This is a genomic window from Rhodovulum sp. HP10 (genome assembly GCF_047553435.1).
Taxonomy (GTDB): domain Bacteria; phylum Pseudomonadota; class Alphaproteobacteria; order Rhodobacterales; family Rhodobacteraceae; genus Rhodovulum.
On sequence record NZ_CP180201.1, the window covers coordinates 624132 to 680396 of the forward strand.

Genomic DNA, 56265 nt, shown 5'->3' on the forward strand with positions numbered 1-56265 from the left:
CCGCCCGCTCCGCTAGGGACCGGCCCGCCATTTCCCGCCGCAAACGGCTTGGGAAACCCGGCCACCGGATCGAAGCTCTGCAATCGAGGCCCTTGCCCCGTCCGGAATGCCGCCGCCGGTTCACAGCCTGCGGCGGGCGATCCCGGCCGATGGCACGAGGCACCTAGGAATCGTCGGCCGCGAAGCGTGCCATCCAGCCCAGGCTGTCATCGGTAAGCCCGTCGGGGCGATATTCGGCCCCGATCGGCGCGGTGTGACCAAGCCGCTTTAGCAACTCGAAGACATGGCCGTAATCGAGCTCGCCCCGGTCGGGCGGGCCGCGGTCGGGCACGCCGGCCACCTGCACATGACCGATCAGCGGCATCAGCGCCTTGAGCCGGGACGACACATCGCCCTCGGCGCGCTGCACATGGTAGCAGTCGAACATCATCCTGAGATTTGGCGCGGCCACGCGTTCGATCATCGCCACCGCCTCGGCGGTGCTGGCCAGCGCATAGCCCGGCACGTCATGCGGGTTGATCGGCTCGATCAGGATGCCGATGCCATAGGGGCCGGCCTCGAGACAGGCATAGGCCAGTGTCGCGGCCAGCGCGGCCTCGGCCTCGGGCCCGCGCGCGCATCCGGCCATGGCATGGATCTGCCCCACGCCGAGCGCGGCAGCCCAGGCGATGGACTGATCGATCGCCTCGCGCGCCTCGGGCCCGCGCCCGGGCAGCGCGCAAAGCCCGAATTCGCCCGCCGCAAGATCGCCGGGGCGGGTGTTGAGCGAGAGCATCGGCAGATGGGTCTCGTCGAGCGCGGCGCGGATCGCGGCCCGCGGCGTGTCATAGGGCCAGTGGCATTCGACGGCAGAAAACCCGGCGGCGGCGGCCGCGCGGATCGCATCGGGCAGCTCGAGCTCGCGCCAGAGAAACCCAAGATTGGCAGAGAATTTCACATCCCCCTCCGGACCGGTCTCGGCCGCGCACCCCGTCCTCATCGCTAGCGGCGCCACAGCGAAGCTGTCAAGCGCGCCCTTCCCTGCCCGCCGCTTCCGGTGTATCGCGAATGCCCCACCCCCCGTTCCGGAGCCCGGATGACTGTCGCCGCCCCCTTCGAGATCTTTCTCGCCGCCCTGCCCGGGCTCGAGCCGCTTCTGGCCGAAGAGGCCCGCGCGGCGGGTTTTGCCGCGCCCGCATTGGTGCCCGGCGGCGTCACCGTGACGGGCGGCTGGCCCGAGGTCTGGCGCGCCAATCTGGTCCTGCGCGGCGCCTCGCGGGTGCTGGTCCGGATCGGCACCTTCCGCGCCTTCCATCTGGCCCAGCTCGACAAGCGCGCCCGGAAGATCGACTGGGCGGCGGTGCTGCGGCCCGACCGGCCGGTCCGGGTCGAGGTGCAGTGCCGGGCCTCGAAGATCTACCATGCCCGCGCCGCCGCCCAGCGGATCGAGCGCGCCATCGCGGAAACGCTGGGCGCGCCCATCGGCGGCGAGGAGGCGCTCGCGCTCAAGGTCCGGATCGACGACAATCTGGTGGCGCTCAGCCTCGACAGTTCGGGAGAGCCGCTGCACCGGCGCGGCCACAAGCAGGCGGTCGGCAAGGCACCGCTGCGCGAGACCATGGCCGCGCTCTTCCTGCGCGCCTGCGGCTTCGACGGCACCGAACCTGTGCTCGATCCGATGTGCGGCTCGGGCACCTTCCCGATCGAGGCGGCCGAAATCGCGGCGGGCCTTGCGCCCGGCCGCGACCGCAGCTTCGCCTTCGAGGACTTCGCAAGCTTCGATGCCGTTGCCTGGGCCGCGATGAAGGCGCCCCCGTCCGTGCTTCCGAGCGGGCTCCGTTTCTTCGGGTCCGACCGCGATGACGGTGCGATCCGGATGGCCAGCGCCAATGCCGCGCGCGCGGGTGTCGCGGACCTGACAGACTTCCGTCGCCACGCGGTCAGCGACCTGGCCCGGCCCGAAGGCCCGCCCGGCCTCGTGATGGTCAACCCGCCCTATGGCGCGCGGATCGGCGAGCGAAAGCTTCTTTTCGCGCTGTACGGCGCCCTCGGGGCGACGCTGCGCGAGCGGTTCGCAGGCTGGCGGGTCGGGCTCGTGACCAGCGACGAGGGGCTTGCGCGGGCAACGGCCCTGCCCTTCCTGCCGCCCGGTCCGCCGGTGGCCCATGGCGGGCTGAAGGTGCGGCTGTTCCGGACCGCGCCCCTGCCCTGACCTGCCCGCCCGCGACCGGCGTTCCGTCATGGGTATTTTCGCCAAGAAGAAAGCAGGTTCCGTCTTCTTCCTGGCAGAAACACCCGAAAGACACGGCCCCGGCGGAGGCCTCCGTTGCGTGACCCCGCGGACCGCGCCCTGCCCGAACGGCGACGGATCGGCGTCAGGGCAGTTCGATGAAACTCCCATAGGGGAACTTCATCTGCCAGGCCCCTTCGCGCCCGGCATGATGCAGCGCAGCCCGCATCAGCCCGGCATGCGAGACGGCAAGCACCCGCCCGGGCCCGCGCATCTCTTCGAGAAAGGGCACGACGCGGGCAAAGAACATGCCGACGCTTTCGCCGCCATGGGGGCGCGACTCGTAGAAATGCCCCGCCCAGTGATCGAGCCCGTCGCGCGGGACCTCGGACCAGGGGATACCTTCCCAGGCACCGAAATCGATCTCGATCAGGCGCGGATCGGGTTCGACCGGCAGCCCCCGCGCCGCGCCGATATGCTCGGCCAGGCAGGTGCAGCGCAGAAGCGGGCTGGTCAGGATCCGGTCGATGGCGGGCAGCGTCGCCAGCACCTCGGCCGCCTCCTCGGCAAAGCTTGTCGCCGGCGGGTAGTCGGTGCGGCCATAGCAGGTGCCCTCGGCGACATCCGGCCGGGTGTGGCGCAACAGGATCAGGCCCATGCCAGCAGCCCCAGCAGGATCGCGATCTCGGCCACCTGCTGCACCGCGCCGAGCCCGTCGCCGGTATGACCGCCGAGCCGCCGCATCAGCATCCGCGCCATGACGAGCGTGGCCGCGACGGTCAGCGCCAGCACCGTCAGCGCGGCGGCGAAACCCGCGCCGATCCAGAGGCCCAGCATCAGTACCCCGCCCGTCGTCCAGGCGATGGCCATGCCGTCGCGGCCGGGACCGGCTGCGGCGAAGGCCGCCTTACCCTCGTCGCGCGCATAGGGGAGGCGCACCATCACCACCACCGAGGCCAGCCGGCTGAGCCCATGCGCCGCAAGAAGCGCCCCGGCCGCCGCCCAGCCGCCCGCCGCGACACCGAGCCCGGCAAGTGCCGCGCCCTTCAGCGCCAGCGCCAGCATCAGGGTCACCGCGCCATAGCTGCCGATCCGGCTGTCGCGCATGATCTCGAGCGCGCGCGCACGGGTCAGCCCGCCGCCAAGCCCGTCGGCCATATCGGCCAGCCCGTCCTCATGCAGCGCCCCGGTCAGCCGCACGCCGGCCACAAGCGTCAGCACCGCCGCGACCGCCGGCGGAAAGACCGCCGCAGCCAGGGCGAAGACCAGCCCCAGAGCCGCACCGATCAGCGCGCCGCAAAGCGGGAAGTAGCGCGTCGCCCGGCGCATGCGGTCGGGCGTATAGCCGGCATCGGCGGGCAGCGGCAGACGGGTGACGAATTGCAGCGCCAGAACAACCAGCCGCGCCTCTTCGCCCAGTCGGGCGGCCGGGGTCATTGCGGCCCCGTGACGCCGGCATCGTCGAAGCTGGCCATGGTGTTCAGCATCTCGCCCGCCGCGACCAGCAGCGGCCAGGCCAGCAGTGCGCCGGTGCCCTCGCCGAGCCGCAGCCCGAGCCGCAGCAGGGGCTCGGCCCCCAGCGCCTGGAGCAGCACGCCATGGCCCTGTTCCTCGGACCGGTGCGAGAACACCATCGCGGCCCGGGTCGAGGGCGCGATCCGCGCCGCGATCAGCGCGGCCGCCGTCGCGATGAAGCCGTCGACGATCACCACCTTGCGCGCCTCGGCCGCGCCGATCATCGCCCCGGTCATCATCGCGATCTCGAAACCGCCATATTCGGCCAGCGTCTCCTTCGGCCCCAGCGCGCCGGTCCGCGCCGCGGCCCGTTCCAGCACCTGGCGCTTATGCGTCAGACCGTCATCGTCGAGCCCGGTACCGCGCCCCACCAGAGCCTCGAGCCCGACCCCGGTCAGCTTGTGGCCCAGCACCGCGGCCGAGGCGGTATTGGCAATGCCCATCTCGCCATAGGCCACCGCATCGGCCGGGCTTTCGGCGCCCAGCCTGCGGCCCTCCTCAAGCGCGCGGTCGCAGTCCTCGGCGCTCATCGCGGGCTCGTGCAGGAAGCTTTTCGTGCCTGCGCCGATCCGGCGCTCGATCAGCCCATCGCGGCCGAAGGGCGCGCCCGCGATCCCGGCATCGACGACCTTCATCCGGGCGCCGACGGCGCGGGCGAAGGCATTGGCCCCGGCGCCGTCCGCCAGGTAGTTCAGCACCATCTGCCGCGTCACTTCCTGCGGAAACCTCGACACGCCCTCGGCCGCGATGCCGTGATCGGCGGCAAAGATCGTCAGTTCGCAGGTCTTCATCCGCGGGCTCAGCGTGCCCTGGACCGTGGCCATGAGCGTCGCCAGGTCCTCGATCCGGCCGAGCGAACCCAGCGGCTTGGTCTTGAAATCGATCTTGTGCTGGAGCGCAGCGGCGAAATCGGTATCGGTGCTCATCCCGTGGGGCCTTTCGTTTCTGTCGCGGCGTGTCTTAGGACGGGGCGGCAGAGGCTGCAATCGGCGCGAGCGCATGGCGGGCAAGGCGCCGCACCTGCCCGCCCGGCGATCCGGGCCGCGCGGGCCCCACATATCCGGTCGGGCGCCAACGCCATCACAGCGCCATCACAGCGCCGCGACAGGGCGGGACGGCGCCGAAACCGTTGCATGCCAGGGCCGGGTCTGAGACAGTTGGGCAGTTGGAACCAGCTTCATGGATCCGGGATATTGCTCGATATGAGCCAGTTTGCGTCCCCGCGTGCCGACGCCGCCCCTGCCGGGCAACGCCCGGCGGCCCGGCCCGCACCGTGCCCCCTGTCCGGAATTGCGCAACCGAAGAGACGGGCAGGACAGCTGGCCGCAAGGCCCGGTCGCACCAGCCCGTCGGCCATGCCATCGCTCAAGGCCCGCACCCTGTGGCCGCCGCACCCGCCAGGCGCTGTCGGCCGCACCCCCGGCGTCCCGCCCGCGACCGGCATGCCGAAGCGGCCTTCCCGGGCAGAGGATGCGCCACGCGCGGTCGCTTCGGGCGTTTGGGAAACCATTGCACCGGACGCGCACGGGCAGGTCGGCATCGCCGAAGCCGCTCCGGCCCGGCCCGGCCCGTTCGCAAGCTGCACCGGAACGGAGGGATCTTGACCGCTGCGACCGGATATTTCGGAAAGATCCCGAGCGCCGGACATCTCGTCACCCAGGGGGTTCCCGGCCTGCTGCGGATCGCGCTCGAGCGCTGGATGATCGCGCATCTGGCGACCCGCGCGGCCTGGCCCGGATTCTGGCCCCGAACCGGATTGCGGGCAACGCTCGATCTGGAGAGGGGCACGCTCACCGCGCTGATCCTGCCCAGTCGGGACCGCTCGGGGCGGCCCTTTCCGCTGGCCTGTTGCCGGATGCCCGGGCTCAACTGGGAAGCGGCGGACCGCTGGTGCGACGGGGCGCTTGCGACCGCGCAGGCGGCGACGGCGGGCGCGCTCTCCTCCGCGAGCCTTGGCGCCGCGCTGGCCGCGCTGCCCCTCCTGCGCAGCGATGACCCGGAGCCCGGGCTCTGGGTCGCCGACCCGCCGGCGGAGGAAGAGCGGCCGGTTGCGGAGATCCTGACCGAGCTGATGGGACCGATCGGTGCGGTCTGACCGGGCAGGCACCGCTCCCCCCCCCCGCATGTCGCCGCCTGAGGGCCGTACCGCGACGGGCTGACGCAGCGCCCCGCAATCCGGAGCGAACTTGATCCAGGTCAAGGCCGGATACTTTAATTATTCCAAATTCAATAGTGCGCGACATCCAAGAAAACGGTTTCCCCCATGACACGCCTCATCGCAACAGCCCTCCTCTCGACCGCCCTGGCCGTCCCGGCCGCAGCCTCCGAATTGCGCGACATGGCGCTCGACTATTTCGAGCCATTGCCCTCGACCGTGCCGCAGATTGCAGATAACCGCATCACCCCCGAGAAGATCGAGCTCGGCAAGGCGCTGTTCTTCGATCCGCGGCTTTCGGCTTCGGGGGTCTTCTCCTGCTATTCCTGCCACAACCTGACCACCGGCGGCGACGACAACCTGGAAACCTCGATCGGCCATGGCTGGCAGAAGGGACCGCGGAACTCCCCGACCGTGCTGAACTCGGTGCTCAACATCGCCCAGTTCTGGGACGGCCGCGCCGAAGACCTGAAGGCCCAGGCCAAGGGGCCGGTGCAGGCCGGGGTCGAGATGGCCAACACCCCCGACAATGTGGTCGCGACGCTGAACTCGATGGGCCAGTATATCGACTGGTTCGAGGCCGCCTTCCCGGGCGAGGCCGATGCCGTCAGCTTCGACAACATGGCCCGCGCCATCGAGGCCTTCGAGGCGACGCTGATCACCCCCGCCCCCTTCGATGCCTTCCTCAACGGCGACGAGATGGCGCTCGACGAGACCCAGAAAGAGGGGCTTCAGCTCTTCGTCGACAAGGGCTGCGTGACCTGCCACAACGGCGTCAACCTGGGTGGCAACGGCTACTTCCCCTTCGGCCTGGTCGAGAAGCCCGGCGCCGACATCCTGCCCGAGGACGACAAGGGCCGCTTCGCGGTGACGGCGACGGCCAGCGACGAATATGTCTTCCGCGCAGCCCCTCTGCGCAACGTCGCGCTGACGGCGCCCTATTTCCACTCGGGCAAGGTCTGGGACCTGAAGACCGCCGTGCAGGTGATGGGCACGGCCCAGCTCGGCGAGGACGTCTCGGACGCCGAGGCCGAAAAGATCGTGGCCTTCCTCGACAGCCTGACCGGGACCATGCCCGCGATCACGACGCCCGTGCTGCCGCCCGAAACCGCCACCACGCCGCGGCCGACCGCCGAGGTGCTGCAACGCTAAGCCCGATCGCCTGTCTCCGGGCGTCCTTCAGGGGCCGGCACTCCCGTCGGCCCCCTTTTTGCCCGCCCCGTTTTGCCTGAACGGTTTGCCGCGCCCTTTATGCGCGCTCTTTACCGGTTCCCTTGCAAGCCGGCTTTCATGGGAACCCGTTCTGCCGCCCCCGAGCCCGTCCCCGCCCCGGGCCGGCCGGTCCGGATGCCGAGATTACGGCAAGCGCTCTCCGGCCGGGATCAAGCCCGGAAAGGCGCGCGTCATTCCAGGAATCGTCACAGCCTTGTCGGGATCCCTTCACATGAATGCCGAAATATCCGGCAGCGAGAGATCTTCTGTCTGCCTTTCGGGCAGCCCGGTTCGAAAAAACGGAATATGACCTGTCATTTTGTCCCGTTCCCGACAAGAGAATGGACAAGTGCCGGGAAGCATCGGACTCTGCAACCATAAGCATAGAGATGCGCGATGCCTTCCTCCAGTTTTACCCTGAGCGGCAGCCCAGCGCTGCCCAAATTCGACATTAACGAGCGTTTCCCGCTCGATACGGTCTGCGAGGCCGCAAAGATCCTGACCGGCGCAAGCGACCCGGTCGCGGCCATGCCCTCGGTGCTGAACGTTCTGTCCTCGTTCATGGGGCTCAGGATGGGTGCTCTGGCGCTGCTTGACGACAGCGGGGCCGGCTCCGGCCGAACCGGGGTCAATCCCTTCGTGATCGCCGCCACGACGCAGGGCGCCTCGAGCGCGCCTGCGACCAGCCGGGCGATGCCGGTCGCCGCCACAAGGGCGGTGTTCCGGACCGGGGTGGCGCTTGTCTCCTGCGACGTGGCGGGCGAGCTCGGACCCGACGCGCTGCCACAGCAGGCGCCGCATGACCGCTTCGCCTTCATCGCCGTGCCGATCCGCGAACAGGTGCATTCGCCCTATGTGATCGGCGTACTCGGCGCCTGGCGCGACCTGACCGAGGATCTCCATCCCAATATCGACGAGGATCAGCGGGTGATGACCATGGTCGCCGCCATCCTCGAACAGTCGGTCAAGTTCCGCCGCCTGGTCGCACGCGACCGCGAGCGGTTGATGGAAGAGGCCCGGCTGGCGCTGCGCCATGCCAATGAGAAGGCCGCCGCCGAGGTGACGCTGCCGGCCGAACCGATCAGGGGCATCATCGGCGACAGCCCCGCGATCAAATCGGTGATCGCCCAGATCCGCAAGGTGGCCCAGACCCGGACGCCGGTGCTTCTGCGCGGCGAAAGCGGCACCGGCAAGGAGCTGTTCGCCCGCGCGGTGCATGCGCTCTCGGATCGCAAGGACAAGCCCTTCGTCAAGGTCAACTGCGCGGCGCTGAGCCAGACGCTGTTGGAATCAGAGCTTTTCGGCCATGAGAAAGGCTCCTTCACCGGGGCGATGGCGCAGAAGAAGGGCCGGTTCGAGCTGGCCGACAAGGGCACGCTCTTTCTCGACGAGATCGGCGAGATCGGCCCCGAATTCCAGGTCAAGCTTCTGCGGATCCTGCAGGAGGGCGAATTCGAGCGCGTCGGCGGCACCCGGACGCTGCGTGTCGATGTGCGGCTGGTGACCGCGACCAACAAGGACCTCGAAGCGGCGGTGGCGCGCGGCACGTTCCGGGCCGACCTCTATTTCCGGATCTGCGTCATCCCGATCCTGCTGCCGCCGCTGCGCGATCGGCTGGAGGACGTGCCGAAACTGGCCCAGGCCTTCCTGAACCGGTTCAACGAGCAGAACGGGATGAACAAGCGGATGACCGCACAGGCCATGGTGGCGCTGGCGCGCTGTCAGTTCCCGGGCAATGTGCGCGAGCTGGAGAACTGCATCAGCCGGGTCGCGGCGCTGTCCTCGGGCACCGAGATCGGCGCGCAGGAGCTGGCCTGCCATCAGGGCACCTGCCTGTCGGCCGAGCTCTGGCGGATGCAGACCGGCGAGCAATCCCCCATCGGCGGGCTCGCGGCCGCCGTGCGCACGCCCTTGCCTGTCATCGACAGCGGCGCGGGCCAGCGCCCCCCGGCCGCCGCCTGCCCGGCCGGCTTCGGCGAGGCGCCGGTTGCCCCGCCCACCGGCCGGCCTCCGGCCGCCGCCTTCGCCGCCGAACCGCAGGACGAGCGCACCCGTCTGATCGATGCGATGGAGCGCGCGGGCTGGGTCCAGGCCAAGGCCGCACGGCTGCTGGGCCTGACACCGCGCCAGATCGGCTATGCGTTGAAAAAGCACGACATTCCGCTTCGGAAGTTCTGATCCGCGCCGCGCAGCGCGAAAGGCAGCCCCGAACGGCCCGGCCCTTTCCCCGATATGCGGCGCGGCAATTCCGACGGCGCCGCAGGGATCGCGCATCGGTTCGCATCGGGTCCGGGCGTGCTGGCGGCAAATCTGCGAAGACCTTGCCGTTTGGGGGCTGCCATGCCGAGGCGGCCGTTCGCTTCCTGTCGGCAGGCGTTTCCGCAAAGCTGCATGGGAATAAGGTCGTCATGGCGGGCTGCGCGGCAGCCCTGAAACCGGATGGCCTGTGCCGCAAAGGCTCTCTGCGAGCAGCGGTTCGATGAAGATCCTGCCCCCCTCGCGGATCTCCGGCAGTACCTCCGGAACAGACCGATTGCGGTCGGGCCCGAGGCCGCAGTCACGCCGAAACGGTTGGCGAACAATCCATCGGGCCTTGTTCGGCTGCGAAATCACCGATGGCAGACCGCACCGCCCCCGCAATGCCCTCAAAAGAAGCGGCATGGCAGAAGGCCGGGTCTGCGTTTCCCCGTCGTCGCGCGCGAGATCAGGATGCAACGGCCCCATCCGGAAACGGAAGGCTCGCATCCGGGACGAGGGGCCTTCTGTCCGGATAGCGCGGGTCCAACTCTTCGGCCATGTCCGGGAGCCCCTCGCCAAGGTCGGGGGACGCATGAGTGCGGTTCCGCGCAGGGCACATCCCGCCCTGCACGGCCGGCGCCCCGCCCTCGAAACAGCTCAAGGCCCCCGTCCGAAACCTGAAGCATTCGAGACGGTGACGGCTGACAGGCCGGGATCGACTGGACGAATGCCAGAGCTGTCCTTCGGAATGCCGGGGCCATGAGCCAGAAAATCCCGCCGGTCCGGGTAAGCAAAGTGCGAAGAACGAAGGCGCCGATATGCGGACGCTGACGGATCATGTCGCATTGCTGCACGCGCCTGCCGCGGAAAGCCATTCTGCCCGGTCGACGGTCCGGATCCGTCATGGTGTCGGCGCGCCCTGACCCGCGCCCCATCCGGCAAAGGGCGCCCGCCCTCCCCGACACCGAATGTCGGGTTTCATACGTTTGTCGCCCCCCGTGTCCCTTGCACCTGCCTGCCATGCCGCCGCTCTGCCCGCAAAACCGGGATTTGCCGCCCTGCCAGATCATGGCACGCTTTGTGCTTCTTTCCTCTCGGAACCCGATTTCTGCGAGGAGACCCGCCCATGTCCGTCACCCCGATCCCGATTTCCGGCCTGCAGGTGTCCTCCCGCAAGGAGATGGGGGCGGCGATGACCGGGGGCGGCGGCTGCAGCTCGGGCGCCTGCGGCTCGTCGCAGGGGCCGGCCGACATGGACCCCGAGACCTGGGCCAGGGTCAAGGACCATCCCTGCTATTCGGAAGAGGCACATCATTACTTCGCGCGGATGCATGTCGCGGTCGCGCCCGCCTGCAACATCCAGTGCAACTACTGCAACCGCAAATACGACTGCGCCAATGAAAGCCGCCCGGGCGTGGTCTCGGAACGGCTGACGCCGGAACAGGCGGCGCGCAAGGTGCTGGCCGTCGCCGCCTCGGTACCCCAGCTCTCGGTGCTGGGGATCGCGGGCCCCGGCGATGCGGCCTATGACTGGCGCCGTACGCAGGCCACCTTCGCGCTGGTCGCGAAGCAGCTGCCCGACATCAAGCTCTGCCTCAGCTCGAACGGGCTCGCCCTGCCCGATCACGTCGACGAGATCGTGGCGATGAACATCGACCATGTCACCATCACCATCAACGCCATCGACCCCGAAATCGGGCAGCATATCTACCCCTGGATCTTCCACGACGGCAAGCGCCGCACCGGGATCGAGGCCGCCACCATCCTGCGCGACCGCCAGCTGCAAAGCCTCGAGATGCTCACGGCGCGCGGGGTGCTGGTGAAGGTCAATTCGGTCCTGATCCCCGGCCTCAACGACGCGCACCTGATCGAGGTGAACAAGGCCGTCAAGGCGCGCGGCGCCTTCCTGCACAACATCATGCCGCTGATCTCGGACCCGGCGCATGGCACCCATTTCGGGCTGAGCGGGCAGCGTGGACCGACCGGCGCCGAGTTGAAGAAGGTGCAGGATGCCTGCGCGGGCGGCGCCAACCTGATGCGCCATTGTCGCCAGTGCCGTGCCGATGCGGTCGGGCTTCTGGGCGAGGACCGGGGCCAGGACTTCACGCTGGACAAGCTGCCCGAAGAGATCGCGGACGCAACCGAAGCCCGCACCGCCTATCGCGACTGGGTCGCCGAGGAACGCCGCGACCGCGCCTCGGCTGCGGCCGATGCCGAGGCCGCCATCGCCGGGGCCGAAAAGCCCGCGCTCTTTGCTGTCTGCACCCGCGGCTCGGGCCGGATCAACCTGCATTTCGGCAAGGCGACCGAGTTCCAGATCTACGAGGCCGATGCCCGGGGCATCCGCTTCGTCGGCCACCGCCGCGCCGATAATTACTGCCTCGGCGGGCATGGCGACGCGGCCCGCATGGACGAGATCCTGCGGGTGCTCGGGGATGTGCCCTTCCTGCTCTGCTCGAAGATCGGAGACGGCCCCAGGAAACGCCTGGCAGGGGCGGGCATCGAGGCGATCGACGGCCTCGCCCAGGACTATATCGAGACAGCCATCGCCGCTGTCCTGCACTCGAAAACCGCGCGCGCCGGCCTGTCCGCCGAACGCGCCTGAATCCGGCCAAGACCCAACCGAAGGAGACAGCCCATGGCCCTGAAGATCGTCAAATCGCAATGCACCGTCTGCGGCGCCTGCGAATTCGAATGCCCGAACGCCGCCATCAAGTTCAAGGGCGAGGCCTATATCATCGACGCCGAGAAATGCACCGAATGCGAGGGCCAGTTCGACACGCCGCAATGCGCCGCGGTCTGCCCGGTGCCCGGCACCTGCGTGCCGGCCTGAGCCCCTCCATGACCGGCGGTCCCGACCCGGTCGACTGGCAGGGAGAGGCGCTCGACTGCGCCGCCTGCCGGTTTGCCGGGTTGTTGGCCCGTCGGCGATGCGGCTTCGGCTGGTCCTGCGCCTTCGACCGCTACGCGCCGAGGATCGCGCGCTTCTTCATGATGAACCCCGGGGCCGCCGAAAGCTGCCTCGGGGATCCCTATGCCGAGACCCGCGCCCATGCCGCGCGGGTCGCCAGCATCTTCCGTCTGCGCCCGCTGCTGAACGATCCCGACCCGGGCGTGCGCGCGGTCGCGGCGATCCGCCTGCCCGCGGCGCAGTCGAAAGCCGCGCTGGACGATCCCGACCGCGAGGTGCGGATCGCGCTGGCCTGGCGGATGCCCTTTGCCGATCTGGTGCCGCTTCTGCGCGACCCCGATCCGTTCGTGCGCCAGGTCGCTGCGCGCCGCGCCGATCCCGGCGTGCTGCCGATCCTCACCCATGACCCCGCCCCCGAGATCCGCAAGCTGGTCGCCGAACGGGTGGCGCCGCGCTGGTTGGACCCGCTGATCGCCGATCCCGATCCCGAGGTGCGCCGCGCCGTGGCCCGGCGGATCGCCCCCGAGAGACTGGCACCGCTGGCTTGCGACAGCGACCTGCGCGTCCGCCATGCCGCGGCCGAACGTGCCGGAGCCGATCTTCTGCGCGCGCTTCTGGACGATCCCGAAGAGCCGGTGCGCCAGGCCGCAGCCGACCGGCTGGCCGAGTTGGCCGCAATGACGACCCCACGCCCCGCCGAAAGGAACAGCGATGTCGACCGATGACAGGGAAATCGAGATCTATGGCCCGCCCGCCTACCGGCCCGGAGAAAAGGTCCGCGCGCGCAAGCATATCCGCAATGACGGCACCGTGCCCGGCCGCGAGATCGGCGAATTCGTCGTGCGCAAGGGCGAGGTCGGCTATGTCCGCGACATCGGCACCTTCCTGCAGCAGTTCTACGTCTACGCGGTCGAATTCATCGACAGCCGCGCCATCGTCGGCATGCGCCGCGACGAACTCGACAGCCTCGACACCCCCGCCAAGGAGAAGACCGCATGAAGATCACCGTTCGCGACACCGCCAAGGGCATGGAAGTCTATGTCGCCAAGAAGGACCTCGAGGAACTCATCGTCGAAGCCGAACATCCCGGCATCTGGGGCGGCTGGGCGAAGCTGACCAATGGCTGGGTGTTCGAGATGCCCGCCTATGACACACCTCCTGCGCTGCCGGTGACGATCGACGCCCGGCGCCTGTCGACGGAGTAGAGAGGATGGCGGCCCCAGACCGACTATCGGATCTGCTCGACGAGGTCGCGGCCGGGCGCCGCGTCCCCTATCTGGGCGCGGGCGTCGCCGCCACCGCAGGCGGCGGGCAGCCCGCCTCGCCCGAGGCGCTCTGCGCCGCGATCGAGGCCAGGGTGCGGGCCCCGAAACGCGCCGCGGGCAATCTCTGGGCGGTGGCGCAATATGTCGAGGGTCGCCGGTTTCGCCGCACCCTCGACGCCATCGTCCAGGTGGCCTTCGCGGCACGGCCCGAGCCCGGGCCGCTGCATCGCTGGATCGCGCAGGTCCGTCCGCCGCTGGTGGTCGATGCCTGGTATGACGGCGCGCTTATCGAGGCCGCGGGCGCGGCTGGCAAAGGCAGCTGGGGCCTCGTTCAGGGCGTCAGCCGCCACGGCGAATGGAGCGAGATCTGGACCCGCGCCTATGACGCCGCGGGCAGCCTCGTCGGCGAAGAGCCCGACCCTGCCTGGGAGATGCTGATCTACAAGCCGCATGGCTTGATCCGCGAAGGCCATGCCTATCTGATGTCGGACAATGACTATGTCGAGGTTCTGACAGAGATCGACATCCAGTCGCCGATCCCCGCAGAGGTCCGGGCCCGCCGCACCGGCCGGCCCTTCCTGTTTCTCGGCTGTCGCTTCGACGACCAGATGCTCAGGACCTTCGCCCGCCAGATCGCGAAACGCTCGGGCTCCGGGCATGCCGCGGTGATCGACGGAAAGCTGACCCGGATGGAGGCGCGCTTTCTCGAAGAGCTCGGCATCGAACGGCTCGACCTGCCGCTCGCCCGGGTCGCCGAGGCACTGGCCGCGACCGCCTGACGACGGCCCCCGCGCGCAGTTTCAACCTGCGGCCCCTTCGGGGGCCGCTGTCGTTTCGGGCATGTCCGCCCGCCCCCCCCGGCCCCGTCCCCTGCTTCTTCTTGGTCCAAATACCCATGACAGAACGCCGGAAGCGGGCGCGCGGTCCGAAGCGGGGCGGAATTGTCGGGGCTTTGTCGCGTTCGACACATCCCCGAAGCGCCGAAGACTTCCACGTATCCCATTGCTTTCATTTGATTCTGAATGCGCCGACCGCTTGGCACGCTTCCTGCTTTCTATCTTCCGAGAGCGGCCGCGATGCCTTCTCGCGACACGACACGGAAACGAACCTAGCTGCAAAGGATATCCCCATGGGCTCTCTGAGACAGATCGCCTTCTACGGTAAGGGTGGGATCGGCAAGTCGACCACCTCGCAAAACACGCTGGCCGCCCTGGTCGAGATGGGTCAGAAGATCCTGATCGTCGGCTGCGACCCCAAGGCGGACTCGACCCGTCTGATCCTCAACACCAAGCTGCAGGACACCGTGCTGCACCTCGCCGCCGAAGCGGGCTCGGTCGAGGATCTCGAACTCGAAGACGTGATGAAGATCGGCTACAAGGGCATCAAATGCACCGAGGCCGGCGGCCCCGAGCCGGGCGTCGGCTGTGCCGGGCGCGGCGTCATCACCGCGATCAACTTCCTCGAGGAAAACGGCGCCTATGACGATGTCGACTACGTCTCCTATGACGTGCTCGGCGACGTGGTCTGCGGCGGCTTCGCCATGCCGATCCGCGAGAACAAGGCCCAGGAAATCTACATCGTCATGTCGGGCGAGATGATGGCGCTTTACGCCGCCAACAACATCTCGAAAGGCATCCTGAAATACGCCAATTCCGGCGGCGTGCGCCTGGGCGGGCTGATCTGCAACGAACGCCAGACCGACCGCGAACTGGAACTGGCCGAGGCGCTGGCCGGCAAGCTCGGCTGCAAGATGATCCATTTCGTGCCGCGCAACAACATCGTGCAGCACGCCGAGCTCCGCCGCGAGACCGTCATCCAGTACGCCCCCGACAGCAGCCAGGCGAACGAGTACCGCCAGCTCGCCCAGAAGATCCACAACAACTCGGGCCAGGGCGTCATCCCCACCCCGATCACCATGGAAGAGCTGGAAGAGATGCTGATGGATTTCGGCATCATGCAGTCCGAGGAAGACCGGCTCGCCGCCATCGCCGAAGCCGAGGCCTGAGCATCGCGGGGTCGGCGCCGAGGTCGACCCCCCCACCCCGCCCCAAGGAGCCAGCCAGATGGCAAAAGACATTCCCGATCCGATCGCGCCCGAGAAGCTGATCGAAGAGGTCCTTTCGGCCTACCCCGCCAAAGCCCAGAAGAAGCGCGCCAAGCACCTGAACGTGGCGGCGCCCGCGCCCGAGGGCGAGACCGAGATCGTGTCGAAATGCGACACGGTCAAATCGAACATCAAGTCCGTTCCCGGCGTCATGACCATCCGCGGCTGTGCCTATGCAGGCTCCAAGGGCGTGGTCTGGGGGCCAGTCAAGGACATGGTCCATATCAGCCACGGCCCCGTCGGCTGCGGCCATTATTCCTGGTCGCAACGGCGCAACTACTACACCGGCACCACCGGCATCGACAGCTTCGTGACCTTCCAGTTCACGACCGATTTCCAGGAAAAGGACATCGTCTTCGGCGGCGACAAGAAGCTCGAGAAGACGATCGACGAGATCAACGAGCTGTTCCCGCTGGCCAAGGGCATCTCGGTGCAGTCGGAATGCCCGATCGGGCTGATAGGCGACGATATCGAGGCCGTGGCCAAGAAGAAGAAGAAGGATGTCGGCAAGACTATCGTGCCGGTCCGCTGCGAGGGCTTCCGCGGCGTGTCGCAATCGCTGGGCCACCATATCGCCAATGACGCGATCCGCGACTGGGTGTTCAATGGCGGCGAGGAATCGAGCTACGAGCCCGGCCCCTATGACGTCAACATCATCGGCGATTACAATATCGGCGGCGATGCCTGGGCCTCGCGGATGCTGCTCGAAGAGATCGGGCTGAACGTGGTCGGCTCCTGGTCGGGCGACGCGACGCTGGCCGAGATCGAGAACGCGCCGAAAGCCAGGCTGAACCTCATCCACTGCTACCGGTCGATGAACTACATCTGCCGTTACATGGAAGAGAATTACGGCGTCGGCTGGATGGAATACAACTTCTTCGGCCCCTCCCAGATCGCCGCTTCGCTGCGCGCCATCGCCGCCAAGTTCGACAAGACCATCCAGGACAAGGCCGAGGAGGTCATCGCCAAATACCAGCCGCTGGTCGACGCGGTGCTGGCGAAATACAAGCCGCGCCTCGAAGGCAGGAAGGTCATGCTCTACGTCGGCGGGCTGCGGCCGCGCCACGTGGTCGACGCCTATCATGATCTCGGCATGGAGATCTGCGGCACCGGCTACGAATTCGCCCATGGCGACGACTACAAGCGGACCGGCGAATACATCAAGGAAGGCACGCTGATCTACGATGACGTGACGGGCTACGAGCTCGAGAAGTTCATCGAGGGCATGCGCCCCGACCTCGTGGGCTCGGGCATCAAGGAGAAATACCCGGTCCAGAAGATGGGCATCCCGTTCCGCCAGATGCACAGCTGGGACTATTCCGGCCCCTATCACGGCTATGACGGCTTCGCGATCTTCGCCCGCGACATGGATCTCGCGATCAACAATCCGGTCTGGGGCCTGTTCGACGCGCCCTGGAAGAAATCGGCCTGACGCCCTTCGGCGGGGGGCCGAGACCTCCCGCCCGCTCCCTCAACCCTTTCGGCCGCGTCTCGGAATGCGGACGGCCCGAAGAAGGATCCCAAGCCATGCCCCAATCGGCAGACAAGGTGCTCGACCACAACAAGCTGTTCCACGAGCCCGAATACAAGGAAATGTTCAAGAACAAGCGGGCGACGTTCGAGAATGCGCCGACCGCGCCCCAGGTGACCGAGATCCTCGACTGGACCAAGTCCTGGGACTACCGCGAGAAGAACCTCGCCCGCGAGGCTCTGGTCATCAACCCCGCCAAGGCCTGCCAGCCGCTGGGCGCGGTCTTCGCCGCCGCTGGCTATGAAGGCACGATGAGCTTCGTGCACGGCTCGCAGGGCTGCGTCGCCTATTACCGCTCGCACCTGTCGCGCCATTTCAAGGAGCCGGCCTCGGCGGTCTCCTCGTCGATGACCGAGGATGCGGCCGTGTTCGGCGGGCTGGTGAACATGGTCGACGGGCTTGCGAACACCTACGCGCTTTATCAGCCGAAGATGATCGCGGTCTCGACCACCTGCATGGCCGAGGTGATCGGGGACGACCTCAACTCCTTCATCATCCAGTCGAAGGAAAAGGGCTCGGTGCCCCAGGATTTCGACGTGCCCTTCGCCCACACGCCTGCTTTCGTCGGCAGCCACGTGGACGGCTATGACAACATGCAGAAGGGCATCCTGACCCATTTCTGGAAGGGCGCCGAGCGGGCCGAGACCGACAGCATCAACATCATCCCCGGCTTCGACGGCTTCGCGGTCGCCAATATCCGCGAGATGAACCGGATGCTGGGCGAGATGGGCGTCGAGTACACCATCCTGTCGGATGTGTCGGATGTCTATGACACCCCCTCGGACGGCAATTTCCAGATGTATGCCGGCGGCACGAAGCTCGAGGATGTCAGGGCCGCGGTCAACGCCAAAGCCACGCTGTCGCTGCAGGAATACTGCACCAAGCGGACGCTGGAATTCTGCGAGGAAACCGGCCAGAAGACCGCCGCGCTGCACTACCCGATGGGGGTTGCCGGCACCGACGAGTTCCTGATGACGGTCTCCGAGCTGACCGGCAAGGAGGTTCCCGAAAGCCTGACGCTCGAACGCGGTCGCCTCGTCGATGCCATGGCCGACAGCCAGTCCTATCTGCACGGCAAGACCTACGCGATCTACGGCGATCCCGACTTCGTCTATGCGATGGCCCGGTTCGTGATGGAAACCGGCGGCGAGCCCAGCCATTGCCTGGCCACCAACGGTTCCAAGGCCTGGGCGAGGAAGATGCAGGAGCTTCTGGACAGCTCGCCCTTCGGCAAGGGCTGCCAGATCTGGGCCGGCAAGGATCTCTGGCACCTGCGCTCGATCCTCGCCACCGAGCCCACCGATCTGCTGATCGGCAACAGCTACGGCAAGTATATCGAGCGCGACCTGAACATCCCGCTGATCCGGCTGACCTTCCCGATCTTCGACCGGCACCACCATCACCGCTTCCCGACCTTCGGCTATCAGGGCGGGCTGACCGTGCTGGTCAAGATCCTCGACACGATCTTCGACAAGCTCGACACCGAGACGGGGACCCTGGGCGAGACCGACATCTCCTTCGATCTCACCCGCTGACGCGCCCGGTACGGACCCGGCGATCCTGTCCCAAGCAAAGTCCCTCGCCGGGCTCCGTGCGTCCCCGGGGGCGTCTCCCCGGCATGCGGTCGGTCCTTCCCGGACCGGCCGCATGTCTTTGCGCCCCTGCTCCGCGCAAGGGGAGAGGCGCATGATCGCGTTCCGCTGAAGCTGTCTGACGCGGCGCCCCGCAAACGGATATACCGCAGAGGCAGCCCCGCCAGCCCCTGTCCGGAACCGAGCGCCTTTCCGGCCGGACAGCAGCCAGACCGAAAGACGACCGCGATGCCGATGTGCTCCGAGGATGCCCGCCGCCTGATCCTGACCGGGATGACCCTGGCCGGGATGCTGACCGCCGCGGCGCTTTATTGGGGGCCGTTCCCTGGAACCGGCTGGCCGCATATGGCCGCCACGGCCGCGCTGGCACTGGTCTATATCGCGGGCGGGATCCCGGCCACGGCCCGCGCGCTCCGCGCCCTCTGGTCCGAGCGCGAGCTCGATATCGACCTGTTGATGGTGATCGCGGCCGCAGCGGCCGCGGCGGTCGGAGCGGCCGCCGAGGGCGCGGTGCTGCTGACGCTGTTCAGCCTGTCGACCACGCTCGAACAGCGCGCCATGGGCCGCGCCCGTCGCGCCATCGAGGCCCTGATGGAGCTGCGCCCCGACCGCACGCTCAGGCGCATGGCCTCGGGCGGCACCGAAGAGGTCGCGGTGGCCGACCTGGCGCCGGGCGACATCGTGATCCTGCGCCCAGGCGCGCGGGTCCCGGTCGACGGCACGATCCGCGAGGGCGAGGGCGAGATCGACGAATCCACCATCACCGGCGAATCCGTCCCCGTCCACAAGCAGCCCGGCGCCCAGGTCTTCGAGGCGACGGTGAACCTGCATGGCGTGCTGGCAATCGAGGTCGCCCGGCCGCTGGCCGAAAGCACCGTGGCCCGGATGATCGCATTGGTGACAGAGGCCCAGGCCGCCCGCGCGCCCTCCGAACGCTTCTCTGAATGGTTCGGCCAGCGCTACACCGTCGCCGTGCTCGCGGGTGCGGTGCTGGCCTTCGCGGCCTTCCTCTGGATCGGCCATGGCTGGCATGCGGCGCTTTACAAGGCGGCGACGCTGCTGGTCGCGGCCAGCCCCTGCGCCATCGTGATCTCGGTTCCGGCCGCGATCCTCTCGGCGCTGTCGGCCGCGGCCCGGGGAGGCGTGTTGTTCAAGGGCGGCGCCGCGCTCGAGACGCTGGCCCGGGTCGATACCTTCGCCTTCGACAAGACCGGCACGCTGACCACCGGCCGGCAGGAGGTGGTCGAGCTGGCCTGCGCGGGCGATCCCGATGTCTTTCTCGCCCGCCTCGCCGGGCTCGAGGCGCAGTCCGAACACCCGATCGCCGATGCCATCCGGCGGGCCGCTGCCGCCCGGGGCCTGACCCCGATCCCGGTGCGCGAGGCCCGCGCGGTGCCCGGCGAGGGCATGGTCGGGATCGATGACGAGGGCATGCTCTGGGCGGGCAATGCCCGGCTGGCGGCACGGATGGGCGCGAAAGACGCGCCGGGCGAACGCCCTGCACCGGTCGGGGATCTCGACCGGCGGGCGCAGACCCTGGTTCTGCTGGGTCGCGGCGCGCGCTGTCTGGGCGCGGTCACGGTCGAGGACCAGCCGCGTCCGACCGCCCGCCCCGGGCTCGCGGCGCTCCGCGCGGGGGGCATCGCACGGGTGGCGATGCTGACCGGCGACCGCCGCGCGGTGGCCGAGCGGATCGGCACCGGGCTGGGCATCGCGCCCGCCGAGATCCATGCCGAGCTGCGCCCAGAGGACAAGCTGCGGATCGTGGCCGGGCTGAGCGGATCGGGCCGGGTCGCCTTCGTCGGAGACGGGGTCAATGACGCCGCGGCGCTGGCACGCGCCGATGTCGGCATCGCGATGGGCGCCGCCGGCTCCGAGGTGGCGTTGCAGGCCGCCGATGTCGCCCTTCTCTCCGAGGATCTGAGCCGTCTGGCGGCGGCGCATGCGCTGTCGCGGCGCACGGCCCGGATCATCCGCCAGAACCTGATCTTCGCCATGGGCGCGATGGCGACGCTGGTCGCCGCCGGGATCCTGTTCGAGCTGCCGCTGCCGGTCGCGGTGGTGGGCCATGAGGGTGGCACCGTACTGGTGGTGCTGAACGGGCTGCGCCTGCTGGCCGACCCGATCCGCCATCAGAAGGCCGCCTGATCCGTTCGAAGGTTCCGCCGCGGCCGGGGGCCATCCTGAAAACCGGTCGACAGCAGGCGCGGGCAGGCGACCGGCAAAGTGCCCGGCATCGATTGCCGCAATGCGCATCGCGGGCAGATGAAAGAGATGCCTTGGCTGACGCGCGGGAGGGATCGGCAAGCCGTCAGGCGCATCGTTTTCCCCCGAACGCCCCGGGCCGATCCGACGCTCGACCCGGAGATCGGCCAGACCCGGCCTCACAGCGCCCGGCGCGTCGATGTCCTGTTGCGGTGTGAGGAAGGGACGACCGACATGAAGAGGCTCGCAGGGTCTGAAACGCGCAGGGTTGACCTAGCGGCAATCACCCCCCCGACGCCCGGCGGGAAGAGAAGGCCGCTTGAAGAACCGAAGGATAAAGCCGTCCGCCCGTACGACAGCGGAGTTTCTCCGCGTCCACCGGCCCCCTGGGGCAAGGCGGTGGCAAGGCGGTCCGCATCCGACTACGGCCTCCGGGCTTCCAGTCCCTGCCCTGCCGGCGACCGATCCACGCCTCGCGCATCAGGACCAGGAGGTTGTGCAGATGCTCTCGAAGCTCTGCGGCGGGAAGGGCGGCCCCGAGAGGATCCGCGCCGATACCGGCCGCGAATTTGCCGCCCGCCGCCCGCCGCTGCGACCTCCGGCCCCATGCCAACGGCATCGCGCCGGATCTCCCGCATCAGGCTAAGTCCTTTACCGGCTTTCTTTTGCGCCGGAACAGGCCGCGCCGGGACGTTTGCCCCGCTTCAACCTCGGCAGCAAGCTGCGAACGGGCCCCAGTAAGCCGACCGGGTCATGGCACATTGATCAAATGCCTGCCGATGCCCGCGAAGAGCGGCAAGGTCGGTGCCGGGCATGACAAGGCAAACCGGCCTCACAGCGCGGACCGAGACAAGCTCCGGACCGCCCGCGATTCTTCCGATGGCGCCACCAGCCCGTCGTCGGGAGACAGCCCGGGCATGTCGGCGTCCCGCGATTCAGGGTTGAGGCGCCGCACCCCAAGCCTAAGGCTTGCTGCATCGAGCCAAAGGTTCGCGGCAGGATCGAGCCGAAGGCTCGTGGCAAGATCGGGCCAAAGGCTCGCGGCAATATCGGGCCAAAGGCTCGCGGCAATATCGATCAGAAAGGTTCCCGGCGGGACCGGAGCGAATGGCTCGCGGAAGGCGCGAGCGCCCCGAGGGGGGGAGCCCCTCAGGGCGTCGCGCGAAGAAGCCAGGCACGGGACGGAAGCCACCTTGGGCGGCAAACCGGCCCTAGCGCAACGAAAGGCGCGGCCAGCGGCGCGGGCGGGGATCGGCAGGATCGGGCTCGGCCAGGCGGGCCTCCGGAGCGTCTTCGCCGGCCCCGGCGGCGCGCGCTTCGGCAGCCCAGCGGGCCCAGACCGCTTCGGCGATCTCGGCGCGGGTCCTGCCCTCATCCTCAAGCATGCGGATCTGGCGAAACAGCAGCTCGGCGTCCTGCACCATGGCGCAAAGCTCGCAAAGCGTGTCACCCTCCGATCCGAACACGCCCAGAACTTTCCCGCATTCCCGACAGGTCGACATGGTCGCTCCGCTCACAGCCCGGGTCAAAGCTAGGCCGAAAACCTGAACGAATCCTTTCCGCCCGCCGAAGCCGCAGCGCCGCGACGTCAGAAGCTCACCCCGCAGAAGCGACGAAATCGAGCAGTTGCGCGGTCGAGCCGTCCAGCGTTTCCGGGCGGTCGGCTCCGGCCAGCAACGGCTCGAGCGAGCGCGCCAGTTCCTTGCCGAGCTCGACCCCCCACTGATCGAAGGAGTTGATGCCGAGGATCACCCCTTCGGTGAAGACCCGATGCTCGTAGAGCGCCAAGATCTGGCCCAGCATCCGCGGCGTGAGCCGGGGATAGATCAGCGTGGTCGAGGGCCGGTTGCCGGGAAAGACCCGGTGGCGGGCCTGCCGCTCCAGCTCGTCGCCCACAAAGCCGGCCTGTTCGGCAATGGCGCGGGCGGCCTCGATCCCGCGCCCCTCCATCAGCGCCTTGGACTGTGCCAGCACATTGGCCAGAAGCAGCCGGTGGTGATGGGCAAGCTCGGGCTCGTGGCCCCGCGCCGCGACCAGAAACTCGCAGGGCACGACCTGGGTGCCCTGATGGATCAGCTGGTAGAAGGCGTGCTGGCCATTGGTGCCGGGCTCGCCCCAGACCACGGGACCTGTCGGCCGGGCGACCTGTTGGCCGCTCATGGTCACGCTCTTGCCGTTGCTCTCCATCTCGAGCTGCTGAAGATAGGCCGGAAGCCGGGCCAGCCGCTGGTCATAGGGCAGCACCGCACGCGTCGCATGGCCCTGCACCTGCGCATGCCAGATCCCCACCAGCGCCAGCAGCACCGGCAGGTTCGCGCGCAGCGGCGCCGTCCGGAAATGCGCGTCCATCGCCGCGCCGCCCGCAAGGAACTCGTCGAAACGCTCGGGACCGATGGCGATAATCAGCGACAGCCCGATCGGCCCCCAGACCGAATAGCGCCCGCCGACCCAGTCCTCGAAGCCGAAGACCCGTTCGGGCGCGATGCCGAAATCGGCGGTCTGCTCCAGCGCAGAGGACAGCGCCGCGAATTGCGCCCCGGGATCAGAGACCCGCGCCGCCATCCAGCCGCGCACGGTCTCGGCATTGGTCATGGTCTCGATGGTGGTGAAGGTCTTCGAGGCGACGATGACCAGCGTCGTCTCGGGATCGAGCCCGCTCAGCGTATCGGCGGCATGGGCGCCGTCGACATTCGAGATGAAATGGCAGCGCGGCCCGTCATGATAGGGCGCCAGCGCCAGGCAGGCCATGGCGGGCCCGAGATCCGAGCCGCCGATGCCGATATTGACGATATCGGTGATCGGCCCGCCCTGCCCGCAAATGCCGCCGCCCCGGATCTCGCGCGCAAAGCTGCGCATCCGAAGAAGCGTCTCGCGCAGGCCCGGCATCACGTCGGTTCCGTCCAGCTCGACCTTGCCCTCGGGATTGCGAAGCGCTGTATGCAGCACCGCCCGGCCCTCGGTCTCGTTGATCCGGCGGCCCGCGAACATCGCGTCGCGCCGGGCCTGCACACCGGCCGCGATGGCCAGTTCGATCAGCAGTTCGAGCGTGTCCTCGTCGATATTGGTCTTCGAGAAATCGAACAGCATCTCGTCGCCATGGGCGGCGGCGGCAGACTGCCCCGGGAACCGGACCGAGAAGGCCGCGGCACGGTTCCTGTCCTGAAAGAGCGTCGCGAAGGCGCGGTCCGATACCCGGCCCGCCCGGGCGTCGAGCCGTTCCCAGATCGTCGAAAGCGTCACGTCGTTACTCCGTCCAATGGACCGTTGCGTCCCTGAGCACCGTGCAGACCGGCGCAAGATGCGGGTCGGCCAGCTCGGCCGCCTGTTCGAGCGCCGCCCGCTTGGCCGCGCCGGTGATCAGGATATGGGTGCTGAGCGCGCCCTGCAGGACAGGCGCGGTCAGGGTGATGCGCGGCTCGGGCTGACCCGGCGAGGTGATCTGCATCACCGGCGGCGCCTCGGACGAGAGCGCTGCCTCGAGCTCGGGCGCGCCCGGAAAGAGCGAGGCGGTATGCATGTCCTCGCCCATCCCCAGCACCAGCACGTTCAGCGGCAGCGCCCGGCGTATCCGGGTCGTGAGCCCTTCCATGCCGTCAGCACCGGGCCGAAGGCCTATGAAGCGGGCCTCGGCCGCCTTGCCGGCCAGAAGACGGGCCCGGATCATGCCCTCGTTGGAACGCGGATGATCGGGGGGCACCAGACGTTCGTCCGTCGGCATCACCCGCACCCGCGTCCAGTCGAGGCTGCTGGCGCAAAGATCGTCGTAAAGCGGCCCCGGGGTGGTGCCGCCGGGCAGTGCGATGGTCACGCGGTCCTCGTGGAACAGCGCGTTGTTCAGCTCTCCGGCCAGCTCATTGGCCAGCGCGATCATCATCATCTCGAGATCGGGGTAGGTCTGCAGCTTCATGGCCGTATCTCCCGCCAACGTCGGCCGTCGCGATGCAGCAGCATCAGCGCATCCTCGGGCCCCGACCCGCCCGGATCGTAGGGCTGGGGCCGGTCGCCGCGCGCCTCCCAGCCGGCGATGATCGGATCGGTCCAGGCCCAGGCCGCCTCGACCTCGTCGCCGCGCATGAACAGGGTCTGGTTGCCGCGGATCACATCCATGATCAGCCGTTCATAGGCGTCGGGGATCTCCTGCGCGCCCGGGCCCAGCGCCTCGGCGAAGGACATGTCGAGCGGCACCTCGATCAGCCGCATGCCGCCCGGCCCCGGCTCCTTGATGGTGACCTTGAGCTTGATGCCCTCATTGGGCTGCAGCCGGATCACCAGAAGATTGGCGCGATGGCCCTCCTGATCGCCGAAGATCGAATGCGGCGGATCCTTGAAGGTGACGGCGATTTCCGAGGTGCGCGCGCGCAGCCGCTTGCCGGTGCGCAGATAGAAGGGCGTGCCCTTCCAGCGCCAGTTCGACACATGCGCCTTTAGCGCGACGAAGCTTTCGGTCCGGCTGTCGGGGGTCTCGACATCGTCGTGATAGCTGCCCATGCCGCCGCCCGCGCGGTACTGGCCGCGCACCAGATCGGCCGGGCGCACCGGGTCGAGCGCGCGGATCACCTTCAGCTTCTCGTCGCGTACGGCATCGGGTTCGAAGGCGTAGGGCGGCTCCATCGCGATCAGGCACAGAAGCTGCATCATGTGATTCTGCACCATGTCGCGCATCGCGCCCGACTTGTCGTAATAGCCGCCCCGGCCCGCGACGCCCACGGTCTCGGCCACGGTGATCTGGATATGATCGACATATTGCGCCTTCCAGAGCGGCTCGAAGAGCATGTTGGCAAAGCGCACCGCCATCAGGTTCTGGACCGTTTCCTTGCCCAGATAATGGTCGATCCGGTAGATCTGATGCTCGTCGAAATGCTCGGCCAGCGTGGCATTCAGCGCCTGCGCCGAAGCCAGATCGTGGCCGAAGGGCTTTTCCACCACGATCCGGCAGTTTTCGGTATTCATGCCATGGGCATGGAGCCGCTCGGCCAGCGCGCCGAACAGCCTCGGCCCGACCGAGAAATAATAGGCCTGCACCACCTCGGGGCGCATCTTGGCGGCCAGTTCGGGCCAGCCATCCTCGCCGGTGGCATCGACCGCCACATAGGAGAGCCGCGTCAGGAAGCGTTCGACCGCCTCGCAGTCGCGCTTCTTCTCGGGAATGGCGGCATGAATTGCGGCACGCACCAGGGTGCGGAATTCCTCGTCTCCCATCGGGCTGCGCGCGGCCCCGACGATGCGGGCGGCTTCGGGGATCTGCCCGTCGGCATCGCGACGGAAAAGCCCGGGCAGGATCTTGCCGGTGGACAGGTCTCCGGTCGCGCCGAAGATGACGAGATCGAACGGATCGACCGGTATGACGCGTGAAACCATGACGCTTCCTTGCCATTGGCTGACATTTACGGAAAGCGAGGGCTGCACCCGCGGGGGCCCTGCGCGGCATCCCTCATTCCCTGCGACCTGTCTAGCATCCCCCCGCCAGCGCGCAACTGCCGAGCGCGCCGGACCGGCCGCGAATTTCGTCGTCGCAGCGCCCGTTTCACCGGCCCGCTATCGCCACTCCACTGCCCCACACTCTCAGCGGCGCTCTTCCACCGGCCCAGTTTCAACGGCCCACCGTCAGCCTCCCGCCGTATCCGGCCTGCGATGCACAGCGAAACCGATGGCGGGCGTCGGGCCAAGCCCCGGGCGGGCCGCATCGACCTTGTTGCCCGGCCCGGCCTTGCGCATGACCCCCAGCCAAGGCGTTCCCTCAGCCTGCAGGACGGCAGCGCTCGGCAACATCCTGCCGCCAGGCGTCCTGCCCGGCCTGCGGCCGGGGCGCAGAGGCCCCGGCGCGCGCGTGATCCCTGGCGAGACCCCCACCGAGTGCCCGACCAAGTGCCCGGGCGAGATGCGGAGGATGCGCGGCCGTGCCCCCCCCGGAACAGACGCGGCCCCATCGCCGCTTTCCGGCGCCGTGAACCCGCGCGCCATGCAGCGGGGCCAGGGGGCCCATCGCCCCTCTCCCCCGGAATGCTTGACAGGCTGCCGAGGCCGCCCCTACTCATTGATGACGCGCGCCCGGACCGCAACCACGGTCCGCCGATCCGTTCAGGAGGGTTGCAGCCATGGCTTTCGACAGCTTCTCGGACGCGCGCAGCTTTGCCGATGATCCCGGTCTCGAGGCCGATATCTGCATCATCGGGGCCGGAGCCGCAGGCATCACCCTGGCCTCGGCGCTCGCAGATAGCGGGCTGCGGATCTGCCTGCTCGAAGCCGGGGGCATGGACATGGACCCCGCCGTCGAGGATGCCTCGATCATTCCCGATATCGGCCGGCCCTATGACGTGGCCGCGAACCGGCTGCGCTTCTTCGGCGGCGCGACCAACCATTGGGGCGGGCATTGCGTCCGGCTCGAGCCCGACGATTTCGAGCCGAAGGACTGGGTCCCGATGTCGGGCTGGCCGTTCGGCGCGGATACGCTCGCGCCCTATTACCGGCAGGCGCATGACTTTCTCGGGCTTGGCGATTACGCGTACGATCCCGCCCCGGTCGCGCGCGCGCTCGGCACCCGGCTGATGCCCTTCGACGGGCCGATGCTGAAAAGCCAGCTCTCGCGCTATCGCCGGGTGTTCTATGGCGACGAATACGGCCCGCGCCTCGACCGGGCACCGAATGTCCGGGTCGTGCTTTACGCCGACGTCTGCGACATCCGGCTGGCCGAGGCCAGTGGCGAGACGGTATCGCATGTGGTGGTGCGCAGCCCGGCGGGGAACCGCTTCGAGCTGCGCGCGCGCTATTTCGTGCTGGCGGCGGGGGGCATCGAGATCCCGCGGATGCTGCTGGTGGCGAATGGCCAGCGACCGGCCGGTCTTGGCAACGAGAACGATCTGGTCGGCCGCTATTTCCAGGAACATCTGATGTTCAAGAGCGGGCTGCTCCTGCCCCGCGATCCGGCGGATGTTCTGCCGCTCTACCTGTCGGAAGTGCCCTATGGCGAGATCGCGGTGCGCTGTCACCTGGTGCTGACCGCCGAGGCGGTCCGGGCCAGGCGGATCGGCAAGTTCCGGAGCGAGTTCTATTCGCTGCCGCTCCGGGTACGCGATCTCAATGCGCTGCGCCGGGGCCGGATCGACGCCGTCGACATCGCGGGGCTTCTGGGCGATCCGTTCGGCAGCGCGCAAGCCTATCGCTGCGGCAGCAATGCCCGGCACGACACCTACGGGCTGTTCAACAATATCGAGCAGATGCCCAACCCCGCCAGCCGGGTCTCGCTGCGCAGCGACAAGGATGTCTACGGGCGCCCGCAGGCCCAGCTCGACTGGCAGATCACCCGTCAGGACCATGACTGCATCCTCGCCGCCCATCAGGTCATCGCCGAAGAAGCCGGGCGGACCGGCTTCGGCAGGATGCGGATCGAGATCGATCCCGAGCCCGAGGTCTTTCTCGACGGGGTCGGCGGCGGCGGCCATCACATGGGCACGGTGCGCATGGCCGAGGACCCGCGCCGCGGCGTCACCGATGGCGACGGGCGGCTGCACAGCGTGCAGAATCTCTATGTCGCGGGCTCGGCGCTGTTTCCGACCGGCGGCTATCCGAACCCGACGCTGACCATCACCGCCATGGCCTTCCGGCTGTCCGATCACCTGAAGGCACGGGCCGAACGGGAGGGGCTGCTGTGACCCGCCGATTGAAACGCCGTCATCTGATTCTGGGCGGGCTGGGGCTGGGCGCCGCGGGCTACATGGGCACGATCCTGGCCGGCCTGGCCAGACCCTGCGGCACCGGGCGCCCGCGTCTCGCCGCCCTGACCGGCCCGCGCCGGATCGCGAAGGCGCTGTTGCTTCAGGGCTATGTCGCCCGCGGCAAGCCCCCCGCCCCCGACCCGGACACCCTCGCCACCGCTGCGCAAAGGGATTTCGCGGCCGGAGACACGGTCCTCTGCGATGGCTGGGTCCTGGCCCGAAGCGAAGCCGACTTCGCCTTGGCCTGCCTGCGTGACGAAACCGCCTGAGGGGCGGCACGGCGGTACGCCCCCCTTCCGAGACCGCAGAGCCGGACCCGCCGCACGTCCCGACGCTCCCGCCCGACTGGCACACGCCCCGGGCCGCCCCTCAGCCGGTTTCGTCACATTCCCGAGCTCCGGCCGGCATCACCGGTCTGCAGGGGCCAGGAAGAAGGACAGGCCACAGTCGGGCCCGAACCCGGATACGCAGGGCCGCGATGGCCCGCAATATCGCTGCCGCTTCCGGTCCAGACCGGCAAAACCCCTCGCGGCCGGGGTCGCGACGGGAGTGTCGGATACGCTGAGGACCGAAACCGGCAAGGGCGCCCTCCCCCGTGCCCGTGTCTTCGCCCGCGGTCGCCGTCACGCGACGAGTGGACTGCGGAGGAAGGACAAAAGCGCTCCCCATGATACACCCCGGGATCGGGCCGGTGCGGGCGGGCGCGCCGGGGGCAGTGGCGGAAGCAGACAGAGCAACACATGGCGGCTGCGGCACTGCCCCTTCCGCTCAGGGGACAATACCCGCGCCTGGACAAAGGCGCCCGTGGAAGCCCCGGACAGCCTCGCCATTGATACGCGCGCCCCGAGGGCGCCGCGGCGCGGGCGACGGGGCCGCCTGGCCTTCATCCCCGCGGGCAGCTTTGGGCCAGGATCCCGACCGCCCGGACGATCTGCGCCGCGTCAAGCGCGGCATAGCCCAGCCGGAAGGCCTGCGGCGCCGGAGCCCCCAGCATGAAACGGTCGCCGGGCAACAGCGCAAGCCCCGCCTGCCGCGCCCGCATCGCCCAGGACCCGGCCTCGCCCTGCGCCGAACGCACCCACAGCGCCAGCCCACCGGCCGGAAGATCGAACCTCACCCGATCGCCCAGCTGTCCGGACAGCGCCCCGGCCAGCAGGTCGCGGCGGGCGCGGTAGATCCGGCGCGCCTTGCGGGCATGGCGGCCCAGTTCGCCATCGCGGATCATCTCGGCCAGGGCCGCCTCGAGCGGCGTATCGCCCTGGCGGTCGATGGCCGCCCGCGTCTCGGCCATCCGCGACAGCAGCGGCTCGGGCGCCAGCGCATAGCCCAGCCGGATACCGGGCGAGAGCAGCTTCGACAGCGAGCCGACATAGATCAGCGGCAGATCCTCCGGCGCACGCGCGGCAAGCGGCAGCACCGGACGGCCCTCGAAGCGGTAATCATGGTCGTAATCGTCCTCGATCAGGACGAGGCCGCGGCGCTGCGCCAGATCCAGAAGCTGCAGACGCCGCGCGGCCCCCATCGTCACCGTGGTCGGATACTGGTGATGCGGCGTCACATAGACCGCCCGGATGCGCGGATCGGCGTCCAGCGCCGCCTCGAGCGCGTCGATCCTCAGGCCGCCGCCATCGACCGGCACACCGCGCACCTCGGCCCCCGCCGCACGGAACGCCGCCCAGGCCAGCGGATAGCCCGGTTCCTCGACCGCGACCGCCGCGCCGGGCGCCAGCGCGGCACGGGCCGCGAGATAAAGCGCCATCTGGCTGCCCCGTGCGATCAGGAGCCGCCCCGGATCCGCCACCACCCCCCGGCCCGAGGCGAGATATTCCGCAAGCGCCTCGCGCAGGGCCCGCGTGCCGCGGGCATCGCCATCATCGGCCCCGCTGCGAAAGCCCGGCGCCAGCAAGGCCCGCCGGAAGGCGCGCCCCAGCGCCTTGTCGGGCACCAGAGCCGGATCGGGCGCGCCATCCGAAAAGGCCAGCACCGGACGGGGCGCCTCCGCCTCGGCCACCACCGGCGCGGCAGACGGCGCAGTCATCACCTGCGGCAGGTCCTCGGCCACGAAGGTCCCGCGCGCGGGCGCGGCCTGAAGCCAGCCCTGCATGCGCAGCTCCTGATAGGCCGCATCGACGGTGTTGCGATGCACTCCCAGCTCGCGCGCCAGCGCCCGCGTCCCCGGAAGCCGCGCCCCGGGCCTGAGCCGCCCCCGGGTGATGTCGCGGGTGATCGCCTCGGCGATCGCAAGAAACAGCGGTCCGCCATCGGCGCTGTTTATATCTAGCGCCAGAGGAGCACGCAGCATCGCGAACCGGCCTATCTGAATTTTCCGAACTGGATCTTTTTTACCAGCCGGATTTTTGCAAGATCGGCGCCAAATGCAAGAGGCTTCGATGACAGAGATCCACACTGCCGGCGTCACCCTGCTGACCGGTGCCATCGCCCCCCTTCCCGGCAGCGGGCGCCCGAGCGCCATCGCCAAGACGCCGGTCGAGCGCCCGCTTGCGCTTGGCCCCGAGGGGCTCGAGGGCGACGCCCAGGCCGACCGCCGGGTGCATGGCGGCGTCGAGAAGGCGGTGCATCACTATCCCGCCGGGCATTACATCCGCTGGCGCGCCGCACTGGGCGATCTGCCCGCGCTGTCGGCGCCGGGCGCATTCGGCGAGAATATCTCGGTTGGCGGACCGTCCGAGGCCGAGGTTGCCGTCGGCGACATCTTCCGGCTGGGCACGGCGCTTTTGCAGGTGTCGCAGGGGCGCCAGCCCTGCTGGAAGCTCAACCATCGCTTCGGCCTGCCCGACATGGCGCGGCGGGTGCAGCAGACCGGGCGCACCGGCTGGTATTACCGCGTGCTCGAACCGGGCATCGTCGCAACCGGAGACCGGCTGAAGCTGATCGACCGGGTCGCGCCCGACTGGACGCTGAACCGGCTCTGGCGGGCGCTGCATGTCGAGCGACTGAACCGGCACGAGCTCGAGGGCATCGCCGCGCTCGAGGTTCTGGCCGAGAGCTGGCGGCGGATGGCAGAGCGGCGGCTGGCGAGCGGCCGGGTCGAGGACCAGCGCGCGCGGCTGGAGGGCCAGGCATGACCCGCCCCCCCTTCGTGATCGCGATCCAGAGCCAGGTGGTGTTCGGCCATGTCGGCAATTCGGCCGCGCTCTTCCCGATGCAGGCGGCCGGGCTCGAGGTGGCGGCAATCCCGACAGTGGTGTTTTCGAACACGCCCGACTACCCGACCCTGCGCGGGCGCGCGTTGCCGCCCGAGTTCTTTTTCGACCTGCTGCAGGGCGCGCGCGAGCGCAGCCTGCGGGAGCGGGCCGACTATATTCTGACCGGATATATCGGTTCGCTGGAGGTCGCGCTGATGGTGGCCGATTTCGTCGCCGAGGCCAAGGCGCGGAACCCCAGGCTGACCTATCTCTGCGACCCGGTGATGGGCGATGCCGGGCCCGGGCTCTACGTTCCCGAAACGATTGCCGACGTGATGCGCGAGAGGCTGCTGCCGATGGCCGATATCGCCACGCCGAACCCGTTCGAGCTGAGCTGGCTGACCGGGCGCAGGATCGCGCGGATCGCCGATCTGGAGGCGGCGCGGACAGAGCTTGGCATCGCCCCCGGCGCGCATCTGATCGCGACCGGCTGCGCGCTCGAGGACACTCCGCCCGGCCATATCGAAAGCGTCATCCTGGGCCCCGGGGGCGCCGGGGACATCGGGCGCCACCCGACCGAGCACCTGCCGATCGCGCTGCCCGGCACCGGCGATCTCTTCGCCGCGCTGATACTGGCGGGGATCGCCCGCGGGGCGGCGCTTCCGGCGGCGGTCGAGACCGCCCAAAGCCTGACCGCGCAGGCGCTGCGCGATGCCGATGCGCTTGGCGCGGGCGAGGTGGTGCTGAGCGGGCCGGGCTTCCGCCGCGCGCTTCTGACGCTTGACCGGGTCGGGATGTCCTGTGCCGCCGGGCGCTGCATCGAACCGCTGACGGAGCTGGGCCAGAAAGGCTGAGACAACCGCATCGCGCCGCTGACGGCCGGGTTCGCGGTTAGGGGCCCGGGCGCCTGGCAACGGAGCGGTTGAGGCTCCACCCCCGCTGCTGGCTCGCCGGGATCCGGACAGGGTTGGGTCCGTTTCGCCCGTCCTTTCCGTCCCGGTCGGTCATGCGACCGTCAGGCTTGCCCCGAGGGGCAGCCCGGCGCGGGTGCTCGCTGTCAGGCCGACCCCGCCCCGTCGGGCCGGAACAGAACGACCGGGAAAGAAAGACCGGGATCGGCGCCCCGAAGACGACGCCCGGGCCCGGCAGATCGCCACGACGCCCCGGCCGGGGCAAGGATCAGCTCCCGGAAGCCGCGTGTCAGCCACGCGCCGAGAGGGACGCTCCGGGCCGTGGCGCCTGGAATGCCTGCCTTGCCGGGGCCTGACACCGGGATCGTCTCAGGAAGATCCTCCCGGGCCCGGCACCTGCCCGCAGCCCGGGGACGGCAGGACGGGGAGAACAGGACGGGCAGCGTCGCCCGCGACACCGTGCGAGGCCGCAGTGGCAGGGCCGCGCCTATTCGGCGGCTTCGAGACCGAGGCGCTCGCGCATGAAGGCAAGCGCCACCGACAGGCCGTCGGGGGCAATGCCATGTCCGGTGCCCTTCATCACATGGGCATAGACATCGAACCCGGCCGCGGTGAGGGCATTTCCCGCCTCGGGCAGCGAATCGACCGGAACCACATCGTCGGCATCGCCATGCACCAGCAGAACCGGCGGGCGCGACACCGTTTCGGCCGCCAGCGCCTCGGGGGCCAGCAGCCGGCCCGAGAAGCCCACCACCCCGGCAAAGGGCGCGGCGCGGCGCGGCGCGACATGCAGCGCCATCATCGTGCCCTGCGAGAAACCGAACAGCACGGTGTTCTCGGGACCGACGCCCTCCTCGGCCATCACCGCGTCGAGCCATGCATTCAGATCGTCGACGGCGCGGCGCATGCCCGCTTCGCTCTGCTCTTCCGACGAGCCGTCGATCCAGGGGATCGGAAACCACTGATAGCCGAAGGGCACGCCCTCGCAGCTTTCGGGCGCATCGGGGGCCAGAAAGGCGGTGCCAGGCAGATGCGGTCCGAGCGGCTGGGCAAGGCCAAGCAGATCGGCCCCGTTCGCGCCATAGCCGTGCAGGAAGATCACCAGCCGCTCTGCCCGGCCCTCGGCCGCGCCGGCGCGGCCCGTTTCCAGAACCCGTGTCATCTGATCCCTTCCCTGTCCTTGGCCACCCGGTAGTAGGCCCAAAGCGCGCGGGCCGCAACGGCCCGCCACGGCGCCCAGGGCTCGGCCATCTGCCGCAGCGCCCGTTCCTTCGGCCGCTCGGGCAGATCGAAAAGCAGCCTCGCGGATTCCTGCAGCGCCAGATCGGCGGGTGCGAAGACATCGGCGCGGCCGAGCGAGAACATGGCGTAGATCTCGGCGGTCCAGCGGCCGATGCCGGACACGGCGACGAGGGTCGCGACCACCTCGTCGGTCGGCGCCCCGCGCAGGGCCGCGAAATCGATCCCGGCCGCGGCAAGGGCCCTGGCATAGCGGATCTTCTGGCGCGACAGCCCGCAAGCGCGCAGATCCTCGTCGGAGGCCCACAGGATCTTGCGCGGCCCGGTCAGACGCGCGGCCTTCATCCGGCCCCAGATCGCCCCGGCCGCCGCGACCGAAACCTGCTGGCTGACAATGGCCGACAAAAGCGCCTCGAACCCGTCCTTGCGGCGGCGCAGCGGCAGCGGCCCGGTCAGGGACATGGCATGGGCAAAACGCGGCTCGACCGCAGCCAGATGCGCCGCGCCTTCGGCCAGGCAGGCCTCGGTCTCTATGATGCGTCCGACCATGCCCGGCACGATAGGGCGGTGCAGCCCCGCCGCCAAGGGGACAAGCCACACCGCGCGCGTCCTATTCCCCCGCGCGCCGGACCGTTTTCCCGGCTTCCCCAATGCGCCCGGCCGCGCTAGGTCAGCGGCATGACCGACCCCTTGCCGTCCTCCGCCACTTCCCCCCGCGCCCGGCGCAACGTGACCGTCCTGGTGCTGGCCCAGGCGATTCTCGGCGCGCAGATATCGATGATCTTCACCGTGGGCGGGCTCGCGGGCCAGACTTTGGCGCCCAATGCCTGCCTCGCGACGCTGCCGATCTCGCTGATCGTGCTGGGCTCGATGCTGACGGCGGGGCCGCTTTCGGCCTTCATGCAGCGCCATGGCCGCCGTGCCGGGTTCGTCCTCGGCGTCGCGGGCGGCACGGCCGGGGCCGGGGCTGCCGGGCTGGGGCTGTATCTGGGCTCGTTCCCGCTGTTCCTGCTGGGCTCACTGCTGACCGGGATCTACATGTCGGCCCAGGGCTTCTACCGCTTCGCCGCCGCCGACACCGCCCAGGGCACCTTCCAGCCCAAGGCGATCTCCTATGTGCTGGCCGGAGGGCTGGTCGCGGCGATCCTCGGGCCGCAGCTCGTGAAGGTCACCGCCGAGGCGATGGTGATCCCGTTCCTCGGCACCTATCTCACCGCCATCGCGATCAATATCGGCGGCGTGCTGCTCTTCGCCTTTCTCGACATCCCCCGCCCGCCGCCGCGCGATCCCGTGCACCATGCCGGTCGGACCCGGGCCGAGCTGCTGCGCGACCCCACCATCGCCGTCGCGATCATCTGCGGGATGGTCTCCTACGCGCTGATGAACCTCGTGATGACCTCGACGCCGCTGGCCGTCATCGGCTGCGGCTTCGACACCGGCACCGCCGCCGACATCGTCACCGCGCATGTGCTGGCGATGTATGTGCCAAGCTTCTTCACCGGGCATCTGATCGCCCGCTTCGGCGCCCGCCCGATCATGGCGCTGGGCCTTGCGATCCTCGCCGGAGCCGGCGCCGTGGCGCTGACCGGGGTCGAGATCGAGCGGTTCTTCGCGGCCCTCGTTCTGCTGGGCATCGGCTGGAATTTCGGCTTCATCGGCGCGACCGCGATGCTGTCCTCGGCACATGGCCCCGAAGAGCGCGGCGCGGTTCAGGGCATGAACGACATCCTCGTCTTCGGCGGGGTCACGCTGGCCTCGCTGGCCTCGGGCGGTCTGATGAACTGCTCGGGCGGCCTGCCGCAGGATGGCTGGGTGGCGGTCAACCTCGCCATGGTGCCGTTCCTCGCGCTGGCGGGCGCTGCGCTGATCTGGCTGGTGCTGCGCCCCGGCGAGAAGGGCTGAGGCGGCGGGCAGCCCCGGCGCGAGAGGGCGGGTGAGGCCTCCGGCCCGGCGGCAAGCGCCTGCCCGGCCGGGCGCGCCGCCCCGGATCAGGCACAGCGCCCGGGGCCCCGGGCGTCTTCACGCCTACCAGCGCCCCGCCAGAGCGCGCCATAAAAGCCCCGCCCGGCGCGCCACCTCGGCGCCTTCGAGACCGCCTTCTAGCACCCGCCCGGGATGCGCCGCCGCGCGGGTCAGGATCGCGCCCGTGCGCCAGGCTGCCCGTGCCGCCGGAACCGCCTGTGCCGGAATGCCCGCCCGGCGCGTCGAGGCAAGCCGCGCCAGCCCCGACCGCGCGAGCCGGGCCACCGCCTCGGGGCGATCATCGGGCAGCGGCTGGCGACCATGCGCCAAAAGTTCTGGCACCGCCCGGAACCAGCCTGCAAGCCCCATCGCGACGCCGAGATCGTGCAGCGCCGCCATGCCGCTTTCCGTGCCGCCTTCCGCGCCCAGAACCCGGGCCGAGGCCCGCATCAATGCGCCGGAGCCCGCCGCCAGATGGGCCTCGAAAGCGGCCTCGTCGGCGAAGGGCTCGCGATAGGCATCCCAGCGCCGGGCCTCGACCAGCGGAACCAGCATGCGGGCGGTATCGGCATCCAGCACGCCCGCCAGCTCGGTCGCCACCTCATGGCTGCGGACCGGGCGGCCAGAGGCGATCTCGTCCAGCACGTCCAGCCACCATTGCAGCCGCATCTCGGCGATCAGCGGCTCCCCGGTCACCCAGGGCGCCCGCGCCACCTCGACATTGAAGGCATAAAGCGGCAGCAGCCTGGCGCGCGCCGCGACCGGTGCCGCCATCGCCGCCAGAAAGCGGTCGGGGTCGCCCCGCCGCACGATCTCGGCACAGGCCTCAAGCGTCATTGGCCCCCGCGTCGTAATCGGGCGCGCCGTCGCGCACCAGTTTCCAGACCACCGCATCCAGCAGCGCCTCGAAGGAGGCATCCACGATGTTGGGCGAGACCCCCACCGTCGACCAGCGCCGCCCCTCGGCATCGGCGCTGTCGATGATGACCCGGGTCACGGCATCGGTGCCGCCATCGGTGATGCGGACCTTGAAATCGACCAGCCGCATGTCGTCGATATAGGCCTGATAGGGCCCCAGATCCTTGCGCAGCGCCTTCGAGAGCGCATTGACCGGGCCGCGATCATTGCCCTCGGCATCGAGGCTTTCCGAGACCGACAGCTTGCGGTCGCCATCGACATCGAGCACCACCACCGCCTCGGACAGCGTGAGCACCCGCACGGCCTCGATCTGCCGCCGCTCGACCGTCACGCGGTAGCGCCTGATCCGGAAGAAGGCAGGCAGATCGCCAAGGATCCGCCGCGCGATCAGCTCGAAGCTGGCCTGCGCGGTGTCGTAGGAATAGCCCTGCCCCTCGCGCGTCTTCACCTCGTCGAGGATCTGCCCGAGGCGCGGATCGTCCGGCGCGACCTCGATCCCGGCCTCGGCCAGGCGGCGGCGCAGGTTCGACTGCCCGGCCTGGTTCGACATCGGGATGATGCGGGCATTGCCGACCGAGGAGGGATCGACATGTTCATAGGTCGACGGGTCCTTGAGGATCGCGCTGGCATGAAGCCCGGCCTTGTGGGCAAAGGCCGACGCGCCGACATAGGGCGCGCCTTTCAACGGCACCCGGTTCAAGATGTCGTCGAGCAGCCGCGAGGCCCGGGTAAGACCCGCCAGCGCCGTGCCCGGCACGGCCGTCTCGAACCGGCTGGCATAGGGCTCCTTCAACAAGAGCGTCGGGATCAGCGTCGTGAGGTTCGCGTTGCCGCAGCGCTCGCCCAGCCCGTTCAGCGTGCCTTGCACCTGCCGCGCGCCCGCGTCGATGGCGGCAAGGCTGCAGGCGACCGCATTGCCGGTATCGTCATGGGTATGGATGCCGAGCCTCTCGCCCGGAATGCCCGCCGCGATCACCTCGGCCGTGATCCGGCCGATCCCGGACGGCAGCGTGCCGCCATTGGTGTCGCAGAGCACGATCCAGCGCGCGCCTGCCTCTAGCGCGGCCTGGCAGCAAGCCAGCGCATAGTCCGGATTGTCCTTGTAGCCGTCGAAGAAATGCTCGGCATCGAACAGCGCCTCGCGGCCCTGCGCCACCAGATGCGCGACGGATTTCGAGATGTTCTCGAGGTTTTCCTCCAATGTGATGCCCAGCGCCGTGGTGACGTGGAAATCATGGGTCTTGCCGACAAGGCAGACGGCCCCGGTGCCCGCGTTCAGAACGCCCGCCAGCACCTCGTCGTTTTCCGCGGACCGCCCGGCGCGCTTGGTCATGCCGAAGGCGGTGAAGGTCGCCCGGGTCCGGGGCCGGGCCTCGAAGAAGGCGCTGTCGGTCGGGTTCGCGCCGGGCCAGCCGCCCTCGATATAGTCGAGTCCCAGGTCATCGAGCACGCGGGCGATGCGGATCTTCTCGTCGGTCGAGAACTGCACCCCTTGCGTCTGCTGCCCGTCGCGGAGCGTGGTGTCGTAGAGATAGAGACGCTCTTTCATCGGGACGCTCCGCCTTGAAGATCACCCCGCCCGGGCCTCTGGCCCGGGAAGTGCCCGCCCCTTTCCCAAGGGGCAGGCGCTTTCACTGCCCTCCCCTCGGGCCGAGCGCTGGACCGCCCTTCGATTGCCGTATCGCTCATTCCGCGCCCTCCAGCCTGGCCGGATCGAAACCCGCCCCCGGCAGCAACTCGACGCCCGCCTTGCTCATCCGGACCTCGACTCCGGCCCCGATCAGCAGCGCCTTCAGCCGGTCCACCTCGGAGAAATCCTTGGTTTCCATCGCCGAATTACGCAGTTCGACAAGGCGATCTCTCATTTTATGGAGAAGAATGTAATCGTTACCCCAGAGCAGGTCGCCCTCTCCTCCGACCGAGGCCGGAATTGCTTGAACCATTTTTCCGCTTCGGAACTCGTCGGACAGAAAACCCAACAGCCGCGCATTATCGAGTAACTTCTGAGGCTCAGACTTGAGCGCATTAAGCTTTGAAATAGCCAGATGCGTGTTCAAATCATCAGCAAGCGCTTCGATCACACTCGGATCAGCTTCAAAGTCATTCTCCGGGCTTGGTTCCAGGTGAGCGGTGAAGGTTCGCCAACGCTCAAGAGTATTCTCTGCAAGGCGGACTTTCTCAGCAGTCCAGTCCATTGGCTTTCTGTAATGGGTCATTAGCAGCACGAAGCGGATCACCTCGCCCGGCACGCCCTGCTCCAGCAGATCCCGCACGGTGAAGAAGTTACCGAGGCTCTTGGACATCTTCCTGCCCTCGACCTGCAGCATCTCGTTATGCATCCAGACCTTCGCGAAACCGCCCTCGGGATGGGCGCAGCAGCTTTGCGCGATCTCGTTCTCGTGGTGGGGAAACTGCAGGTCGATCCCGCCGCCATGGATGTCGAAGCTCGGCCCCAGCAATTCATGGGACATGGCCGAGCATTCGATATGCCAGCCCGGCCGGCCGCGTCCCCAGGGGCTGTCCCAGCCCGGCAGATCGCCATCCGAGGGCTTCCACAGCACGAAATCCATCGGGTCTTCCTTGAAGGGCGCGACCTCGACCCGGGCGCCCGCGATCATGTCATCGACCGACCGGCCCGAGAGCGCGCCATAGGCCTCGTAGGACCGCACCCGGAACATCACATGGCCCTCGGCCGCATAGGCATGGCCCTTCGCGACCAGATCGCCGATCATCGCGATCATCTGCCCGATGAACTCGGTCGCGCGGGGCTCCTGGCTGGGGCGCAGCGCCCCCAGCGCGTCCATGTCGGCGTGATACCAGCCGATGGTCTCTTCCGTGCGCTCGCGGATCAGCTCTTCGAGCGGACGCGGATCGCCCGCCTGCTTGCGCTTGAGCGCGGCCGCGTTGATCTTGTCATCGACATCGGTGAAGTTCCGCACATAGGTGACGTGATCGGCCCCGTAGACATGACAGAGCAGCCGGAACAGCACGTCGAAGGTCACAACCGGCCGGGCATTGCCCAGATGCGCCCGGTCATAGACCGTGGGGCCGCAGACATACATCCGCAGATTGGCGGGATCGAGCGGCTCGAACCTCTGCTTCCGGCGGGTGCGGGTATTGTAAAGCTGAATGTCGGTCATGCGGTCCAGATCCTTCGCGCGCGTCCCGCGGCGGGTTCTGGCACATATCCTGAAAGATGGAAATACGACGCCCGTCCCGCCCGGGGGATGTCAGCGGGTAATGCAGCAAATGGGGTTGCGGGCGGTCGTCATGCTGCTGTCTTATCAGCGCGACGGGAGGCTGCCAAGCCTCTCCCCTCCCGGCGGAGCGCCCCCATGACCGAGACATCCGACATCCCGATGACCGAAGACGCGCTCTGTGCCTTCTGCGACGCCCTGCCCGGTGCCGTGCGCAGCCAGCCCTTCGGCCCCGGCACCGAGGTCTGGAAGGTCGGCGGCAGGATCTTCGCGCTGCTGGCGCCGGGCTCGGGCCGGGTCTCGGTGAAATGCGCCGATCCCGAATTCGCGGCCATGCTGATCGAGACCGGCCGCGCCGCAAAGGCGCCCTACCTGCCGCGCGGCGGCTGGATTGCGCTCGGGCTCGGGGCGCTGAGCGCCGATGAACTGGCGCACCGGCTGCGCGAAAGCCACGCGACGGTGCGCACAAGCCTGCCGCGCCGGATCAGGGAAGGGCTCGGCTGACAGCGGCCCAATGCGCCCGGTTCCTTGCGGGCCCGCACCCCGGACAGGCGGGCGCACCATGACCCGGGGCGATCCCGGCCATTGCGCGACGCGCGTCCTCACCTGGTCCTGTCACCCGGACATGCCAGCGGCAGGGCCTGTTGGCAGAGCCGAAGACGCCAGCGGGCTCCTGGCCGGTTTAGAGGCTCTGCGGCCCGGCGCCCTGCCCCGTCGGCAACATCCCCGCATTTCCGCCTCCTTCCGGGAGCCATGGAGGGAGAGCACCTGGCCCGCACGGCCCCGTGACAGCGCCGCGCTTTCGGCGCTGCTGAGGATGCGCGGGGACGCACTGGCTGAAGGGGCAAAGCCCGCGGGCGAAGCGGCCACCCCGGCCCGGGGTCCATGCCGGCACCGAGGCCCATATCCCGGTCGGCAGGTTGATCAGGGGCGCAGGCCGCAGAGAGGCGGCTCCGGTGACAGTCGCGAGGGATGCGGACTGTGCCACGGTCCCGGCCACGCTCGATAGCGCGGCCGAAGGACAGCCCGCGGACGAGCCGCGTTGCAGGACCGCCACGGAGGCCGACATTCCCCCATGCCGAGGCAGCCGCGCACCGACAGCGATCTGTCCCGAAGGCCCGTATCTCTGAGCAGGTCTCTGTGGGCAGATCTCTCTGGACGGATATTGTTGAAAAACCCGGCAGCAGCCGGGAGGTCGCCCGGGTCAGGACTGTCGCTCGCTACAGGGGCAGAAAAGGCCAGTTTACCAGGCAGGGGCGCGAAAAAGCAGAACCATGTCTGGTGAGACGGCGCTCGGCGCGCCGGTCAGTGGATTTTTTGACAGTATCGGCAGGTATCGGACAGGACGGTTCGGAAGGCATCCCCCCGCGCATATGGCTAAAGCGGCGTCTGTTCGGTCCGGCACGCGGCCGGTCCTGCGCCGAAGCCCGAATGCAACCGATGGGGCGTGCCGACGGGCCGACGGGGCCGGACGCTGAGCCCCGCGGACGATCCGTCCCTGCGGCCGGAGCCGGCGGAGGCGCAGCCACGGCGCCCTGCCCGGTTTCGGGATCGACGCCCGGCAGCCTCTGCTGCTGTTCAGCGTCGCCCGGAAACAGAAAACCGCCACCGATGCCCCTCAGCAAGGGACAACGATGGCGGCCGGTTTTCTCTGCCCCGGAGAGGCCGGGCCGGAGGGCTGGCGATCCGGAGCAGCCCGGACAGCGCTCGCCCCGCGAGGATCTCGTGAAGATCCCGCGGGACGGACCGGGCGCATCCGGGGACCGGTCAGAACCGGTAGGACAGACGCACCGCAGCGGTGGTCGCGTCGGCACCGACGCCCGAATTGCCGAATTCGTCGAAGTCCTCATAGGTGACTTCGGCGCCCAGCATCCAGTTCGGGGTCATCTGATAGTCGAGACCGACACCGATCAGATACCCGGTCTCGCTGCCGAAAGACGTGTCGGTCGGCACGATACCGGCGGTCGCATAGGCCAGGGTGCGGCCGAAATCATAGCCGTACTGGCCCTTGATCCGCCAGACATTGTCAACACTGCCGCTATCGGTCCCGGTGCTGTTGACGAAGTCCAGATCGGGCTCGCCATACTCGACCTCGACGCCGGCGACGGTCTTGCCGAAGTCCCAGCGGTAGCCCGCATGGATGCCCACAGCGTCGCTGTTGTCATCCGTCGCACCGCTATCGGTGTTCACGTCGATATAGCCGTAGCTCAGACCGAGATAGGCCCCGCCCCAGTCGCCATCGGGCGCGGCTGCGGGGACGGCCGGCACGATGACCGGCTCGGCGGGAGCGGGGGAATAACTGCCGGCCATTGCCGGAGCGGTGGCCGCTGCGGTCAGACCCAGTGCGACGGCGGCGGTTGCAAAATAGGACGTCATTGTCTTCTCCTTGCCTCTCGTTGTTCTCCGCGCCCCCGGGAGGTCCCCAGGGATCGGCGGTGTTTGGCGTCATGGTTGCGGAACCGGGGGTCATCCCGCGTGACCTAAACAAAATCCCCCTGCAGCCCCGTGAAAAGAGGCCCGCACGAGTTTGTGAGCTGTCGCGGTCTGCGATCGGCCCGAACCGGCAGATACTGGCCGGTCCCTGCGCCGCGACAGGCTGAACTTCGCGCAAAAGAGGCGAAGTCCGCCCGCATCCCCCAAAGCAAGAGCGCCGGAACCGCTGACACTCCTGGCTAGAACCCCGGCCGCGCGCCCGGGTTCCATGCGCGGGCGTTTTTCCGCGCCACGGTCTTTCCGCAGCCACCGCGCCACTGCCTCCCGGGCCGCGCCTGTCCGCGGCCCGGGTCTCTGGGATTCCCGGGATCTCTGGACAAGGCGCGCGCGCGGGGGGTAGCTCTCGGCAAAACGGACTCTGGAAGAACGGAGGGGCGGATGCAGATCAGCGAAACCAGGGCCATCGTCACCGGAGCCGCCTCCGGGCTTGGCGCGGCGACCGCGCGCGCGCTTTGCGCAGCCGAGGCGGCGGTCACCATTCTCGACCGGGATACCGAGCACGGCATGGAACTGGCGGCCGAGATCGGCGCGGGGTTCCAGCCGGTCGACGTGACCGACGAGCCCTCGGTCGAGCAGGCCGTCGGCGAGGCCTCGGCCCAGATGGGCGGCATCACCGCCTGCATCAACTGCGCGGGCATCGCGACGGCCGAGCGCACGCTGGGCCGGTCCGGGCCGCACGGGCTGGAAAGCTTTCGCCGCACCGTCGAGATCAACCTGATCGGCAGTTTCAACGTGCTCCGGCTAGCCGCAGCCGAGATGGCGCAGAATGCCCCTGATGACGAAGGCTGCCGCGGGGTGATCGTCAACACCGCCTCGATCGCGGCCTATGACGGGCAGACGGGCCAGGCCGCCTATGCGGCCTCGAAAGGGGCCATCGCGGCAATGACGCTGCCGCTGGCGCGCGATCTGGCGGGGCTCCGGATCCGGGTGATGGCGATCGCGCCGGGGATTTTCCGCACGCCGATGCTGGAGGGACTGGGGCAGGAGGTGATGGACGGGCTCGCCGCCGATGTGCCGCCCCCGCACCGGCCGGGCGATCCGGCGGAATATGCGGCACTGGTGCTGCATATCCTGCAGAACAGCTATCTGAACGCCGAAGTGATCCGGCTCGATGCGGGCCTGCGGATGAGATGAGCCCGCGGCAGAGCCGCGTCACGTCCCTGGGGCAGATGCGGGGCCATCCGGCGCGCGGTATCTCCATCGGCAATCGCGGCTGCCGGCACGATGCCGAGGGCCGGCTTGGGCCGGGCGCGCTACCGCCACCGCACCCGGATCTGCTGTCTTATGGTGTTTCGCGGCCACCATCGCCCGGTCATGGCGCCGGGGCGCCATGCCGACCTGTTCTTCCTCGACGAGGTGGTGGCACCGGCCGCCGGGCCCCGCCCCTGAACCCTTTGCCGCCCTGCCGGTTTCCTGCGCTTTGCGAGGGTCTTCGGTGCGGAAGCGGCCACCCGCCTCGATGCGCTTGCGCCACACGGCCCGGATCTGTCCGGTTCCGGGACGCCAACGGTCACGGCACCGCCCCGGCCACCGTCCCGTCGGGCGGAAGCTTCAGGCTGCGGGAGGATGATGCTGTCTTATTTCCGGTCTTATTTCCGGTGCGGCCGCCCTGCCCCGGCGAGCGGCGAAACAGGGTCTGCCATGCATCCGACCTGTCAGAAGGGGGACTGTCGGGACTCCGGCGCCCATGGTCGCGGCAGCGGCGGCAAGCGGGTCGTGACGCCCGGCGCCGGCCTCGCCGCCCGAGCGCCCCTAGCCCGCGTTCTCGGCCTTTTCGGCCAGGTCCAGCCAGTCTTCCTCGGCCTTTGCCAGGGCCTCCTGCCGCGCCATCAGCGCCTCGGTCGCCTTGCGGAACTTGACCGGCTCGCGCGTGAAGAGTTCGGGATCCTCGAGCAGCGCCTCGAGCTTGGCGATCTCGGCCTCGAGGCGTTCCATCTCGCCCGGCAACGCGTCGAAGCGGTGCTTTTCCGTATAGCTGAGCCCAGCCGCCTTCTTCGCCTCGGCCGGCGCTTCCGCGGGCGCTGCGGATTTCGGCCGCCCGCCAGAACGCTTCGCTGCCGGCTGCTCGGCGCCACTGTCGGAAGCCGTGCTCTCGGCCCGCTGCGCGCGATAGTCGCTCCAGCCGCCGGCATAGACCACCGCGCGGCCGTCGCCCTCCATCGCGACCGTGGTGGTCGCGACCCGGTCGAGGAAATCGCGGTCATGGCTGACCAGAAGCACGGTGCCGTCGAACTCCGACACGAGCTCCTGCAAAAGATCGAGCGTCTCGACATCGAGATCGTTGGTCGGTTCGTCGAGCACCAGCAGGTTCGAGGCGCGCGCCATGATCCGGGCCAGCATCAGCCGCGCCCGTTCGCCGCCCGACAGCGAACGCACCGGGGCACGGGCCTGGGCATCGTCGAAGAGGAATTCCTTGAGATAGCCGACGACATGCTTGGGCTGGCCGCGCACCAGAACCTGGTCGGCCTTGCCCGAGACCCGCATCTCGGGATCGCCCGCAAGGCTTTCCCAAAGCGTCATGTCGGGGTCGAGCGCTGCGCGATTCTGATCGAAGACCGCCATCTCGAGATTGGTACCGAGACGCAGCTCGCCGCTGTCGGGGGCAAGCTCGCCGGTCAGCATCTTCAGAAGCGTTGTCTTGCCGACGCCGTTGGGGCCGACCAGCGCCACACGCTCGCCGCGCTGGATGCGAAGCGAGAAAGGCCGCAGGATGACCCGGTCGCCGAAGCTCTTCGAGATGCCGGTGGCCTCGATCACCCGCTTGCCGGATTTGGGCCCCGCCTCCAGTGCCATCGCCGCGGTGCCCTGGCGGCGGATCATCGACGAGCGGTCGTCGCGCATGGCATGAAGCGCCCTCAGGCGACCCTGGTTGCGCTTGCGCCGGGCCGAGATGCCCTCGACCGCCCAGCGCGATTCGGCCTTGATCCTGCGGTCGAGCTTGTGGCGCGCCTCGTCCTCATCGGCCCATACCTTGTCGCGCCAGTCCTCGAATGCCGCAAAGCCGCGATCATGGCGCCGAACCTCGCCCCGGTCGATCCAGTGCGTCGCCCGGGTCAGATTGCGCAGGAAGGCGCGGTCATGCGAAATCAGCACATAGGCCGACCGGGTCTCGGCCAGCTGGGTCTCGAGCCAGCCGATGGCCTCGATGTCGAGATGGTTGGTGGGCTCGTCCAGCAGCATGAGATCGGGCGCCGTGGCCAGCAGGCGCGCCAGCGCCGCGCGTCTGCGCTCGCCGCCCGAGGCGGTGGCGGCCGACGCGGCGAGATCGAGCTTGAGCCCCTCGGCCGCGATCTCGGCACGGTAGCCCTCGCCGGGCGCCAGCGCGGAGGCGGCGAAATCGCCCAGCGTGGCAAAGGCCGAGAGATCGGGCTCCTGATCCATGTAACCGACCGAGGTGCCGGGAGAGAGCACGCGGGCGCCGGAATCGACCTCGACCAGCCCCGCCATGACCTTCATCAGCGTCGACTTGCCCGACCCGTTGCGACCGACCAGTGCCACCCGGTCGCCCTCCTGGATCACAAGATCGAGGCCGGAAAAGACCGGATCTCCCCCGAAGGTGAGCGATATCGACGAAAGCTGAAGCAGGGGTGCGCGGGCCATGGTCGCTGGGTATGATGCCGACTGACGACGGTCAAGCGGCAGATCGGGGCGCGCCCCGGAGCACAGGGCGGTCGCCATCGAAATTCTTCGCCGAAGAATTTCAGGGGCTCAAGGGCCACCTTGCGGAATTTCGTACGAAATTCCGGACGCCTTATCCCCCCGCCGCACGCAGCAGCCGCTTGCGGGAGGCCGGAATGGCCCGGATCTCGAGCCCGGTGAAGACGTGAAGGGTGTTGAGGTCGCGGTCGACCACCGCATGATCGGACACCCACCCCCCCATCGCCAGATAGCTGCGCAGGAGCGGCGGCATGCCCAGCATCGCCCGCCGGGCATCCGGCCTGCGCCGGCGCAGCATCTGCCCGAAGCGGAACACGTTCGGCGCCTTGACCCGCGGCAGCCAGCGCTTCGGCGCCAGATGCCGGTCCTGCAGAAGCGCGAAGGCATCCATGTAGGTCTCGGCCTCGGTTCCCCGGAAGGACGAACAGCCAAACAGCATCTCGACCCCTTCCTCATCGACGAATCGGGTCATCGCTCCCCAGGCCACGCGCAGGATATCGGGATCGCGCCAGTCCGGATGGATGCAGAACCGTCCCATCTCGACCATCGGCCCCTCGAAGGCCTCGAGCGCGGAAAGCTCGTAATACTGCGCCGAGTAGCTCTGCCCGATCTCGGCTCCACCTCTCAGCGGCAGCAGCCGAAAGCAGCAGACCAGGGTACCGCTGCGGGTCTCTTCGACCAGGACATGACGACAGAGCGTATCGAAGGCATCCGCGTCGGTCCCCTCGGGATGCGCCTTGCTGGCGCGGAACGCGCGGTAACGCAGCCGCTGTGCGGCGAGAATATCGGACGGGGTCTCGGCCAGCCGCGCGGCATAGCGACCCTTGCGAAGTGACAGCATCGTGACGGCTCCAGGGGGCTGGCGGGGCGGGACTGCCCGCCTAGATATTGTCCCACGGCCGATATCACACAAGATGTGACGAAACCCTGACAGAACCCGCGAGACCAAATGACCCAGAAAACGCCCGAGACCGACCCCGACTGGCGAGACCGGCTTCCGGATCTCGCCTACCGGGTAACCCGCGAGCATGCAACCGAACGCCCCTTCTCGCATGACAACTTCCCGAAAACGCCCGGCACCTTCGCCTGCCTCTGCTGCGGCGCGCCGCTCTTCGATCAGGCCGACAAGTTCGACAGCGGTAGCGGCTGGCCCAGCTTCACCCGCCCGGTCGACCCCGACGCGCTGGGAGAGAGCACCGACCGGCGCCTTCTGATGACGCGTACCGAGGTGCATTGCGCCAGCTGTGCCGCGCATCTGGGCCATGTCTTTCCCGACGGCCCGGCACCGACCGGATTGCGCTATTGCATCAACGGCGTGGCGCTGACGTTCGAACCGGAGGAGACCACCGAAGGCGGAACCTGAGCCTCCGCCCCCAAGCTCGCGGGACCCCTCGGACGGGGCCCCGGTCGGGCACGGCCGGAGCGGAGATCAGCGGTCGCGCAGGACATCCTCGGCGCTGAACTGGCCGATATTGCCCAGAAGCTGCCGCAGGAAGGAAACGCCCTTGACGTTGGCCTCGGTCACGCGACGGTTCAGCGCGATCACGCGACCGTCCTCGAGCCCGAACCGTTCGACATTCTCGACCGTCCCCGAGTCGTCGAAGGAAATCGCCACGACCTGGCGCTCGGTTTCCTTCGGCTCGCGGAAGCCGACCGTCTTCCAGTCGCTTTGCACGTAATACCACGCCTCGTCGCGCTTCACGCCGCCCATGGTCGGCGGACCGACCAGTTCGGCCACGCTGTCGCGGGTATCGACTCCCACCGAGATCGCGGCCAGATCCTCCTCGGACGGAGCATAGCCGTGGCTGCGGTGGATCGGAGAACACGCCAGCAGACTGGCGGAGAGAACGGCAGCCAGCGCCAATCTGGCGTGCACTGCGCGGGGCCTTGCCATCGCAACCTCTTGTCACAGGGGTTTTTCACTTCTATCCCGCTTAGCAGATCGCACGCCCCGGGTTCAAGAATGGAACGTGAACCATGGCCAACATGCCGGAACAGCCCCGAAACCCCGCAAAGACAGCGCCCCGCAGCCTCCGGCTTGCCGGGCTTCGCAGCCGCGAGCCCATCGCCTTCGAGCTGGTGCCCGATCCCGAAGAACGCGCCGCGCTGGCCGAGCGACTGGGGATAACGACACTGAAAAAACTGCGCTTTTTCGGCGAGCTCTGTCCCGAGGGACAGGCCGACTGGCGCCTCGAGGCCAGCCTCGGCGCCACGGTGGTGCAGCCCTGCGTCGTGACCCTGGCGCCGGTTTCCACGCGGATCGACACCGACGTGCTCCGCCTCTACCGCGCCGACATGCCAACCCGACCCGAGGCCGAAGAAATCGAAATGCCCGAGGACGACAACGAGGAACCGCTGCCCGACAGGCTCGACCTGGCCCTGGTCATGGAAGAGGCGCTGGCCCTGGCGCTGCCGCTCTATCCCCGTGCCGAGGGGGCCGATCTCGGCGAGGCGGTCTTTGCCGCGCCGGGCGTGGCCCCGATGCAGGATGCCGAATTGAAACCCTTTGCCGCACTGGCCCGGCTGCGCCCCTCCGGCGACGACGCGGACAGCGACGGCACGTCCGACTGACCCCTCAGGACCCCGCCCGCCCCCGGGGAGACAGACCACGGGACAGACGTTCGGCGCCCTGCCGCCAGCACTGGCGCCACGTCCGGGCGTCGCCTCCACGCAAGGGACCAGAAAGGGGCTTGCACCCAACCAGAATCGCAGTATGTTCCCGGCCTCGCTTGCAAGATGGGTCGGACGCCGCGCCAAGGGCGCTGAGAGAGGCGCGTTCCCACATAAAGAACACCGGGCCAAGGCCCCTCCAGACCGAGGTTGAGACATGGCTGTCCCTCAGAATAAAGTCACGCGGTCCCGCCGCAACCAACGCCGTTCGCATGATGCTCTGGTCGCGGACAATCCCGCCGAGTGCTCGAACTGCGGCGAGCTGAAGCGTCCGCACCATGTCTGTGCGGCCTGCGGCCATTACGACGAACGCGAGGTCGTGGCCCAAGCCGACGAGATCGACCTGGACGAAGACGACGCGGCATAATCTGCCCCAAAAGGCGCGCGTCAGTCCATGACCTCAGAGCACCCCCAGGAGCTGCGCGCCGCCCCGCGCACCGTTATTTCGGTGGACGCCATGGGTGGCGACCGCGGGCCTGCGGCCGTCGTCGCAGGCATTTCCCTCTCCGCCGCCAAGAATCCGGACATCCGCTTCATCCTGCATGGGCAGCGGGACGAGCTCGAACGGCTCGTCGCCCGCCGCAAGCCCCTGCGCGGGCGGGTGGAGATCCGGCATGCGGATGGCGTCGTCACCATGGACGCCAAACCAAGCCACGTCATGCGGCATGGCCAGGACACCTCGATGTGGTCGGCCATCGATTCGGTGCGCAATGGCGAGGCCACAGTCGCCGTCTCCTGTGGCAATACCGGGGCGCTGATGCTGCTGTCGATCATGCGGCTGCGCAAGCTGCCGGGCGTCAACCGGCCGGCCATCGCCTGCCTCTGGCCCTCGCGCAATCCGGTCGGGTTCAACATCATGCTGGATGTCGGCGCGGATGTCCGCGCCGATGAGCGCGACCTGCTGCAATATGCGCTGATGGGCACCTCCTATGCCCGCAACGGGCTGGGGCTCGAGCGGCCGCGGGTCGGGCTGTTGAATGTCGGCACCGAAGAGAACAAGGGGCGCGCCGAGATGAAGGCCGCGCATGACCTGATCGATGCCGCCGCCAAGGACGCGAATTACAGCTTCGTCGGCTTCGTCGAGGGCGGCGACATCCCGTCCTCCAAGGTCGACGTGATCGTGACCGACGGCTTCACCGGCAATATCGCGCTGAAGACCGGCGAGGGCACGGCCAAGCTTCTGGGCGATTTCATGCGCGAGGCCTTCACCGCGACGCCGCTGTCGAAGATGGCGGCGCTGCTGGCCTATACCTCGCTCAGGCGACTGAAAAAGCGGATGGACCCGAGGCGCGCCAATGGCGGCGTGTTTCTCGGGCTGAACGGAACTGTGGTGAAATCGCATGGTGCGTCGGATGCGACCGGCGTGTCCTCTGCTGTCAAGCTCGCCTTCGAACTGGCGCAGTCGGGCTTCACCGAACGGCTGGCGGCACGGGTTGCGGCCAGCAATGCGGCGGGACCGGAAACGGCCGGGATCCAGGCCGGGGGGAGCAAGAGGTAAACATGAGTACGAGGGCGATCGTCCGGGGCGTCGGGCATTATCTTCCGGCGCGCGTGGTGGAAAACGCGGAATTCGAGGCGACGCTCGACACATCGGATGAATGGATCCGGACCCGCTCGGGGATCGAGCGGCGGCATTTCGCAGCCGAGGGCGAGACCACCTCGCAGATGGCCGTGGCCGCGGCGCAGGCCGCGCTCGAGGATGCCGGGCTCGCGGCCGATGATCTGGACGCCATCGTGCTGGCCACCTCGACCGCCGATCTGACCTTTCCCTCGGCCGCCACCATGGTGCAGGCCGGGATCGGCATGACCCGGGGCTTCGCCTATGACGTCCAGGCGGTCTGCGCCGGCTTCGTCTTCGCGCTGGCCAATGCCAATGCGATGATTTCCGCGGGACTTGCCCACAGGGTCATGGTGATCGGCGCCGAGACCTTCAGCCCGATCATGGACTGGACCGATCGCGGCACCTGCGTGTTGTTCGGCGACGGGGCGGGCGCGCTGATTCTCGAAGCGGCCGAAGGCACGGGCACCACCGCCGATCGCGGCATCCTCTCGGTCGATCTCAATTCGGACGGGCGCCACCGCGACATCCTCTATGTCGATGGCGGGGTCTCGACAGGCACCTCCGGGCATCTGAGAATGCATGGCAAGGAAGTGTTCCGCCATGCCGTCGAGAAACTGGCCGACACCGCCCATTCCGCCCTTGGCAAGGTCGGGCTCGAGGGCTCCGATGTCGACTGGCTGGTACCGCATCAGGCCAATCTGAGGATCATCAAGGCCACCGCGCAGCGGCTGCATCTGCCGATGGAGAAAGTCATCGTCACGGTTCAGGACCATGGCAACACCTCGGCCGCCTCGATCCCGCTGGCGCTGTCGGTGGGTCGGCAGGAGGGCCGGATCGTCCCGGGAAATCTGGTGGTGACCGAGGCAATCGGCGGCGGTCTGGCCTGGGGCTCGGTGGTGCTGCGCTGGTAGGCGCGCCGCTGTCGCCGCCCTCGCCCCAACCGGCAAGTTCCCTGTATTGACTCGGAAATTCAAATCTACCTAAGGTTTTGGCAGTCAAGGGTTTCAATGGGTATTGTCACAAATGGGGGAGAGAATGGCAGGCAACACACTGACACGCATGGACCTGACCGAAGCGGTTTTCCGCGAGGTCGGGCTGTCGCGCAACGAATCCGCGGATCTGGTCGAAAGCGTGCTTCAGCACATGTCGGATGCTCTGGTCCGCGGCGAGACGGTCAAGATCTCGTCCTTCGGGACCTTCTCGGTGCGTTCGAAAGCGGCCCGGATCGGACGCAATCCGAAAACCGGTGAAGAGGTTCCGATCCATCCGCGCCGGGTGCTGAGCTTTCGTCCCTCGCATCTGATGAAGGACCGCGTCGCGGCCGGCAACAGGGGCTGATCGGCATTGGCCACGGACAAGTCCCCCGAGGCCTTCCGTACCATCAGCGAGGTCTCGACCTGGCTGGACACGCCCGCCCATGTCCTGCGGTTCTGGGAAAGCCGGTTCACCCAGGTCAAACCGGTCAAGCGCGCCGGCGGACGTCGCTATTACCGCCCCTCCGACATGCTGCTTCTGGGCGGCATCAAGAGACTTCTGCATGAAGACGGGCTGACGATCCGCGGCGTGCAGAAAATCCTGCGCGAAGAGGGCGTCAGGCATGTCGTCGCCCTCTCGCAACCTCTCGACGATACCGAAGCCGACGAGATCGCCGCGCCCCTCGACCCGGCCCCCGATACCGATACCGACGCCGATACAGAGGCACCGATGGCGCTCGATGCCGAGGCAGAGGCGGCGGAGATCGTCCCGATGCGCCGCCGCCCCCGGCCCGAGCCGGACGAGGCCATCCTGCCCGGGCTCGACGCCGATCATCGCCCGCACGAGGCGCCCTCCCGGCCGCCATCCGCACCTGCTTCGCCGCAAGGCGCCGCGCCGACGGCAAATGAGGTCGCGACCGATGAGCCGGTGGCCGCACCGGCCCCGCCCGTCACCCCGGCCCCGCCCGTCGCCCCGGCCCCGGAGCCTTCGGTCGCCATTCCGCAAGAAATTCCCGCCGCGTCGCGGCAGAGCCCCGGCCAGGCCCCCTCTCCTGCCCTCGGAGACAGCGCGCCCGTCCCGGACCCGGCCACCGATTCGATCCCGCCCGAAGCGGAGGCCCTCCCGGGCGGCCTGAGCGAGCAGGCAGAGACCGCGCCTGATCCGGCACCCGAAATCACGCTGCCCGAACAGCCCGTCCTCGCGCAGCCTCTGGGCACCGATCTGCCCGGAACCGACCCGGCGGATGACGATCCGGCCTTTATCCCGACATCTCTGCCCGCCCGCAGCAGGCTCTTGAAACAAGGGCTCCGGCGCCTCCTCGACGCCGATCCGCAAGCCGCAGGCCAGGCCGCCGAGCGGCTCGCCCGGCTGGGTCGCAGCATCGAGGCCTCCGCACGGAACTGAAGGCGGATTTGCGTCTTGCCCCCGCCGTCAGACATGTTATGAAGCGCCCCACGTCGGGCTATAGCGCAGGTGGTAGCGCGTCCGTCTGGGGGACGGAAGGTCGCAGGTTCAAGTCCTGCTAGCCCGACCATTACCCTCACCCGCCCGCACCCTTTCGGGGTTGCGGGCGGTTGTGTTTCAGGGGCCCCGCGCCGGGCCGAGGGAGGAACGATGACCGCACCCGGCGTGCTGCCCGCACAGGAAATCCGCCGCCTGATCGAGACCGGCGCCATCGGCCTTTCCGCCCCGCTCGACGAGGGACAGGTCCAGCCCGCCTCGCTCGATCTCCGGCTCGGGCCGGTCGCCTACCGGGTCCGCGCCTCGTTCCTGGCCGGCGAAGGCCGCAGCGTCGCCGACCGCATCGCCGATTTCCGCATGCATGCGATCGACCTGTCGCAGGGCGCGGTGCTGGAAAAGGGCTGCGTCTATGTCGTGCCGCTGATGGAGAGCCTCGCCCTGCCCCCGGGCATCCAGGCCGTCGCCAATGCCAAGAGCTCGACCGGGCGGCTCGATCTTCTGACCCGTACCATCACCGATGGCGGGGTCGAGTTCGACCGTATCCGCGCAGGCTATCGCGGCCCGCTTTACGCCGAGATCTGCCCGCGTTCCTTCTCGGTGCTGGTGCGGCCCGGCCAGCGGCTGAACCAGATCCGCTTCCGCGCCGGACAGGCGGTCTTGTCCGATGACGACCTGCGCGCGCTCGACGACACGGCGCAGCTGGTCTCGGGCGGCCCGGCGGTGATCGATGGCGGGCTCGGCTTTTCGGTCGATCTGAAGCCCGGCACGGACAATCTCGTCGGCTATCGCGCCAAGCCCCATTCCGGCGTCGTCGATCTCGACGGCATCGGCGCCCACGACCCGGCCGAGTTCTGGGAAGAGATCCGCTCGGATGCAGGTCGGATCATCCTCGATCCGGGCGCCTTCTATATCCTCGTCAGCCGCGAGGCGGTGCATATCCCGCCCGATTACGCTGCCGAGATGGCGCCCTATCTCGCCATGGTGGGCGAATTCCGGGTCCATTACGCGGGCTTCTTCGATCCCGGTTTCGGCCATGACGCGGCCGGCGGCAATGGCTCGCGCGGCGTGCTCGAGGTGCGCTGCCACGAGGCCCCCTTCGTGCTGGAACATGGCCAGATCGTCGGCCGTCTGGTCTATGAACGCATGTCGGCCCGGCCCGAGGCGCTTTACGGCCAGGGCATCGCCTCGAACTACCAGGGCCAGGGGCTGAAGCTGTCCAAGCATTTCCGCATGTAGGCCCCTTGTCGGAGACCCGACAAAACCCGACGCTCAAGCCCCCGCCGCGCCTTTTCTTCTTGGCCCAAATACCCATGACACGCCCTCGGTCGCCCTTGAAACGCTGGCCTTTTTCGCCCGCCCGGCCGTGAAATCAACGCCCTGGCACGCTTCCTGCTTCTTTCCCCGTGAAGCAGGGAGACCCGGATGTCCGACGCGCTCAAGCAAACCGTGCAGGAAGCCTTCAACGAGCCTGGCTGCGCCACCAACCGCGCCAAGCCGGCCGAGGCCCGCAAGAAGGGCTGCGCCAGGCCGCTGACCCCGGGGGCCGCGGCGGGCGGGTGCGCCTTCGACGGCGCAATGATCACCCTGCAACCCATCGTTGATGTCGCCCACCTGGTCCATGCGCCGCTCGCTTGCGGCGGCAATTCCTGGGACAATCGCGGCTCGGCCTCCTCGGGGCCGATGCTCTACAAGACCGGATTCACCACTGACCTGACCGAGCTCGACATCGTCATGGGCAAGGGCGAGAAGAAGCTTTACGCCGCGATCCGCGAGATCGTCCAGAACCACGCCCCGCCCGCCATCTTCGTCTATGCCACCTGCGTGACCGCGATGATCGGCGACGATATCGCGGCGGTCTGCAAGGCCGCGACCGAGGCCTTCGGCACGCCCGCGATCCCGGTCGACGTGCCGGGCTATGCAGGCTCGAAGAATCTCGGCTGCAAGCTCGCGGGCGAGATGATGTATCGCCATGTGATCGGCACGGTCGAGCCCGAGCGCACCACCGAGTGCGACATCAACATCATCGGCGATTACAATCTCAACGGCGAGCTCTGGCAGATCAAGCCGCTGCTCGACCGGCTCGGCATCCGCATCCTCGGCTCGCTCTCGGCCGATGCGCGCTACCGGCAGGTCGCGATGATGCACCGGGCGCGGGTCACGATGCTGGTCTGTTCGCATGCGCTGATCGGGCTCGCGCGCAAGATGGAGGAAACCTGGGGCATCCCCTTCTTCGAGGGATCCTTCTACGGCATTTCCGACACGTCCCTGGCGCTCCGGACCATGTGCCGGATGCTGGTCGAGCGCGGCGCGCCCGCCGATCTGATCGACCGCTGCGAGGCGCTGATCGCCGAGGAAGAGGCCGGCGCCCGGGCCGCGCTTGCCCCTTACCGGCCGCGGGTCGAAGGCCGGCGGGTGCTGCTTTACACCGGCGGGCATAAAAGCTGGTCGGTGGTCTCGGCGCTGCAGGAGCTCGGGATCGAGGTCGTCGGCACCTCGGTGCGCAAGGCCACCGAGGCTGACAAGGCGCGCGTCGTCCAGATCATGGGCGACGAAACCCACATGTACGAGAACATGGCCCCGAAGGACATGTACGCGACGCTCAAGGCCGCCAAGGCCGACATCCTGATGTCGGGCGCGCGCAGCCAGTTCGTGGCCCTGAAGGCGCGCACCCCCTGGATCGACGTGAACCAGGAAAAGCACGAACCTTATGCCGGATACATGGGCATGGTGGATCTGGTCCGCGCCATCGACCGCTCGGTCAACAATCCCGTCTGGGAAGAGGTCCGCCGCCCCGCCCCCTGGGAGGCGGCGCGCCCAGCGACAGGGCTGCGCCTCGCTGCCACCTCGCAGGACCCGGCCCCGGGTCCCGTCAATGACCCCAAGGATTTCGAGGACTGCTGACATGGCCCGCCTCACCCGCCCCCGCCGCGCATTGTCGACCAACCCGCTGAAATCGAGCGCCCCGCTGGGCGCCGCGATGGCCTATCTGGGCATCGAGGGCGCGGTTCCGCTGTTCCATGGCGCGCAGGGTTGCACGGCCTTCGCCATGGTCCACATGGTGCGCCACTTCAAGGAGGCGATCCCGCTCCAGACCACGGCGATGAACGAGGTCTCGACCATCCTCGGCGGCGCCGAGCAGATCGAGGAGGCCATCGCCAATATCCGCAAGCGCGCCCATCCCCGCTTCATCGGCATCGCCTCGACCGCGCTGACCGAGACCCGCGGCGAGGACGTGCCGGGCGAGCTGCGCGAGATCCTGGCCCGGCGCAGGGATTTCGGCGATCTGAAGGTCGTCTATGCCTCGACCCCGGATTTCGAGGGCGCGCTGGAGGATGGCTGGGCCGCCGCCGTCACCGCCATCGTCGACGCGCTGGTGCCCGAAGCCGATCCCGCCGCGCGCCCCGAACCGACACAACGCCAGGTCAA

At 68.6% G+C, this 56265-nt stretch carries 50 protein-coding genes and 1 tRNA gene (1 of these 51 cut by a window edge); 33 read left to right on the top strand and 18 right to left on the bottom strand.

Translation table 11 applies throughout. The features are described from left to right. Positions 1 to 163 precede the first annotated feature (163 nt). Positions 164 to 937: a hydroxypyruvate isomerase family protein gene (locus ACK8CO_RS02765; protein ID WP_080615905.1), complete on the bottom strand. Its 774-nt coding sequence runs from the start codon at positions 935 to 937 to the stop codon at positions 164 to 166. Between the two features lie 138 nt (positions 938 to 1075). Here ACK8CO_RS02765 and ACK8CO_RS02770 point away from each other — a divergent pair, with 138 nt between their 5' ends. Continuing rightward, entirely contained in the window at positions 1076 to 2191 is a 1116-nt protein-coding gene (locus ACK8CO_RS02770; RefSeq protein ID WP_414898089.1) for a THUMP domain-containing class I SAM-dependent RNA methyltransferase, read from the top strand. A gap of 163 nt (positions 2192 to 2354) precedes the next feature. On the opposite strand, the gene cobC is transcribed toward ACK8CO_RS02770, so the two are convergent. Genes cobC through cobT form a run of 3 tightly spaced genes read right to left on the bottom strand, consistent with a single transcriptional unit; the run spans position 2355 to position 4650 of the window. Then, complete coding sequence (cobC, locus tag ACK8CO_RS02775; RefSeq protein ID WP_080615903.1) at positions 2355 to 2867, bottom strand: alpha-ribazole phosphatase family protein; 513 nt, start codon at positions 2865 to 2867, stop codon at positions 2355 to 2357. Further along, positions 2858 to 3646: an adenosylcobinamide-GDP ribazoletransferase gene (gene cobS, locus ACK8CO_RS02780; protein ID WP_414898090.1), complete on the bottom strand. Its 789-nt coding sequence runs from the start codon at positions 3644 to 3646 to the stop codon at positions 2858 to 2860. The genes cobC and cobS overlap by 10 nt, the downstream gene beginning before the upstream one ends. Then, positions 3643 to 4650, bottom strand: coding sequence for a nicotinate-nucleotide--dimethylbenzimidazole phosphoribosyltransferase (gene cobT, locus ACK8CO_RS02785; RefSeq protein WP_414898091.1), 1008 nt, complete (start codon positions 4648 to 4650; stop codon positions 3643 to 3645). The genes cobS and cobT overlap by 4 nt, the downstream gene beginning before the upstream one ends. A gap of 674 nt (positions 4651 to 5324) precedes the next feature. Between cobT and ACK8CO_RS02790 the strand changes: the two genes are divergently transcribed. From ACK8CO_RS02790 to ACK8CO_RS02850, 13 genes are all read left to right on the top strand, one after another. Continuing rightward, positions 5325 to 5819, top strand: coding sequence for a TagF domain-containing protein (locus ACK8CO_RS02790; protein WP_414898092.1), 495 nt, complete (start codon positions 5325 to 5327; stop codon positions 5817 to 5819). Positions 5820 to 5987: 168 nt separating this feature from the next. Beyond that, complete coding sequence (locus ACK8CO_RS02795; RefSeq protein ID WP_080615899.1) at positions 5988 to 7031, top strand: cytochrome-c peroxidase; 1044 nt, start codon at positions 5988 to 5990, stop codon at positions 7029 to 7031. Positions 7032 to 7487: 456 nt separating this feature from the next. Further along, entirely contained in the window at positions 7488 to 9269 is a 1782-nt protein-coding gene (gene nifA, locus ACK8CO_RS02800; RefSeq protein ID WP_414898093.1) for a nif-specific transcriptional activator NifA, read from the top strand. 1186 nt (positions 9270 to 10455) lie between these two features. Continuing rightward, positions 10456 to 11934, top strand: coding sequence for a nitrogenase cofactor biosynthesis protein NifB (gene nifB, locus ACK8CO_RS02805; RefSeq protein ID WP_414898094.1), 1479 nt, complete (start codon positions 10456 to 10458; stop codon positions 11932 to 11934). A 33-nt stretch (positions 11935 to 11967) separates the two neighbouring features. Further along, a complete protein-coding gene (locus ACK8CO_RS02810; RefSeq protein ID WP_080615896.1) occupies positions 11968 to 12162 on the top strand; it encodes a 4Fe-4S dicluster domain-containing protein in 195 nt (64 codons plus the stop codon). A gap of 8 nt (positions 12163 to 12170) precedes the next feature. Next, a complete protein-coding gene (locus ACK8CO_RS02815; protein ID WP_414898095.1) occupies positions 12171 to 12965 on the top strand; it encodes a 4Fe4S-binding leucine-rich repeat protein in 795 nt (264 codons plus the stop codon). Continuing rightward, positions 12952 to 13239 carry a nitrogen fixation protein NifZ gene (locus ACK8CO_RS02820; RefSeq protein WP_080615894.1) on the top strand — a complete coding sequence of 96 codons (288 nt, stop codon included), beginning with the start codon at positions 12952 to 12954 and terminating at the stop codon, positions 13237 to 13239. The genes ACK8CO_RS02815 and ACK8CO_RS02820 overlap by 14 nt, the downstream gene beginning before the upstream one ends. Further along, positions 13236 to 13445, top strand: coding sequence for a putative nitrogen fixation protein NifT (gene nifT, locus ACK8CO_RS02825; RefSeq protein WP_080615893.1), 210 nt, complete (start codon positions 13236 to 13238; stop codon positions 13443 to 13445). The genes ACK8CO_RS02820 and nifT overlap by 4 nt, the downstream gene beginning before the upstream one ends. A gap of 5 nt (positions 13446 to 13450) precedes the next feature. Beyond that, positions 13451 to 14284 (top strand): SIR2 family NAD-dependent protein deacylase, encoded by an 834-nt coding sequence (locus ACK8CO_RS02830; RefSeq protein ID WP_414898096.1) that lies wholly within the window; start codon positions 13451 to 13453, stop codon positions 14282 to 14284. A 350-nt stretch (positions 14285 to 14634) separates the two neighbouring features. Beyond that, positions 14635 to 15510, top strand: coding sequence for a nitrogenase iron protein (gene nifH, locus ACK8CO_RS02835; protein ID WP_080615891.1), 876 nt, complete (start codon positions 14635 to 14637; stop codon positions 15508 to 15510). A gap of 58 nt (positions 15511 to 15568) precedes the next feature. Further along, positions 15569 to 17041: a nitrogenase molybdenum-iron protein alpha chain gene (gene nifD / locus ACK8CO_RS02840; protein WP_080615890.1), complete on the top strand. Its 1473-nt coding sequence runs from the start codon at positions 15569 to 15571 to the stop codon at positions 17039 to 17041. A gap of 95 nt (positions 17042 to 17136) precedes the next feature. After that, positions 17137 to 18675 (top strand): nitrogenase molybdenum-iron protein subunit beta, encoded by a 1539-nt coding sequence (gene nifK / locus ACK8CO_RS02845; protein ID WP_414898097.1) that lies wholly within the window; start codon positions 17137 to 17139, stop codon positions 18673 to 18675. Positions 18676 to 18960: 285 nt separating this feature from the next. Continuing rightward, positions 18961 to 20880: a heavy metal translocating P-type ATPase gene (locus tag ACK8CO_RS02850; RefSeq protein WP_414898098.1), complete on the top strand. Its 1920-nt coding sequence runs from the start codon at positions 18961 to 18963 to the stop codon at positions 20878 to 20880. Between the two features lie 1268 nt (positions 20881 to 22148). Here the strand turns inward: ACK8CO_RS02850 and ACK8CO_RS02855 are convergent. From ACK8CO_RS02855 to zwf, 4 genes are all read right to left on the bottom strand, one after another. Beyond that, the gene (locus tag ACK8CO_RS02855; RefSeq protein ID WP_414898099.1) at positions 22149 to 22439 is read right to left on the bottom strand and encodes a hypothetical protein; all 291 of its coding nucleotides are present in this window, start codon (positions 22437 to 22439) and stop codon (positions 22149 to 22151) included. A gap of 94 nt (positions 22440 to 22533) precedes the next feature. Further along, positions 22534 to 24177, bottom strand: a complete 1644-nt coding sequence (pgi, locus tag ACK8CO_RS02860; RefSeq protein WP_414898100.1) for a glucose-6-phosphate isomerase — start codon at positions 24175 to 24177, stop codon at positions 22534 to 22536. Positions 24178 to 24181: 4 nt separating this feature from the next. Then, the gene (gene pgl / locus ACK8CO_RS02865; protein WP_414898101.1) at positions 24182 to 24844 is read right to left on the bottom strand and encodes a 6-phosphogluconolactonase; all 663 of its coding nucleotides are present in this window, start codon (positions 24842 to 24844) and stop codon (positions 24182 to 24184) included. Continuing rightward, complete coding sequence (gene zwf, locus ACK8CO_RS02870; RefSeq protein WP_080615883.1) at positions 24841 to 26295, bottom strand: glucose-6-phosphate dehydrogenase; 1455 nt, start codon at positions 26293 to 26295, stop codon at positions 24841 to 24843. The genes pgl and zwf overlap by 4 nt, the downstream gene beginning before the upstream one ends. Before the next feature lie 737 nt (positions 26296 to 27032). Here zwf and ACK8CO_RS02875 point away from each other — a divergent pair. Then, the gene (locus ACK8CO_RS02875) at positions 27033 to 28586 is read left to right on the top strand and encodes a GMC oxidoreductase (protein WP_414898102.1); all 1554 of its coding nucleotides are present in this window, start codon (positions 27033 to 27035) and stop codon (positions 28584 to 28586) included. Next, positions 28583 to 28918: a hypothetical protein gene (locus tag ACK8CO_RS02880; RefSeq protein WP_414898103.1), complete on the top strand. Its 336-nt coding sequence runs from the start codon at positions 28583 to 28585 to the stop codon at positions 28916 to 28918. The genes ACK8CO_RS02875 and ACK8CO_RS02880 overlap by 4 nt, the downstream gene beginning before the upstream one ends. A gap of 614 nt (positions 28919 to 29532) precedes the next feature. Here ACK8CO_RS02880 and ACK8CO_RS02885 read toward each other — a convergent pair. Beyond that, positions 29533 to 30951: a PLP-dependent aminotransferase family protein gene (locus ACK8CO_RS02885; protein WP_414898104.1), complete on the bottom strand. Its 1419-nt coding sequence runs from the start codon at positions 30949 to 30951 to the stop codon at positions 29533 to 29535. Between the two features lie 88 nt (positions 30952 to 31039). On the opposite strand from ACK8CO_RS02885, the gene ACK8CO_RS02890 reads away from it, so the two are divergent. Beyond that, the gene (locus tag ACK8CO_RS02890) at positions 31040 to 31735 is read left to right on the top strand and encodes an MOSC domain-containing protein (RefSeq protein WP_414898105.1); all 696 of its coding nucleotides are present in this window, start codon (positions 31040 to 31042) and stop codon (positions 31733 to 31735) included. Then, complete coding sequence (pdxY, locus tag ACK8CO_RS02895) at positions 31732 to 32649, top strand: pyridoxal kinase (protein ID WP_414898106.1); 918 nt, start codon at positions 31732 to 31734, stop codon at positions 32647 to 32649. Before ACK8CO_RS02890 ends, pdxY begins: the two co-directional genes overlap by 4 nt. A gap of 544 nt (positions 32650 to 33193) precedes the next feature. Here pdxY and ACK8CO_RS02900 read toward each other — a convergent pair. Next, positions 33194 to 33868 carry an alpha/beta hydrolase gene (locus ACK8CO_RS02900; protein WP_080615877.1) on the bottom strand — a complete coding sequence of 225 codons (675 nt, stop codon included), beginning with the start codon at positions 33866 to 33868 and terminating at the stop codon, positions 33194 to 33196. Next, positions 33865 to 34494 carry a DNA-3-methyladenine glycosylase family protein gene (locus ACK8CO_RS02905; RefSeq protein WP_414898984.1) on the bottom strand — a complete coding sequence of 210 codons (630 nt, stop codon included), beginning with the start codon at positions 34492 to 34494 and terminating at the stop codon, positions 33865 to 33867. The genes ACK8CO_RS02900 and ACK8CO_RS02905 overlap by 4 nt, the downstream gene beginning before the upstream one ends. Before the next feature lie 129 nt (positions 34495 to 34623). Between ACK8CO_RS02905 and ACK8CO_RS02910 the strand changes: the two genes are divergently transcribed. Then, positions 34624 to 35847: an MFS transporter gene (locus tag ACK8CO_RS02910; RefSeq protein WP_414898107.1), complete on the top strand. Its 1224-nt coding sequence runs from the start codon at positions 34624 to 34626 to the stop codon at positions 35845 to 35847. Between the two features lie 123 nt (positions 35848 to 35970). On the opposite strand, the gene ACK8CO_RS02915 is transcribed toward ACK8CO_RS02910, so the two are convergent. The 3 genes from ACK8CO_RS02915 to cysS form a co-directional block, all read right to left on the bottom strand. Further along, positions 35971 to 36744: a squalene/phytoene synthase family protein gene (locus ACK8CO_RS02915; protein ID WP_414898108.1), complete on the bottom strand. Its 774-nt coding sequence runs from the start codon at positions 36742 to 36744 to the stop codon at positions 35971 to 35973. Beyond that, on the bottom strand, positions 36734 to 38374 hold the full coding sequence (gene cimA / locus ACK8CO_RS02920; protein ID WP_414898109.1) for a citramalate synthase: 1641 nt from the start codon (positions 38372 to 38374) through the stop codon (positions 36734 to 36736). The genes ACK8CO_RS02915 and cimA overlap by 11 nt, the downstream gene beginning before the upstream one ends. A gap of 136 nt (positions 38375 to 38510) precedes the next feature. Continuing rightward, entirely contained in the window at positions 38511 to 39965 is a 1455-nt protein-coding gene (gene cysS / locus ACK8CO_RS02925; protein WP_414898110.1) for a cysteine--tRNA ligase, read from the bottom strand. Positions 39966 to 40160: 195 nt separating this feature from the next. Between cysS and ACK8CO_RS02930 the strand changes: the two genes are divergently transcribed. Beyond that, positions 40161 to 40526, top strand: coding sequence for an MmcQ/YjbR family DNA-binding protein (locus ACK8CO_RS02930; protein WP_414898111.1), 366 nt, complete (start codon positions 40161 to 40163; stop codon positions 40524 to 40526). Positions 40527 to 41789: 1263 nt separating this feature from the next. Here ACK8CO_RS02930 and ACK8CO_RS02935 read toward each other — a convergent pair. After that, positions 41790 to 42398, bottom strand: a complete 609-nt coding sequence (locus ACK8CO_RS02935; protein WP_080615870.1) for an outer membrane protein — start codon at positions 42396 to 42398, stop codon at positions 41790 to 41792. Positions 42399 to 42893: 495 nt separating this feature from the next. Here ACK8CO_RS02935 and ACK8CO_RS02940 point away from each other — a divergent pair, with 495 nt between their 5' ends. Together ACK8CO_RS02940 and ACK8CO_RS02945 are read left to right on the top strand one after the other, a co-directional pair. Further along, entirely contained in the window at positions 42894 to 43649 is a 756-nt protein-coding gene (locus ACK8CO_RS02940) for an SDR family NAD(P)-dependent oxidoreductase (protein WP_414898112.1), read from the top strand. Between the two features lie 90 nt (positions 43650 to 43739). Further along, the gene (locus ACK8CO_RS02945) at positions 43740 to 43904 is read left to right on the top strand and encodes a hypothetical protein (protein WP_414898113.1); all 165 of its coding nucleotides are present in this window, start codon (positions 43740 to 43742) and stop codon (positions 43902 to 43904) included. A gap of 363 nt (positions 43905 to 44267) precedes the next feature. Here the strand turns inward: ACK8CO_RS02945 and ACK8CO_RS02950 are convergent, their stop codons facing one another. Next, complete coding sequence (locus ACK8CO_RS02950; RefSeq protein WP_414898114.1) at positions 44268 to 46115, bottom strand: ABC-F family ATP-binding cassette domain-containing protein; 1848 nt, start codon at positions 46113 to 46115, stop codon at positions 44268 to 44270. A 151-nt stretch (positions 46116 to 46266) separates the two neighbouring features. Continuing rightward, positions 46267 to 47013 carry a GNAT family N-acetyltransferase gene (locus ACK8CO_RS02955; RefSeq protein ID WP_414898115.1) on the bottom strand — a complete coding sequence of 249 codons (747 nt, stop codon included), beginning with the start codon at positions 47011 to 47013 and terminating at the stop codon, positions 46267 to 46269. 108 nt (positions 47014 to 47121) lie between these two features. Between ACK8CO_RS02955 and msrB the strand changes: the two genes are divergently transcribed. After that, on the top strand, positions 47122 to 47535 hold the full coding sequence (msrB, locus tag ACK8CO_RS02960; protein WP_080615867.1) for a peptide-methionine (R)-S-oxide reductase MsrB: 414 nt from the start codon (positions 47122 to 47124) through the stop codon (positions 47533 to 47535). Positions 47536 to 47601: 66 nt separating this feature from the next. Here the strand turns inward: msrB and ACK8CO_RS02965 are convergent, their stop codons facing one another. After that, positions 47602 to 48066: an outer membrane protein assembly factor BamE domain-containing protein gene (locus ACK8CO_RS02965; protein WP_155773968.1), complete on the bottom strand. Its 465-nt coding sequence runs from the start codon at positions 48064 to 48066 to the stop codon at positions 47602 to 47604. Positions 48067 to 48149: 83 nt separating this feature from the next. Between ACK8CO_RS02965 and ACK8CO_RS02970 the strand changes: the two genes are divergently transcribed. The 10 genes from ACK8CO_RS02970 to nifN all read left to right on the top strand — a co-directional run. Then, positions 48150 to 48743: a YceD family protein gene (locus ACK8CO_RS02970; RefSeq protein ID WP_414898116.1), complete on the top strand. Its 594-nt coding sequence runs from the start codon at positions 48150 to 48152 to the stop codon at positions 48741 to 48743. Between the two features lie 256 nt (positions 48744 to 48999). Next, the gene (rpmF, locus tag ACK8CO_RS02975) at positions 49000 to 49209 is read left to right on the top strand and encodes a 50S ribosomal protein L32 (protein WP_080615866.1); all 210 of its coding nucleotides are present in this window, start codon (positions 49000 to 49002) and stop codon (positions 49207 to 49209) included. 27 nt (positions 49210 to 49236) lie between these two features. Continuing rightward, positions 49237 to 50340, top strand: a complete 1104-nt coding sequence (gene plsX / locus ACK8CO_RS02980) for a phosphate acyltransferase PlsX (RefSeq protein WP_414898117.1) — start codon at positions 49237 to 49239, stop codon at positions 50338 to 50340. Between the two features lie 2 nt (positions 50341 to 50342). Further along, positions 50343 to 51314: a beta-ketoacyl-ACP synthase III gene (locus tag ACK8CO_RS02985; RefSeq protein ID WP_414898118.1), complete on the top strand. Its 972-nt coding sequence runs from the start codon at positions 50343 to 50345 to the stop codon at positions 51312 to 51314. A gap of 124 nt (positions 51315 to 51438) precedes the next feature. Then, on the top strand, positions 51439 to 51741 hold the full coding sequence (gene ihfA / locus ACK8CO_RS02990; protein WP_369822816.1) for an integration host factor subunit alpha: 303 nt from the start codon (positions 51439 to 51441) through the stop codon (positions 51739 to 51741). Between the two features lie 6 nt (positions 51742 to 51747). Then, positions 51748 to 52782, top strand: a complete 1035-nt coding sequence (locus tag ACK8CO_RS02995) for a MerR family transcriptional regulator (RefSeq protein ID WP_414898119.1) — start codon at positions 51748 to 51750, stop codon at positions 52780 to 52782. Positions 52783 to 52836: 54 nt separating this feature from the next. After that, positions 52837 to 52912: transfer RNA gene (locus tag ACK8CO_RS03000), tRNA-Pro, on the top strand. An 80-nt stretch (positions 52913 to 52992) separates the two neighbouring features. Continuing rightward, positions 52993 to 54075, top strand: a complete 1083-nt coding sequence (locus ACK8CO_RS03005; RefSeq protein ID WP_414898120.1) for a 2'-deoxycytidine 5'-triphosphate deaminase — start codon at positions 52993 to 52995, stop codon at positions 54073 to 54075. A gap of 186 nt (positions 54076 to 54261) precedes the next feature. Then, a complete protein-coding gene (nifE, locus tag ACK8CO_RS03010) occupies positions 54262 to 55740 on the top strand; it encodes a nitrogenase iron-molybdenum cofactor biosynthesis protein NifE (protein WP_414898121.1) in 1479 nt (492 codons plus the stop codon). Between the two features lies 1 nt (position 55741). Then, on the top strand, positions 55742 to 56265 hold the beginning of the coding sequence (nifN, locus tag ACK8CO_RS03015; protein WP_414898122.1) for a nitrogenase iron-molybdenum cofactor biosynthesis protein NifN. It continues 877 nt past the right edge of the window; 524 of the gene's 1401 nt are visible here — the first part of the coding sequence; it begins with the start codon at positions 55742 to 55744; its stop codon lies beyond the right edge, outside the window.

Bases quoted from the DNA above. Each gene is read 5' to 3' on its own strand.
- ACK8CO_RS02770 (WP_414898089.1), top strand. From the start codon at position 1,076: ATGACTGTCGCCGCCCCCTTCGAGATCTTTCTCGCCGCCCTGCCCGGG.
- cobC (WP_080615903.1), bottom strand. From the start codon at position 2,867: ATGGGCCTGATCCTGTTGCGCCACACCCGGCCGGATGTCGCCGAGGGC.
- cobS (WP_414898090.1), bottom strand. From the start codon at position 3,646: ATGACCCCGGCCGCCCGACTGGGCGAAGAGGCGCGGCTGGTTGTTCTG.
- cobT (WP_414898091.1), bottom strand. From the start codon at position 4,650: ATGAGCACCGATACCGATTTCGCCGCTGCGCTCCAGCACAAGATCGAT.
- ACK8CO_RS02795 (WP_080615899.1), top strand. From the start codon at position 5,988: ATGACACGCCTCATCGCAACAGCCCTCCTCTCGACCGCCCTGGCCGTC.
- nifA (WP_414898093.1), top strand. From the start codon at position 7,488: ATGCCTTCCTCCAGTTTTACCCTGAGCGGCAGCCCAGCGCTGCCCAAA.
- nifB (WP_414898094.1), top strand. From the start codon at position 10,456: ATGTCCGTCACCCCGATCCCGATTTCCGGCCTGCAGGTGTCCTCCCGC.
- ACK8CO_RS02810 (WP_080615896.1), top strand. From the start codon at position 11,968: ATGGCCCTGAAGATCGTCAAATCGCAATGCACCGTCTGCGGCGCCTGC.
- ACK8CO_RS02815 (WP_414898095.1), top strand. From the start codon at position 12,171: ATGACCGGCGGTCCCGACCCGGTCGACTGGCAGGGAGAGGCGCTCGAC.
- ACK8CO_RS02820 (WP_080615894.1), top strand. From the start codon at position 12,952: ATGTCGACCGATGACAGGGAAATCGAGATCTATGGCCCGCCCGCCTAC.
- nifT (WP_080615893.1), top strand. From the start codon at position 13,236: ATGAAGATCACCGTTCGCGACACCGCCAAGGGCATGGAAGTCTATGTC.
- ACK8CO_RS02830 (WP_414898096.1), top strand. From the start codon at position 13,451: ATGGCGGCCCCAGACCGACTATCGGATCTGCTCGACGAGGTCGCGGCC.
- nifH (WP_080615891.1), top strand. From the start codon at position 14,635: ATGGGCTCTCTGAGACAGATCGCCTTCTACGGTAAGGGTGGGATCGGC.
- nifD (WP_080615890.1), top strand. From the start codon at position 15,569: ATGGCAAAAGACATTCCCGATCCGATCGCGCCCGAGAAGCTGATCGAA.
- nifK (WP_414898097.1), top strand. From the start codon at position 17,137: ATGCCCCAATCGGCAGACAAGGTGCTCGACCACAACAAGCTGTTCCAC.
- ACK8CO_RS02850 (WP_414898098.1), top strand. From the start codon at position 18,961: ATGCCGATGTGCTCCGAGGATGCCCGCCGCCTGATCCTGACCGGGATG.
- ACK8CO_RS02855 (WP_414898099.1), bottom strand. From the start codon at position 22,439: ATGTCGACCTGTCGGGAATGCGGGAAAGTTCTGGGCGTGTTCGGATCG.
- pgl (WP_414898101.1), bottom strand. From the start codon at position 24,844: ATGAAGCTGCAGACCTACCCCGATCTCGAGATGATGATGATCGCGCTG.
- zwf (WP_080615883.1), bottom strand. From the start codon at position 26,295: ATGGTTTCACGCGTCATACCGGTCGATCCGTTCGATCTCGTCATCTTC.
- ACK8CO_RS02875 (WP_414898102.1), top strand. From the start codon at position 27,033: ATGGCTTTCGACAGCTTCTCGGACGCGCGCAGCTTTGCCGATGATCCC.
- ACK8CO_RS02885 (WP_414898104.1), bottom strand. From the start codon at position 30,951: ATGCTGCGTGCTCCTCTGGCGCTAGATATAAACAGCGCCGATGGCGGA.
- ACK8CO_RS02890 (WP_414898105.1), top strand. From the start codon at position 31,040: ATGACAGAGATCCACACTGCCGGCGTCACCCTGCTGACCGGTGCCATC.
- pdxY (WP_414898106.1), top strand. From the start codon at position 31,732: ATGACCCGCCCCCCCTTCGTGATCGCGATCCAGAGCCAGGTGGTGTTC.
- ACK8CO_RS02900 (WP_080615877.1), bottom strand. From the start codon at position 33,868: ATGACACGGGTTCTGGAAACGGGCCGCGCCGGCGCGGCCGAGGGCCGG.
- ACK8CO_RS02905 (WP_414898984.1), bottom strand. From the start codon at position 34,494: ATGGTCGGACGCATCATAGAGACCGAGGCCTGCCTGGCCGAAGGCGCG.
- ACK8CO_RS02910 (WP_414898107.1), top strand. From the start codon at position 34,624: ATGACCGACCCCTTGCCGTCCTCCGCCACTTCCCCCCGCGCCCGGCGC.
- ACK8CO_RS02915 (WP_414898108.1), bottom strand. From the start codon at position 36,744: ATGACGCTTGAGGCCTGTGCCGAGATCGTGCGGCGGGGCGACCCCGAC.
- cimA (WP_414898109.1), bottom strand. From the start codon at position 38,374: ATGAAAGAGCGTCTCTATCTCTACGACACCACGCTCCGCGACGGGCAG.
- cysS (WP_414898110.1), bottom strand. From the start codon at position 39,965: ATGACCGACATTCAGCTTTACAATACCCGCACCCGCCGGAAGCAGAGG.
- ACK8CO_RS02930 (WP_414898111.1), top strand. From the start codon at position 40,161: ATGACCGAGACATCCGACATCCCGATGACCGAAGACGCGCTCTGTGCC.
- ACK8CO_RS02935 (WP_080615870.1), bottom strand. From the start codon at position 42,398: ATGACGTCCTATTTTGCAACCGCCGCCGTCGCACTGGGTCTGACCGCA.
- ACK8CO_RS02940 (WP_414898112.1), top strand. From the start codon at position 42,894: ATGCAGATCAGCGAAACCAGGGCCATCGTCACCGGAGCCGCCTCCGGG.
- ACK8CO_RS02945 (WP_414898113.1), top strand. From the start codon at position 43,740: ATGCCGAGGGCCGGCTTGGGCCGGGCGCGCTACCGCCACCGCACCCGG.
- ACK8CO_RS02950 (WP_414898114.1), bottom strand. From the start codon at position 46,115: ATGGCCCGCGCACCCCTGCTTCAGCTTTCGTCGATATCGCTCACCTTC.
- ACK8CO_RS02955 (WP_414898115.1), bottom strand. From the start codon at position 47,013: ATGCTGTCACTTCGCAAGGGTCGCTATGCCGCGCGGCTGGCCGAGACC.
- msrB (WP_080615867.1), top strand. From the start codon at position 47,122: ATGACCCAGAAAACGCCCGAGACCGACCCCGACTGGCGAGACCGGCTT.
- ACK8CO_RS02965 (WP_155773968.1), bottom strand. From the start codon at position 48,066: ATGGCAAGGCCCCGCGCAGTGCACGCCAGATTGGCGCTGGCTGCCGTT.
- ACK8CO_RS02970 (WP_414898116.1), top strand. From the start codon at position 48,150: ATGGCCAACATGCCGGAACAGCCCCGAAACCCCGCAAAGACAGCGCCC.
- rpmF (WP_080615866.1), top strand. From the start codon at position 49,000: ATGGCTGTCCCTCAGAATAAAGTCACGCGGTCCCGCCGCAACCAACGC.
- plsX (WP_414898117.1), top strand. From the start codon at position 49,237: ATGACCTCAGAGCACCCCCAGGAGCTGCGCGCCGCCCCGCGCACCGTT.
- ACK8CO_RS02985 (WP_414898118.1), top strand. From the start codon at position 50,343: ATGAGTACGAGGGCGATCGTCCGGGGCGTCGGGCATTATCTTCCGGCG.
- ihfA (WP_369822816.1), top strand. From the start codon at position 51,439: ATGGCAGGCAACACACTGACACGCATGGACCTGACCGAAGCGGTTTTC.
- ACK8CO_RS03005 (WP_414898120.1), top strand. From the start codon at position 52,993: ATGACCGCACCCGGCGTGCTGCCCGCACAGGAAATCCGCCGCCTGATC.
- nifE (WP_414898121.1), top strand. From the start codon at position 54,262: ATGTCCGACGCGCTCAAGCAAACCGTGCAGGAAGCCTTCAACGAGCCT.